The organism is Klebsiella sp. BIGb0149 (assembly GCF_004362605.1).
GTDB lineage: Bacteria > Pseudomonadota > Gammaproteobacteria > Enterobacterales > Enterobacteriaceae > Klebsiella > Klebsiella terrigena.
The window spans coordinates 1,086,141-1,142,589 of sequence record NZ_SNYG01000001.1 but is presented as its reverse complement, the minus strand read 5'-3'; the positions used below and the strand labels follow the sequence as shown (position 1 = coordinate 1,142,589).

Genomic DNA, 56,449 nt, shown 5'->3' with positions numbered 1-56,449 from the left:
GCGCGGGCAAAGAATGGCCGAAAAAAAACCGCCTGCGGCGCAGGCGGCGTGAGCAAACGTCAGGATTCGCAGACCGCGACTTTAATCGCCAGCCCGCCACGGGCGGTTTCGCGATACTTGGCGTTCATGTCTTTCCCCGTCTCAAACATGGTATCGATGACCTTATCCAGCGACACTTTCGGATCGCTGGTGCGGTGCATCGCCATGCTGGCGGAGTTGATCGCCTTCACCGCCGCAATCGCGTTGCGCTCGATACACGGCACCTGGACCTGACCGGCAACCGGATCGCAGGTTAGCCCGAGGTTGTGCTCCATGCCAATTTCAGCGGCAATGCAAACCTTCTCCGGGCTGGCGCCCAGCAGCTCCGCCAGCCCGGCGGAAGCCATGGAACACGCCACGCCGACCTCCCCCTGGCAGCCAACTTCCGCGCCGGAAATGGAGGCGTTCATTTTGTACAATATGCCTACCGCGCCGGCGGTCAGGAAGTAGCGCATATAGATTTCCGGCGTCACCGTTTTGATAAAGCGGTCGTAATAGGCCAGCACCGCCGGCACGATGCCGCAGGCGCCGTTGGTGGGCGCAGTCACCACCCGGCCGCCGGAGGCGTTCTCTTCCCCGACCGCCATCGCAAACATATTGACCCAGTCCATCGCGCTGAGCGGCGTAATCGACTGGCTCTGGGGAGCCAGCACGCGGTGCAGCGCGGAGGCGCGACGCGGCACCTTTAACGGCCCCGGCAGCAGGCCTTCGGTGCTCATGCCGCGGTTAATGGCGTTTCTCATGGTCTCCCAGATTTTCGCCATAGTTTGCTCGACGCTTTCTCTGCCGTGGCGGGCAACCTCATTTTTCATCATCACCGCGGAAATCGACAGGCTGTTATCGTGGCAGTGCGCCAGCAGGTTGCGGGCGGAGTAGAAAGGGAACGGGATATCGACCTCCGCATCCTGGCTCTTGCCGAACGCCTCCTCGGTGACGATAAAGCCGCCGCCGATGGAGTAGTAGGTCTGGAAGTGGACGATTTTTCCGTCGCAGAGCGCGGTGATGCTCATACCGTTCTCATGCAGCGGCAAAAACTCATTATGAAAACGCATGCACTCCGCCACCGGGAACTCAATTTCCCGCTGGCCCTCTTCAATGCGCAGACGCTGCAGGGTATTAACGTCACGAATAATCGTGGGAATGGCGTCGATATCGACGGTATCCGGTAAATAGCCCGAGAGTCCAAGAATAATCGCAATATCGGTATGGTGGCCCTTACCGGTTAACGAAAGGGAGCCGTAGACGTCCACTACCAGGCGAGTCACTTTATGCAGCAGGCCCTTTTCCTGCAGGGTATCAACAAACTGTTTTCCCGCTTTCATCGGCCCGACGGTGTGTGAGCTGGAGGGCCCGATACTGATTTTAAAAATATCGAAAACGCTAATCATGTGGCACCCATTGGGTTACAAAGCAAAACGAATGCGCCTCCCGTGACGGGAGGCGCCGGGAGCTTAGCTGAACAGAGAGTAGAAGATGGCTGAGATGGCAATCAGCCCAATCACCACCACAAACGCGTTGCTGATGTGGCCGCTGTATTTACGCATGGCCGGTACCTTATTGATGGCGTACATCGGCATCAGGAACAGGATCATAGCGATAACCGGGCCGCCGAGGGTTTCGATCATCCCCAGAATGCTCGGATTCAGGGTCGCCACCAGCCAGGTGGTCACCAGCATGAACAGCGCGGTGATTTTATTCAGTTTGGTAATTTCAATGGTTTTACCTTTACCGCGCAGGGACTTGATAACCATACCGTTAAAGCCTTCACGCGCGCCGAGGTAGTGGCCGAGGAAGGATTTGGTAATCGCGATCATAGCGATAATCGGCGCCATCCAGGCAATCAGCGGCGCGTTAAAGTGGTTTGCCAGGTAGGAGAGGATGGAGATGTTCTGCGCCTTCGCTTCCGCAAGGTTTGCCGGAGAGAGGCTCAGGACGCAGCTGAACACGAAGAACATCACCGTCAGCACCATCATGATGTGCGCATAGCTGAGGATGCGGGCGCATTTACGCTCGGCGTCCTGACCATACTCTTCCCGTTTCGCCACCGCAAAGGAGGAGATAATCGGCGAGTGGTTGAAGGAAAACACCATCACCGGAATAGCCAGCCACAGCGTCATCCACAGGCCGTTGCCGGTGGCGGCAGCGCTGCTGAACGACAGGGTATCCAGTACCGCACCGTTCCACTGAGGAATCAAATAGAGCGCCAGGATCATCAGCGCCGCGACAAACGGGAACACCAGCACGCTCATGGCCTTAACAATCATTTTTTCGCCAAAACGTACAATACCCATCATGCCCACAATTAAAATCAGCGATAAAATTGCGCGCGGCGGAGAAACCAGGCCGAGCTGGTGGGTAATAAAGCTGTCGACGGTATTGGTGATCGCGACGCTATAAACCAGCAGGATCGGGTAAATCGCAAAGAAGTACAGCAGGGTAATCAGCTTGCCGGCACCGACGCCAAAATGCTCCTCCACCACTTCGGTAATATCTTCGCCAGGATTTTTACCTGAGAGCACGAAACGGGTTAAACCGCGGTGGGCGAAAAAGGTCATCGGAAAGGCGAGAATGGCCATGATGATCAGCGGGATCAGGCCGCCACCCCCGGCGTTAATCGGCAGAAAAAGCACCCCGGCACCAATCGCCGTCCCGTACAGCCCCAGCATCCAGACGGTGTCACTTTTTCTCCAGCCGCTGCTTTCGCGAGCAACAAGGGTATTTTGAACGCTTTCCATAATATGGCCTCAATAATATAGAGTGGAGTCAGATCTAACTGACTCTGTTTCAGGTAATAAATTTCCGTGTTTATTTTGCTATTTTATTAAATTAAGCCAAACTGATGTATATACGGCGATCACATAACCTGATTTATCGCGGGGACTTTTAAAGTATCAAAAATAGCACCTGAGATTTAATATATTTTTAAGGTATCATTTTTAATACGTTATTATAAACAAGAGAATTCCTGAAGGCGTAAAATAATATATTACAAGAGCGCTATAGCGGAGAAAAGTCCCGTTTTTAAAATAAAAAAAACCCGCAGAGATACGGGCTGATTCAAAGCGCAAAATCCATTTGTAGCAATAACAACTCAATGTGTCCTGAGCTATTCTATGCGTCGCGCAAAAAAATAACACTCCTGATTCCAGGGGGATTCCCCCGCGTTGACAGCAGACCGGCCGGCGGCGACGCCCTGACGACGCTTTGGCAGTCGGTGATGGCAGATGATAATATCGGTATCGCCACGCGCTGCCGTCAGCCTTCCGCACCTGCTGCGGGATCCCTGAGGCATTACGGTGAATTTTTTATACCGGAGAGACCGATGCAAAAACCACTTCCCATTACGGCCGATGACGGGACGACCCGTTTGCTTTCGCCCCGCCCCGGCGGCGGTAAGCTGCTGGTGAGCGCCTGCCTGATGGGGTTCCAGGTACGCTATAACGGCAGCGACAAAGCGCAGCTGGCCGAGACTCTGGCGCGCTGGCAGCGCGAAAACCGGCTGGTTATCCACTGCCCCGAGCTGGCCGCCGGGCTACCGGTGCCGAGACTGCCGGCAGAAATTGTCGACTCTCAGGGTGCGGAGGTGATGCAAAATCGCGGGCGCATCGTTGAAAGCGACGGCCACGACGTCACCGCGCACTATCAGCTGGCCGCCTGGCTGGCGCTGAAGGCCGCCCGGGAGGAGGGCTGCCAGGCGGCGCTGCTCACCGACGGCAGCCCGACCTGCGGCAGCCAGTTTATCTACGACGGCTCCTTTAGCGGACAGCGCAAGCCCGGCTCCGGCGTGGCGGCAGCGCTGCTGCGCGAACAGGGTATTACGGTTTTTTCCGACGGGCAGATCCCGCAGCTGCTTGCCTGGATGCAACGGATGGAGAATAGCGATGATTCAATGTAAACGCGTCTACGATCCGGCCGACGCCGGCGACGGCTATCGCGTGCTGGTCGACAGGCTTTGGCCTCGGGGGATTAAAAAAGAGGCGCTGCGCTACGATGAGTGGTGCAAAACCCTGACCCCGTCCGCGGAGCTGCGCAAGGCCCTGCACGGCGAAGCTATCGACTTCGCCAGCTTCCGCGAGCAGTATTGCCGGGAGCTGGAGAGCCATCGTGACGAGGGGCTACGCCTGGCCACGCTGGCTCACCGGCAGCCGCTAACGCTGATCTACGCCGCAAAGGATACCCGGCAAAACCACGCGCTGGTGCTGGCCGAGTGGCTGGAGAATCTGCCGGTTGGCGAGATTACGCCTTAGCAGGATGATCCCGGCGCCACAGCTCCCATTCATCGAGGGTTTCACCGCCGGGCAGCCTGCAGTCGCTACGCACGCCCTGCGGCGTCTGTATCGGTATCAGCTTACCGCCCTTCTCGCCGCAGTAGACCGAGGCCGGGTTCGCCATGCCGATTGACTTCGGCGGCGGCGGTGCATCCGGGGACGTTGTCGGCTTCGCGCACCCGGCCAGCGCCAGCGGCAGTAGTATTGTCATCCACTTCATTTTGACTCCTTCAATTGACCAGCGCCGCGATGAGGGCCCTGATTCTTCACGATTTCTCCATTTTAACTACACTTTTGCGCCGTAGAGTAGCCCTTGTTCTCGAATTGACCAGAGAACAGATCATTCCATAATCAATGAGTTTTTCCCCGTCGCCCCCGACGGGGCTTTTTTTCCCGCTGCGACCGCAGGTATTCCCGCCGCTAATGTGTTAAATTTGTTGTATCTATGTTTACTTTTCGCTGTTAGCCGTTTCAGCCTTTTACCGGCGATAGCGCTCGGCGATCGGGAGCCGTACATTCATGTCAGATTTTATTCTTGCTCGCGTCTCGCAAACGCTCGCCAACGAACATTCGCTGGAGCTGTTGGTGCGACAACTGCTTGAGATGCTGGAACTTGTGACCCGAATGGAGTCGACCTATCTGACCCGAATTGATCTTAGCGCCCAGCGCCAGCTGGTTATGTATGCGCATAACAGTAGCGAAATGACGATCCCGGAGGGCTTTTCCGTCCCGTGGAACGAGTCGCTGTGCAAGCGCGCTATCGATGATAACTGCCTGTTCAGCAACGACGTCGCCAGCCGCTGGCGCTCGTGCATTGCCGCCCAGGAGCTCGGTATCGCCACCTTTTTCAGCATTCCCGTTCGCCTGACCGACGGCTCGCTGTACGGCACGCTCTGCGCCACCAGCCGCCAGAAACAGCCCTACAACCTGGAAGGCGAGCAGGTGATGGGCCTGTTCGCCAACCTCATCTCGCACTACGTTGAGAAAGAGACGCTGGTCGAGCAGCTGCGCGCCGCCAACTCGGCGCTGGAGATGCACTCCTACACCGACGAATTAACCGGCTTACCCAACCGTCGCGCGCTGTTCAAGCACCTCTCGACGATATTCCCGCGCGCGCGCGAACTGCAGCGCAATATTTTGCTGATCTTCATCGATCTCGACGACTTTAAGGCGATCAACGATCGGTTCGGCCACCCATGCGGCGATAGCTTCCTTGTCCAGGTTGGCGAGCGTTTAAACGCCCGCGTGCGCCAGGGGGATCTGGTGGGTCGCCTCGGCGGCGACGAGTTCTTGATTATCGGTGCGGGTCTCGAAGCCGAAGAGCAGCAGGCGTTTATTGCCGCTCTGCGCAAGGAGCTCGGCGGAATTTACTTCCTGGCCGAGCACCGGATTAGCTACCCTGGCGCCAGCTTTGGGGTGATCGACGTGGATCCGCAAACGATGGATATGGAGAGCGCGCTGCGGGCCGCTGACGATGCGATGTATCAGGATAAAAAGTCGCGCCGCAAAGAGACCTTCCTGAATATTGACTAACCCGGCGGGATTTCCAGTATGATAGCGGACATCACTTGCAGGCTCAGGGACAACACAATGAAATTGGGTATTCTTTTCCCGGTAGTAATTTTTATTATCGCCGTCATTTTTCTTGGCTGGTTTTTTGTTGGCGGATACGCGGCGCCGGGCGGCGCTTCGTGAAAAAAAGCACCATTTTGATGATTATTATCGCCGTTATTGCGCTGGCTGGCGTGCAGTTTGGCTGGTGGTAACCGCCCTTTTCCGTGGTGCTTAAATTGCAGAGTTGTCTTATCCACTCAATAACTTAACGCGATACACTCACTTCACCAGCCGAACCCGTCGCCAGTTGCGGGCGGACGGCGGACTAACGGAGAAGTGAGAAATGAAAAAACCGATCGTGTTGTCGTTGATGCTCGCGCTATGCACGCTGTTATCGGGATGCATTGTTGATGATGGCTATCATCACAGACACCACCACCATCATTACGACGGCAGAGGCTGGTGAAAAAAGGCGGATCAAGGCGAACCTGGGTTCGCCTTGTTTCATTTAGTCCTGGCGGTCAGAACCTAAGAAGACGAAGCCCAGCGGAATGGAAAAAAGCAGCGTAAATACGATGCTGTAGACCGTCACCATCGCCCCTTGCAGGAAGAACATCGAGGTTGTCCATTCGGAGTACGGCATATTGTACTCGCTCACCACGCCGCCAAACGTCGCGCGTCCAACCACGGCAAGCGCGATGGCAAACACCACCGCTATCGACAAGAAAAATTTCTTACTGTTTTTATTGCTGATGAGTTTATGCAGAATCATCCGGGTTCCCTTTTATCTGACCGACAATCGGCTGTATATGTAACACCAATGCAATTAAAATTGAAGGGCTTTTGTTACAATCCAGAGATTATCGCTGCGGGCCGGCGCAACGCCACCGGCCGGACGGCTACGACTGCAGCGTCGCCAGGCGCGCGGCAAATCCGACAAAGACCAGACCTATCAGGCTGTTGCCAATTTTGGCGAGCTTCTTCTTCGTTTTAACGTAGCGCGTCACGAAAGATCCGGAGACAATTAAGAAGCTCATGTACATAAAGCTAATCACTTCCAGGGTCAGCGCCAGAATAAAGAAGGCCAGGCCCGGCGTCTTCGCGCTGACGTCGATAAACTGGACGAAGAAGGAGACGTAAAACAGGATAGCCTTAGGATTGGTGAGGCTGAGGGTCAGCGAACGCTTGAGGATCGCACTCACCGGCTCGGCGTCGGCATCGCTCTGCCCTTCCCGCTGCGTCAGCACCGCGTAGAGCATTTTGCCACCCAGCCACAGCAGATAGATGGCCCCGAGATAGCGCACGATATTGAACAGTACCGGCGTCGTCTTGATCAGCGTCGCAACGCCGGCAAAAGCCAGCAGCATCAGCACCGCGTCGCCGATAAACACGCCAGCCGCCGCCAGATAGCCCTTCCTGATGCCGTGCGCGATGCCGGTTTTGAGGACAAAAAAGGTATTGGGGCCGGGCACCAGGATGATAAAAATAGCCCCGACCAGGTAGGTCAAATAGTTCAAAACACCAAACTCAGCGAACACACTGCACTCCTTCGCGTTCAACAAGAAATATGATCGCGCTCACGTTAACGCAACTAACGTGATTTTGAAAGAGCTTACTCTGCCTGGTGGCTTAGTACAGAGAGGCTTCACCCAGCGGACGCGTTTTGAAGCGTCGGTGAACCCACAGATATTGTTCAGGCGCGCGCAGGATCTCTCTTTCGATAACCCTGTTGATGTAGGTGGCCGCTTCCTGCTTATCTTCAACAGGATAATCGTCCAGCGTGTCGCCAATGTATAAGGTGTAGCCTTTGCCGTTCGCTTTACGCACCATGCTGATGGTCAGCATTTTGGCACCCGAGAGGCGCGACAGAACGTAGGTGCCGTTGGTCGTTGCGGCCTGGGGCACGGAGAAGAACGGAGCAAAGACGCTGCCCTTGGGGCCGTAATCCTGATCGGGAGCAAACCACACCGCCTCACCGGCTTTCAGAGCGTGCACCAGGCCGGATAAATTGCGGCGATCGATCATCGCTTTGTTCGAACGCAGGCGTCCGCGAGTCTGCACCCACTCCATCAGCGGGCTGTTGTGCGGACGGTAGGTTGCCATCATCGGCCGGCAGAGGCCCATCGTACGGCCGCCGAGCTCAAGAGAAATAAAGTGCACGCCGACCGCCATGACGCCTTTACGCGCGCTCATCGCCTTTTCGAGATTGTCGAGACCTTCGACATCAAACCATTTCCTGACGCGCTCGTCGCTCCAGAACCACGCCATGCCGGTTTCAATTAACCCCATTCCCAACGACATAAAGTTCTGCTCGATCAGCTTTTCTCTCGCTTCAGCAGGCATGTCGGGGAAACAGAGCTCAAGGTTTCTTCTGGCAATCTGCTCCCGGCGCTTAAGGAAGCGTCGCGACAGCTTACCGGCGCGGGTGCCGATGCGGTGAAGGAGCGGATAGGGTAATTGCACGAGCGACCAAAGAATGGCCAGGCCTAGCCAGGTTCCCCAATTGCGGGGATGCAAAAGACTCTTATCAAAAGCGGAAGGCATCATTTTTCCTGTAAACATCCTAAATGAGGTAACGCTTAAGGAAAAAACGATTCCCTTCATCAGTCGTTAGGCGGTACATATAGCAAGTACGACAATAGTAATCTGCCTAAATTCACTCGGGCAAGTAAAAACGAACGCTGAGGGTAAAAAAACATAATGCCAGCACACTTGTTACAAAATGTAAATTAAAAATCAATAATTAATTAAGAATATTCATCTGTAAAATCATTTTCATGCTATTCATTTATACAAGCGCCAAACTCGCGCCTGCTGAAACACCCTTTTCCACCGCCGTTCCCGGCATCGCCGTCGATCGGCAAAAGCCCGGCAATTCGGCGCTGCCCGCGCCTTCAGCCTCCCCCAGGCGCTGCTTAATAATGATGCGCAACGAGGCGGCGAGGAATCAACCGTGGTATCGCCGGCGGCAGCGGAAAGAATAATTTACCTCGCTCATATTCGGTCAAAAATTTACCGCCGGCGGTGACGCAAAAAATAAGACTCAGCTTATTTTATCTTCCTGACAAATAATGACAGATATATAGGGTTGCTTTTATTTCGAACGTTTATTACACATTATTTTTGTACCGTACGGCTTTTAGCCGAACAGCAGGCAATAAAATTAAGCTGCCGCCGCTGACGCCGGAAAAAGCGCATCATCGCCAGAAAACGCGGACGATTCTCCCGCTTAAGCAGGCCATTACAGATGATCCTCAGGGCCTGGCGGAAACCTTCGTCTTTTATCAACCCCCGCGCCGACATCAGCGACATCGGGCCCGCGTGGCAGCGCACGGAGTCAAAGCCCGCCTCTTCGAAGAGAGACTGCCAGCGCGCCTGGCTCATCGGGCTGACGTGAGATCTGACGACTCCCTGCAGTGCCATGCGATCGCCCTCCCCCAGCGCCTGTCGGGTGTACATAATATCGTGGGTCAGCAGGCGGCCGCCGGGCTTGAGCACGCGATAATATTCCGCCACCAGCTTTGCTTTAGCTTTATCGGCATACATGGTCAGCATCGCCTCATTAATCACCGCGTCAAAGGTGGCGTCGGGAAACGGCAGGCTGGTAGCGTTAGCCTCCATCACCAGAACCTTATTATCCACGCCTTCAAGAACGGTATTTTGCCGGGCCTTCGCCAGCGCGTCTTTATCCATATCGATGGCGTATACCCGACAGCCAAATCGTTTCGCCAGCTCTATTGAGGTGGTCCCCATATTACAGGCCACCTCCAGCACCGTACTGTCCGAGGACAAATCGGCCTGGCGGAACAGCCACTCCGTCGCCTCTACGCCACCGGGCCGCAGCCGGGTTTTCCCCAGGCTGGCTAAAAATGTGTGTCCGGCCTTTTCACTCGCATTCATCTGCAGCACCTCACGACTTATAAGATGCATTATAAATACATCATTATCTTTGATGAGGGAATATTGATAATGACTTTTATTTGCATTTGACCGTTGAGAAGCCGCCGCCGCGCGCCAGGCCAGGCGGAGATAAAATCAATTGTAATGGGTAACAATTACTTAAGGTGATAACCCGGCCTGGAGGCGCACTTAGCGCTGCGTTTTAATTGTAATGAGAAACATTCTCATATTAACATATGCGCCATCGTTCCATTTTTCCTGAATCCGGCCATGTCCTCACTCTCCGCCACCGCCGCACCGCTGACGCTTGCTTCGCTGTATCACGCCCATCACGGCTGGCTGAAAAACTGGCTGACCGGCAGGCTGCAATCCTCTTTCGACGCCGATGACGTCGCCCAGGACACCTTTATACGGGTGATGGGCGGCGAACCCTTAACGACCATCCGCGATCCGAAATCCTTTCTGTGCACCATCGCGAAGCGGGTAATGATCGATCTGTTTCGCCGCAATGCGCTGGAGCGCGCCTGGCTGGAGATGATTGCCCAGCTCCCGGAAGCGCTGGCGCCCTCCGCCGAGCTGCAGCAAATTCAGCTGGAGACGCTGCAGCAGGTGGACGCGATGCTGGATGGCCTGAGCCAGAAGGCGCGGGAGGCGTTTTTGCTCTCGCAGCTGGAAGGCCTGACCTACGCCGAAATCGCCGTACGCCTGACGGTCTCCGTCAGCTCGGTGAAAAAATATGTTGCCAAAGCGACCGAGCACTGCCTGATTTTTCGCCTGGAGAACGATCTGTGACCCCGAAGCTTAGCGACTCCCGTCGCCAGGCCCTGCGCTCGGCCTCCCACTGGTATGCCCTGCTCAGCGACGGCCGCCCCAGTCCGCAGCAGGAAGCCCGCTGGCAGCAGTGGTACGAGCAGGACCACGATCACCGGTGGGCCTGGCAGCAGGTCGAAAACCTGCGTCAGCAGATGGGCCATCTTCCGGGCGCGCTCGCCAGTCGGGCTCTCAACGACGGTCGGGCCGCCCGCCGTCAGGTGCTGAAAGGATTGATGCTGCTGGCCATCGCCGGCGGAAGCTGGCGGCTGTGGGACAGCGAGCTGGCGGAGGGACTTCGCGCCGACTACCGCACCGCCAGGGGGATGACGCGACGCCAGCCGCTGGCGGACGGCTCAATTCTGACCCTCAACACCGACAGCGCCGCCGACGTCTATTTCGACGCGCGCCAGCGCCTGGTGCGCCTGCGCTACGGCGAAATTGCCATCCGCACCGCCCGCGACGAGAGCCAGCGGCCGTTTCGCGTGCAGACCCGCGACGGGAACCTTACCGCGCTGGGCACCGAGTTTACCGTGCGCCAGTTTGCCGATGAAACCCGCCTGGCGGTGCAGCAGCACGCCGTTGAGGTGCGCTTAGCGCACGGCCAGATTCAGCGGGTCGAGGCCGGAGAAAGCCTGCGCTTCAGCGCCGGGGCCTTCTCGCCAATACGGACGCTGAGCGCCGGAGAAGATAGCTGGACCCAGGGCGTGCTCAGCTTTCGCGACCGTCCGCTGGGCGAGGTTATCGCCACGCTCTCCCGCTATCGTCCCGGCATTCTGCGCTGCGACCCTCGCGTTGCCGATTTACGCCTCAGCGGCGCCTTTCCGCTGAGCGATACCGGGCAGATTTTGCAGATTATTACGCAGACGCTGCCGGTAAAACTACAGTTTGCCACCCGCTACTGGGTCACCGTCGTGCCCGCCTGAGAAAAAAAACACAAAAAATTCTCATTCTCCATTGTCCCTTTTCCCCTGCTCGTTCGACTTAACAGGTGAAAACAACCAAAACAATCGTGGAGAACAGATGACGCCTTTACGCGTTCTACGCAAACCAATGCCTCTGGTGATGGCAATCCGCTTAAGCCTGCTGCCGCTGATAGCGCTGGCCGCCGCGCCGGCCTTTGCCGCCGCGCAGTTTGATATTGCCGCCGGAGATTTAGATACCGCGCTCAATCAGTACGCCGCCCGCAGCGGCATCACCCTCGCAGCCGATGCCAGCCTGACCCGGGGCAAGCACAGCGACGGCCTGCACGGCAGCTACGACGTTGAGGATGGCCTGCAGACGCTGCTCAACGGCAGCGGCCTGCGGCTCAAAGCGCTGGGCAATAACGCCTGGACGCTGGAGCCCGCCCCCGTTGACAGCGAGGCAACGCTGACGGTAGTCGGCGACTGGCTCGGCGACGCCCGGGAAAACGACGTGTTTGAACACGCCGGCGCCCGCGACGTTATTCGCCGCGCGGAGTTTGCCAAAACCGGCGCCACCACCATGCGCGAGGTGCTGAACCGCATTCCGGGAGTCAACGCCCCGGAGAATACCGGGACCGGTAGTCACGACCTGGCGATGAACTTTGGCATCCGCGGCCTCAACCCTCGCCTGGCCAGCCGCTCGACGGTGCTGATGGACGGTATCCCGGTGCCCTTCGCCCCCTACGGCCAGCCCCAGCTGTCGCTGGCGCCGGTATCGCTGGGCAATATGGATGCCGTGGACGTGGTTCGCGGCGCGGGCGCCGTGCGCTACGGACCGCAGAACGTGGGCGGCGTCGTTAACTTCGTCACCCGCGCCATTCCGCAGGATTTTGGCATTGAGGGCGGCGTTGAGGGTCAGCTGAGCCCAACCTCCTCGCAGAACAATCCCAAAGAGACGCACAACCTGATGATTGGCGGCACGGCGGATAACGGCTTTGGCTCCGCGCTGCTCTATTCCGGCACCCGCGGCAGCGACTGGCGCGAGCATAGCGCTACCCGCATTGACGACGTGATGCTGAAAAGTAAATATGCGCCCAACGAGGTCCATACCTTTAACAGCCTGCTGCAATATTATGACGGCGAGGCCGACATGCCCGGCGGGCTCTCCCGCGCCGATTATGATGCCGACCGCTGGCAGTCTACCCGCCCGTACGACCGCTTCTGGGGTCGCCGCCAGCTCGCCAGCCTCGGCTATCAGTTTCAGCCGGACGCCATGCACAAGTTCAATATTCAGGGCTTCTACACCCACACGCTGCGCAGCGGCTACCTTGAGCAGGGCAAGCGCATTACGCTCTCGCCGCGCGAATACTGGGTGCGCGGAATTGAGCCGCGCTACAGCCAGAGCTTTACGCTCGGCGCTACCGCGCACGAAGTGGGCGTCGGCTATCGCTACGTGAACGAATCCACCCATGAGATGCGCTACTACACCACCACCGCCAGCGGCGAGCTGCCGAGCACCGCCAGCCCTTACGATCGCGATACCCGTTCCGGTACCGAGGCGCACGCCTGGTATATCGACGACCGGGTTGATATCGGCAGCTGGACGATCACCCCGGGCATGCGCTTCGAACATATTGAGTCTTATCAGGACAATAACCTGAAGGGTAGCCGCGAGCAGGTCAGCTACAACGCCCCGCTGCCGGCGCTTAACGTGCTTTATCATCTCACCGACAGCTGGAATCTTTATGCTAACACCGAAGGATCGTTCGGTACCGTACAGTACAGCCAAATTGGCAAGGCTGTGGAGAGCGGCAGCGTGGAGCCGGAAAAGGCCCGCACCTGGGAAATCGGCAGCCGCTACGACAACGGCGCCCTGAGCGCGGAAATGGGCCTGTTCCTGATTAACTTCAATAATCAGTATGACTCCAACCAGACCAACGATACCGTCACCGCCCGCGGCAAAACCCGCCACAGCGGGCTGGAGACCCAGGCACGCTACGATCTCGGCGATCTCTCGCCGCGCTTCGACAACCTGTCGGTCTACGCCAGCTACGCGTACGTTAACGCTGAAATCCGCGAAAAAGGCGACACCTACGGCAATCAGGTCCCCTTCTCGCCGAAGCATAAAGGCACCCTCGGCGTTGACTATAAGCCGGGCAGCTGGACCTTCAACCTCAATAGCGATTTCCAGTCCAGCCAGTTTGCCGACAATGCCAACACCGTCGAGGAGAGCGCCGACGGCAGCACCGGCCGCATCCCGGGCTTTATGCTGTGGGGGGCGCGCGTCGCCTACGACTTTGGTCCACAGATGGCCGACCTCAACCTCGCGGTCGGGGTGAAGAATATCTTCGACCACGAGTACTACACCCGCTCGTACGACGACAACAACAAAGGCATTTACGCCGGTCAGCCGCGCACCCTGTACCTGCAGGGATCGCTGAAATTCTGACACTGCCCGTTCGCCGCCTCGACCTGAGGCGGCGCTGTTGCTGGTTGATATCGGCGGGGCGGTTGAAGCGTCCCGCCATTGTGGAGTGAGTATGTTGGCTATTTTACGTCTTGTCTTTGCCGCGCTGCTGGCGTTCGGCGGCCCGGCTTGTGCCGTGACGGTCGAGGATCTGCAGGGGCAGTTTACCCTCGATAAAGCCCCGCAGCGGATCGTCGTGCTGGAGCTCTCTTTCGCCGATGCGCTGGCGGCGGTTGACCTCAGCCCCGTCGGCATCGCCGACGATAACGACCCCGCGCGCATTCTGCCCGAGGTCCGCGCGCGCCTGAAGCCGTGGCGGTCGGTCGGCACCCGCGCCCAGCCCTCACTGGAGGCGATTAGCGCCCTGCGCCCGGACCTGATCGTGGCCGATAGCAGCCGCCATCGCGGCATTTATGCCGCCCTGCGGCAAATCGCTCCGGTGCTGCTGCTAAAGTCGCGCAATGAAACCTATGCCGAAAACCTGCAGTCGGCGGCCATTATCGGCAAAGTCGTCGGCCAGGATCCGCTTATGCAGCAGCGCCTGGCGCAGCACCGCCGGCGGATGGCCGATTTCGCCGCTCAGCTGCCGGCAGGCGCCAGCGTGGTCTTCGGCACCTCCCGCGAACAGCAGTTCAACCTCCATTCGCGCGATACCTATACCGGCAGCGTGCTGAGCGCGCTTGGGCTGTCGGTTCCGGCAGCTATCGGCGGCGCGCCGATGGCGACGATCGGCCTCGAGCAGCTGCTGGCCATCAACCCGCAGTGGCTGTTTGTGGCTCACTATCGGACGGAAAGCATCGTGCGCAAATGGCAGCAGGACCCGCTATGGCCGATGCTGCAGGCGCAGCAGAAGCAGCAGGTGGCCGCCGTGGACAGCAACAGCTGGGCGCGGATGCGCGGCATGTTTGCCGCCGAACGCATCGCCGCTGATGCGGTTAAAATTATTCACCACCGGGCGGTCGACGTGCAGCAATGAAATCATCCCGTTCCGCTCTGCCGATCTGGGGGCTGCCGCTGGTCGGGCTGGCGGGCCTGCTGTGGCTGAGCCTGTTTGGCTTTTCGCCGATCCCCATTGCGCCACTGGAGGCCCTGCAGGCGCTGCTGGCCCCCAAAAACCCCTCTCTGGCCCAGGCGCTGGTGCTTAATCTGCGCCTGCCGCGTAGCCTGGTGGCGATCGCGCTCGGCGCCAGCCTGGCGCTTTCGGGCACGCTGCTGCAAATTCTGACCCACAATCCGCTGGCCTCGCCGTCCCTGCTCGGTATCAACAGCGGCGCGGCGCTGGCGATGTCGCTGACCAGCGCCTTCAGCCCGGCGCCGCTGGCGGGCTATTCTCTGGCATTTATTGCCGCCTGCGGCGGCGGCGTCAGCTGGCTGCTGGTGATGGCGGCCGGCGGCGGCTGGCGTCAGGAGCTCGATCGCAGCCGGCTGATCCTCGCCGGGATCGCCCTGTCGGCGCTGTGTATGGCGCTAACCCGCGTCACGCTGCTCCTCGCCGAAGATCGCGCCTACGGAATTTTATACTGGCTGGCCGGGGGCGTTTCGCACGTTCGCTGGCCGGAGTTCTGGCAGCTGTTCCCCTTTGCGGCGCTGATTATTCCCGGCGTGTTTCTGCTGGCAAACTCCCTGAACCTGCTACACGTCGGCGATAGCACCGCCCACTCGCTGGGGGTGAATCTCTCCCGGCTGCGGCTGCTAATCAACGCGGCGGTGCTGCTGCTGACCGGCGCCTGCGTCAGCGTAGCGGGGCCGGTGGCGTTTATCGGCCTGCTGATACCGCACCTCGCGCGGCTGTGGGTGGGCCAGGACTGCCGCGTCCTGCTGCCGATGGCGGCGCTGCTGGGCGGCATATTTATGCTGCTGGCGGATATTCTCGCCCGCGCGCTGGCCTGGCCCGCGGAGCTTCCGGCGGGCGCGGTGCTGGCGCTGGTTGGGGCGCCGTGCTTTGTCTGGCTGGTCAGGAGGCGCGGATGAAAATGCGCATCGCCTGCCTGCTGCTGGCGCTGCTGGCGTTAAACGTTATCTCCCTGCTTATGGGGGCCGTTCCGCTGCCCTGGCGGGCGCTGTTCGACGGCTGGCACAAAACCAGCGAGTACCACTACGTCCTGATGCAGTATCGCCTGCCGCGGGTGGTGCTGGCACAGATCGTCGGCGCCGCGCTGGCGGTCGCCGGGGTGCTGATTCAGGGCCTGGTGCGCAACCCGCTGGCGTCGCCGGATATTCTCGGCATCAACCATGCCGCCAGCCTGGCGTCGGTCGCCGCACTCTATTTTATCCCTTCGCTGTCCGTGCTGTGGCTGCCGCTGGTGGCGTTTAGCGGCGGCATAGCGGCGATGCTGGCGCTGGTTGCGCTGGCCGGCTTTGGCCGCCCGATGCGCCTGGCGCTCACCGGCGTGGCGCTGTCGGCCTGCTGGGCCAGCCTTACCGACTACCTGCTGCTCTCCCGGCCCCAGGAGATCAACAACGCGCTGCTGTGGCTGACGGGGAGCCTGTGGGCGCGGGACGGTTCATTCGTCGCTATCGCCCTACCCGTTCTGGCGCTCCTGCTGCCGTTAAGCCTGCTGCTCAGCCGCGGCCTGGACTTGCTGGCGCTCGGTCATGAGCGGGCCGGGACCCTCGGCGTCAATCTCCGCCAGCTTCAGCGCGGCGGCCTGCTGCTGGCGGTCGCTCTCGCTTCGGTGAGCGTCGCCGTCTGCGGCCCAATCGCGTTTATTAGCCTGGTGGTGCCGCATCTCGTGCGCCGCTTAACGGGCGGCAGCCACCGCTACCTGCTGCCCGTTTCGGCGCTGACCGGCGGGCTGTTGCTGCTGTTGGCCGACCTGCTGGCCCGTACGATTCATCCCCCAATGGAGCTGCCGGCGGGCGTATTAACCGCCGTTATCGGCGCGCCATGGTTCATCTGGCTGCTGGTAAGGATACGTTGAATGGAACTGAGAACCGAAAACCTGAGCGCCGGCTATGGCGCAAAGCGCATTATCGACCGGCTGGATCTGACCCTGCCCGGCGGGCAGATCAGCGCCCTGCTCGGGCCAAACGGCTGCGGTAAATCAACCCTGCTGAAGTGCTTCTCGCGGCTGCTGGCGCCGACGGCGGGTAAAATATGGCTCGGCGAGCGGCCCCTGCCGGGCTTTAGCCCGCGCCAGCTGGCACGGCATCTGGCGCTGCTGCCGCAGCAGCACCACGTTCCGGAGGGGATTAGCGTACGCGAGCTGGTGAGCTACGGCCGCAGCCCGTGGTTGCCGCTGTGGGGACGCCTCAACGCCGAGGATCGGCGGATCGTTGACGACGCGCTCGAGCGTACCGGCATGACGCCGCTCGCCGGGCAGCCGCTGAGCGAACTGTCCGGCGGGCAGAGACAGCGGGCGTTTGTGGCGCTGATCCTTGCCCAGCAGACGCCGCTGGTGCTGCTTGATGAGCCGACAACCTGGCTGGATATCAATCATCAGGTGGAGCTGATGAAGCTGATGCGCGAGCTGCAGATGTGCGGAAAGACGGTGGTGACCGTCCTTCACGATCTTAACCAGGCCAGCCGCTACTGCGACCACCTGGTGGTGCTGGAAAGCGGGAAAGTGCGGGCCCAGGGCCTTCCGGAGGAGGTGCTGACGCCCGCGCTGCTGCGCAGCGTTTTCCAGCTGGAGGCGGAAATTCACCCCGACCCTATCTCACGACGCCCGATGTGCGTGATGAAATAGCCCGGCCCATCGGCTAACAGGACGATCAGTACGTATGGAAGTAGTTCTGAATCACTTCCGGGTTACGCGTTTGCGTCAGGGCGGTCATCAGCAGAATGCGCGCTTTTGCCGGATTCAGCGAGTCGGCCACCAGCCCAGGCTGGCTATCGTCGGCCGGGACCACGCCGCTGCCGGTGCGGGAGGCGCGTACCACCACGATGCCGGCTTTTTGCGCTTTTTCGATCCCAGCGGCGCTGCGCACGGATACCGAACCGGCGCCGGTTCCGGCGTAGACGATGCCGTCAACGTGATGGGCAATCGCCGCATCGTACATATACTCCGGGTCGTCCTGATAGCCGTAGATAATCACCACCTTCGGCAGCGTATTCAGCTGACGAACGTCAAAGACCGAGCGCAGGGTATGAATCTTATCGACGCGCGTTGCAAACTGCGGCTTGCCGCCGACGATAACGCCCAGGTAGCCCTCTTCCGGCGCTTTGAAGGTATCGAGGCTGTTAGCGTTGGTTTTGGTCACAAAGCGCGCGGCGCCGATGCGGTCGTTCAGCACCACCATCACGCCCCGCCCCTTCGCCTCGGGATCGGCGGCAACGGTCACCGCCTCCAGCAGGTTCATCGGGCCATCGGCGCTTATCGCCGTTGCCGGCCGCATCGCCGCCGTCAGCACCACCGGCTTATTGCTTTTCACCGTCAGGTTGAGGAAGTAAGGCGTCTCATCGAGCGTATCGGTACCGTGGGTGATCACCACCCCGTCAACGTCATCCCTGGCCAGCAGCTCATTCACCCGCTTAGAGAGTTTGAGGATAATATCGCTGGTCATATTTTCACTGCCGATATTCGCCACCTGCTCGCCGTCCACCCGCGCCACCTTGCTCATTTCAGGCACCGCGTTAATCAGGGTCTGGACGCCAATCGCGCCGGCCTTATAGCCGGTGGTTTGGGTATTACTGGCCGCCGACCCGGCAATGGTTCCGCCGGTGGCGAGGATCACGATATGCGGCAGGCGCGTTTCGCTGGCTGCCAGGGAACTCATCGTCAGTAACGCAATCGCAAGTAATGCTCTAAAATTCATATTCACTCTTCCCCAAAATAGATATTAATCAAACTGGCGGAGAGTTAATGCAAACGGCTTGCCACTATTTATTTTCTTTTTACAGGCAAAATGGTTAACTATCGGGCAGTAAAGGCTTTTTCATTCATTTCTCGCGCAGATTTGGTGCAGCGATGCTCCAGGATGGGCATGTTTTGACAATGAAATCGCCGCCGGACTAAGCGTTTATTATTTTCGTCGTCCCGCTTCAGACGCGTTGCCATTAAATTATCACGACAGTAACGGCCATGATCGACCTATTTTATGTGGATATCGCGAAGAGGGAAAAACGATGCGTCTCGCCTTAAAATCAGCATTGATGCTTACCACTCGTGTCATACAGATAATCAATCCCGAACTCCATCTGCATATGCAGCGAACGGCCCTCATCGCCCTTGAGCTTTCGCTGGCGTTACGGCTGCCGCGTCAGCAGCAGCAGACCATCTTTTGCGCCGCGCTGCTGCACGATATCGGAGTACTGGGCGACAAGCGGATGATTACCTCGCTCAATGCGATAGATAATCTGAACGATCCTCACCAGCACCGGGGAGCGGAGATGCTCAGCGGCCTCGCCACCTTCGCGCCGATCCTGCCCATTATTCGTCACCACCACTTCAGCGTGGACTATAAAGGTAGCCTCGACGAGCATATCGTCTGTTTTGCCGACTCCTTCGAACGTCTGCTCTCCGCAGACGAGACGGCGACCGCGTATCAGACTGATATTATTATTGATAAATTCCGCACCCTGCATCAGGAGCTGGACCCGCAGCTGTGCCGTACCCTGTGTCAGCTGGCGAAAAAGGAGCACTTCTGGCTGCATCTTAATCCCGGCCATATCCAGCGGATGCTGGAAATTATCGGCCCGATTAACGATCTGTATATCGATATCGACGGCCTGAAGGATATTTGCTTATTGATTGCCAAAATCGTTGATACCTACAGCAGCTTCACCGCCAGCCACAGTATTATGGTCGGCGAAATCTCCTGGCAGCTGGCGCGCTACATGGATCTGCCGGTAGAAGAGTGTAAGAAAATCGAGGCCGCCGGCTACCTGCACGATATTGGCAAGATCTTTATCCCGCTGGATATTCTGGAAAAACAGGGAGAGCTGGCCCCGGAGGAGCGGCTGCAGGTGCGCGAACACAGCTATATGACCGGCGAGCTTCTCAGCGCCTTTAGCGAACTTGGCGAGATTATTAACTGGGCCGCCAACCATCATGAAAAGCTCGACGGCAGCGGGTATCCGCTGCATCTGAGCGCGGATTATCTGCATCTGCCGGACAGAATCATCGCCGTCGCCGACATTTTTACCGCGCTGACCGAAAATCGCCCCTATCGCCAGGCGATGAGCTATCAGCAGGCATTACGGCTGATTGAAAACGATGTTATAAATGGCGCGCTGGATGCGAATGTTTTTGCCGTTTTACGCCAGCATGCCGACACGCTTCATCGCGAAATCATCGGTAAAAAACGCGATCGGTCACCGCCGTAACCTGCCGGCAGCCTGCGGACAGGACGGGGTTCTATAATAAAAAATAACGTTATAAATTCATCTGCACGCAAGGAAATTACCGGTGAGAATCGCCACCATGACCAACTGGGCCTACGGTATAACCGTCGCCCTGACCCTCGCCTCAGGCATTGCGATGCTGATGGCCTCAAACGCGGATACTGCCGAACGCCAGGCGGTGCAGCAGCGCCAGATTTTCGACCAGCTCACCGAAGAAGTTGAAACCGACGCCTGGGCGCTTTCGGACCTCGCGCGGGCCTATGTTATCAATAAAAACCCTGACGTTTTAGAGGAGTATCGCCAGAATGCTCAGACGACGGTCGCCATCGAGCACCGGCTAGCAAAGCTTAGGGATAGCGGCGCAACGCCCCAGGAGCTGGCGCTGCTGCGCGAGGGTTTACGCATCGCCGACGAGCTGCAGGATGAGCAGCAGGCGGCGCTGGCTAATATCGCCCGCGGCGAAGATAAAGAGGCTATCGGCCTGCTCTACGGCAAGGTCTATGAGCGCGAGCTCGAGCGGGTTCAGACGCAGATCGACCACTTCCGCCTGCTGCTGGAAGGCCGGGCCAACGGCGCTATTGCGCAAGCCACCGAGAAGTCCCACACCTGGCGCAGCCTCTCCGAGCTGATGGTCGGACTGACGGCGCTGATGTTCCTGTTTGTGCTGGGTTTTATTCTGCAGCGCCGTGTGCTGTACCCGGTTGTGCGCCTGAGCGATGTCGTGCAAAGGCTCGCCTCGCAGGATTACGCCGTCGAAGCGCCTAACTTCACCCAGATTGATGAAATTGGCGATATGGCGCAGGCGATCCGCATTTTCCGCGAGAACGGCCTGGCGCGCCAGCGTCTGGAGCAGGAGCGGGACGCCGACTGGGCGATCCGCGAGCTGCTGGCGCGGATGACCCAGCGCCTGCAGGGGTGCGAATCTTTCGAGGATGTGATTAAAGTGGCCGAGCTTTTCGCGCCCAACATCGCGCCGGAGATCCCCGGGCGGCTCTATATTCTCGACCTCGACCCCTGGCAGATGCGCTGCGTCGCCCGCTGGCTCTCGCCGCCGGATGAACCGGAGATCTTTCATCCCGAGAACTGCTGGGCCGTGCGGCGCGGGCTAAGCCACCCTCCGGTCAACGGCGAGCCGGATATCGCCTGCTACCATCTGCCGGAGTCGAGCGCGGAGTGCTCGCTTTGCGTTCCGCTGATTGCCCAGGGGGAAGCCATCGGCCTGCTCTCCTTCAGGAACGTCACTCCTGCCACCGCCCCTTCACGCGCCTACCTTGAGCTGATGGCTGAAGCGCTGGGCCTGGCGCTGGCTAACCAGCGCCTGCGCAACGCCCTGCTGGAAAAGGCGCTTTTCGACTCGCTAACCGGGCTGCGCAACCGCCACCACCTTGAAGACGCCCTGCATACCCAGATGAACCTGGCGGTGCGCAACGGCACGCCGCTGAGCTGCCTGATGATCGATATCGATCACTTCAAGGTAATCAACGACAGGTACGGTCACGAGGCGGGCGATCTGGTGATTAAAAACGTGGCGACCATCGTGCAGCGCGCGGTGCGTGATATCGGCATGGCTTTCCGCTACGGCGGGGAAGAGTTTTTAGTCCTGCTCGCCGGGACCAACGAAGAGTCCGCCCTGGCGTGCGCCGAGGATATCTACAACAACGTTCGCAATATGACGCTGCGCTACGGCCTGAGCGAAATGGGTCAGATAGATGTCTCTATCGGGATTGCCAGCTTCCCGCAGCATACGCAAAGCGACAGCCTGCTGCGCGCCGCCGATGCCGCGCTGTACCGGGCAAAAGAGCTCGGCCGCTCGCGGATCGTCAGCTTCGGAATGCTAAAAACCGACTGACGGCGGGTCGCCTAAACCCGCCCGGCAACGCTTTCATTCATCGCCGGCTGAGCGGGAATACGCGCGCTCTTGCGCACGATAAGCCGGCCGGTCAGCACCTGCTGCACCGCCGGCGATGCGGCATCGGCAAACTGCTGCGTAATGGTGCGTACCGCGCAAGCCACCATTTCATCGACGGGCTGAACCCAGGTGGTGAGGTTAAATAACGGCCAGTCGGCCATCGCGATATTATCAAAACCGATGATCGAAATATCGCGCCCGGCAACCAGCCCAAACTCGCCCACCGCCACGTTGAGCGCGCCGATGGCCATAATATCGTTGGCGCAAAAGATGCCGTCCGGGCGCTGCTTCCCGTTCAGCAGGGCGCGCGTCGCCGCCATTGCCGTTTCCACGCAGTAGAGTCCCTGAGCCCGCAGCGGCGCGGGAAAACCATGCCGACGCAGGCGCTCGGTGAAGCCCTGCTCACGGTCTCTGCTGGTTGAGGAGGAGTCAAAGCCGGCAATAAAAGCGAGCTGGCGATGCCCTCCCGCCACCAGAAAATCAGCAATCTGCTCCCCGCCGCGCAGGTTATCGCTGGTGACGCTGGAGACGTTTTTACTGGCATTCTTACGGTTGAGCAGCAGCACGGGTAGGCCGTTATGCTGACACTCTTCGGCAAAATGTGAGGAGAGCATGGTGGAAACTAAGATCAGCGCCTCAACCCGGTGACGCAGGATATCTTCGAGAATAGGATCGGTATCCCCGTCGCTGTTCATCGAAAAGAGCAGTACGCTGTAGCCCATCTCCTTGAAGGCCTGCGCCAGCTCATCCACCAGGCCGGCGTAAAAGGGATTCATCAGGCCAGGTACGACGACGCCAATAAGGTTTGAGCGGCGGGTAATCAGCGAGCGGGCAACAAAGCTCGGCCGGTAGCCAAGCTGGGCGGCCGCATCCTTGATTTTTTCGCGCGTTGTCGCCGAGACCTTCCCGCCCTCAGTAAACGCACGCGATACCGCAGATTGTGACACTCCGGCCAGTTTCGCCACATCGTAACTGGTCACGGGGCGACGTATACGCTCAACCATTGAGACATCCCTCCTGACAGAAAAACCGTAGGCCCATTATGGGCGATTGACGCGCCGATGCATAATTTTTGCGATCTGCGTTGCATTCGAATGCATTAATGATTTCCTTCCTGATTCATTCGCGATAAATATGTTTGCATTCGAATTCACCTGCACACAATACATCATCGGGAGTTAACAATCATGGCTAAATGGCTGAAACAGGGCGCAGAGGCGGAAGCCGTCAAAATCGCCGACCGTCAGGTCCGGGAAACGGTAGAAGGTATCCTGGCCGATATCGCTGAACGAGGAGATGCCGCGGTGCGCGAGCTTTCCATCCGCTTTGATAACCTCGATCGCGCCAGCTATCGTCTGAGCGTAGAGGAGATAGCCACCTGCTATGAGCAGCTCTCAGAGCGCGACATCGCCGATATCGCCTTCGCCCAGGAGCAGGTGCGCAATTTTGCCCGCCATCAGCGCGATAGCATGCGGGACATCGAGGTGGAGACCCTGCCCGGCGTCATCCTTGGCCACAAAAACATCCCGGTCAACGCCGCCGGCTGCTACGTACCCGGCGGCAAGTACCCTCTTTTAGCCTCCGCGCATATGTCGGTGATCACGGCCAAAGTCGCCGGCGTGCCGCGCATTATCACCTGCGCGCCGCCCTTCAACGGCAAGCCGGCTCCGGCCATCGTGGTGGCGCAGCATATGGCGGGCGCCGACGAAATCTACTGCCTCGGCGGCATTCAGGCGGTCGCGGCGATGGCTATCGGCACGGAGTCCATCGCGCCGGTTGATATGCTGGTTGGCCCGGGCAACGCCTTTGTCGCCGAAGCCAAGCGCCAGCTCTTCGGACGCGTTGGCATCGACCTGTTTGCCGGTCCTACCGAAACGTTGGTGATTGCCGATGACAGCGTCGACGGCGAGCTTTGCGCCACCGACCTGCTCGGCCAGGCCGAACACGGACCTGACTCGCCGGCCATCCTGCTGACCACTTCGGAAGCGCTGGCGAAAGAGACCCTTGCCGAAATCGAGCGTCTGCTGACCGTCCTGCCCACCGCGCACATCGCCCGCCAGGCGTGGGACAAGTTTGGCGAAGTGATCGTCGCCGAAAGCGACGAGGAGATGCGGGATATTGCCGATGGCCTGGCCTTCGAGCACGTCCAGGTCATGACCCGCAATCCTGACTGGTTCCTGCAGAATCTGCGTAACTTCGGCGCGCTGTTCCTGGGGCCCCGCACCAACGTCGCCTACGGCGATAAGGTCATCGGCACCAACCATACGCTGCCCACCCGCCAGGCAGCACGCTATACCGGCGGCCTGTGGGTCGGCAAATTCCTGAAGACCTGCTCCTATCAAAAGGTCCTGACCGATGAAGCGTCGGCCCACGTCGGCGAATACTGCTCTCGCCTCTGCGCGCTCGAAGGATTCGCCGGCCACGGCGAGCAGGCCAATATTCGCGTCCGTCGCTACGGCCACAGAGACGTCCCTTACGCCGGAATTGTTGAATAAGGACCTGCATATGACCTTGCCAAAAACGCCCAGCTTTCGCCTGGACGGCAAGCGCGCCCTGGTCACCGGAGGCTCGCGCGGCATCGGCTTTGCCGCCGGGCTGGCGCTGGCCGAGGCCGGCGCCGAAGTATGGATTGCCGCGCGCGACCGCGCGCAGCTTGAGGCGGCCGTGGACGCCGCCGGCGAGGCCGGGCTAACGCTCAGCCCGCTGGTGGTTGATATCACCCAATCCGCAGAGGTAGAGCGGGCCATCGAGCGCCTCCCGGCGCTCGATATCCTGATCAACAGCGCGGGCCTGGCCAGGCATCAGCCGTTTACCGACGTCAGTCGGGAGAATTATGACGCCGTCATGGATATCAACGTTCGCGCCACCTTCTTCGTGTCGCAGCAGGTGGTGCGGCGGATGATCGATGCCGGTATTCAGGGCTCGATCGTGCATATTTCATCCCAGATGGGCCACGTCGGCGGGCCGATGCGCAGCGTCTACTGCGCGTCAAAGTTTGCCCTCGAGGGCATGACGCGGGCGATGGCCATTGAGCTTGGGCCCAGCGGGATCCGCGTCAACACCCTCTGCCCGACGTTTATTGCCACCGAACTCTCGCAAACCTCGCTTGCCGACCCGGCATTCCATAAGCAGGTGCTGAGCAATATCAAACTCGGGCGTTTAGGGCAGCTGGAAGATGTGATGGGGCCGGTGGTGTTTCTCGCATCACAGGCGGCAGCGCTGATCACCGGCACCGCGCTTTTAGTCGATGGCGGCTGGACCGCATCCTGAATCTGGAGGTTATTATGTCCCTGCAATTACTGCGTCGTGATGTCCTGCTGTTCTTTATTATCAGCCTGCTCTTTTTTGTCAGCATTCACGCCTTCGACCCGTTCCTGGCACCCTACATCACCTCGCTCAACGTCGAGGCCAGAACCATGGGTATTATCATCGGCGCCACCGGACTCGCCTCCATGCTGCTCCGTTTCCCCACCGGCATCCTTTCTGACCGCTTCCATAACCGCAAGCGCATTATTCAGATTGGCCTCCTCTTCACCATTCTCTCCTGGCCGGTGGTCTTCCTGCACCCCACCCCGGAGACCCTCTTCATCGCCAAGCTCGCCGACGGCGTGACCAGCGCCACCTGGGTGATTTACAACGTCATGTTCGTCGCCTTCTTCCCCCCGCTTGAGGCCGCCGCCGCCGTCGCACTCCTCAGCGTGACCTCTCCCGTCGGCACCTTTATCGGCATCTCCCTCGCCGGCTTTATGGCCCGCCATTTTGGCCCCGAGTCGAGCTTCCTCGTCGCCTCCGCCGCCGCCACCCTCGCGCTGGTGCTGACCTTCTTTATTCGGGAACGTCGCCCGCTGCAGGCCCGCGAGGACGCGGCTCAATCCGCCGTGCGCAGCCAGCTCACCGATAAATCCGTCTGGTATCTCGGCGCACTCTGCGCCGCGGTAATGATGGTCCCCTTCGCCACCCGCGATACCCTCACGCCCCTGCTGGCCGAAGGCTTCGGCATGGCCGCCGGCTCGCTCGCCACCCTGAGCAGCATTCACCTCTTCTTCTATGCCCTCTCCACCGCCCTCTGCGCCCCGCTGTTCTATCGTCGCCTCGGCCTCGCCAGAACCGCGGTTATCGGCGGCATCCTGCAGGGCGTGGTGGCCATCGCCATGCCCTACGCCCCCAATATCATGGTGCTCTTCGCCCTGCAGGCCCTCGCCGGCACCGCATTCGGCATGATCTTTACCGTGCTTAACTCCCTGATTGTCACCCATACCCCGGTGTGGCAGCAGTCCACCCGCGTGGGTCTCTACCAGAGCATCTACTCCGCCGGCATCTTCTTTGGCCCGGTGCTGGTGGGCTACATTAAATACTACTTTGCCATGAAGCAGGGGTTCCTCGTGGTTGGCATTATCTCCATTGTCTCCATCGTCCTGATCCGCCACGTTATCCGCATGGTTGAAGCCCGTCGCGAGCCCCAGCCTGCAGGCGTGCCGGCGGTATGATGCGGCCAATTAACAACGCCAGCGTACCGCTCATCCTGCTCGGCGGTACGCTTTGCGATGAGCGGCTGTGGCAGCCGGTGCTGGAACAGCTCGACGTTAGCGACGCGCGGCGTTTTACCCTGCAGGCGGATGATTCGTCCACGGCCGCGGCCGAGCGCCTGCTGGCGCAATTACCGCCGCGCTTCTGCCTGGCCGGATTCTCGCTGGGGGCGATCGTCGCGCTGGAGATGCAGGCCATCGCGCCGGAGAGGATTGCCGGGCTGGCGCTGATTTCGGTTAACCCGCTGGCCGACAAAGCGGAAAACGCGGCGGGCCGGCGGCAGGCCGTCGAGCACGCCAGGGCCGTCGGCTTCGCGGCGTTTATTACCCAGCAGCTGTGGCCGCGCTACGTCGCACGCCGGCGGCAGAATGAGACGCCGCTGCGCCAGCAGATTATCGCCATGGCCGACGCCTGCGGCCATGACGTCTTTTGCCGACAAACGGAAATCGCCATCGGCCGCCGCGATCGCCGCGCTGACCTGAGCCGGCTCAGGGTACCGATCCTGCTCCTCAGCGGCGAGGAGGATCCTATTTGTACGGCGCAACATCACCGGGCGGCGCTGCTGGCGGCGCCTTCTGCCCGCTGGCAGGAATTGCCCTGCGTAGGCCACTTTGTGCCGCTTGAGGCGGCGCAGGAGACGGCAACTGCGCTTCATTCATGGATAAACGAGGTTCTTGTATGCGATTCAATCCGCTAAAACAGCGCCAGCAGCCGATCGTTAACGGCTGGCTGGCCCTCCCCTGTAGCTACAGCGCCGAGATTGTCGGCCATCAAGGCTATGACTGCGTCACCGTAGATATGCAGCACGGCATGATTGACTTCGCTTCGGCGCTGAGCATGCTGCAGGCGCTCTCCTCCACTCCCGCCACGCCTATCGCACGGGTGTCGCATAACGACGGCGCGCTGATCATGCAGCTGCTTGACGCCGGCGCTTACGGCATCATTTGCCCGATGGTATCCAGCGCTGAAGAAGCGCGCCGCTTCGTGGCCGCCTGCCGCTATCCGCCGCTGGGCAACCGCTCGTTTGGCCCCGCGCGTGCGCTGCTCTACGGCGGCAAGGATTATCCCCAGCACGCCAATGAGCAGATCCTGACGCTGGCCATGATTGAAACCCGCGACGGCTTAAAAAACCTCGAGGCCATTCTCGACGTCGAGGGCCTCGACGGCATCTTCATCGGCCCTAACGACCTCTCCCTGACTCTGACCGGCACCGCCAGCGCGGAGTCTCAGCACCCGGAGATGCTGGCGGCGATCGATCGCGTGCTGGCCCATACCAAAGCGGCCAATAAAATCGCCGGAATATTCTGCACCTCGGGCCCGGCGGCGGCGGCGCGCATCGCCCAGGGCTTTACGATGGTGACCCCCGCCAACGACGTTATGCAGCTCTCTCAGGCCGGACGTGATGCGGTTGCGCAATCCCGCGGCGAAGTTCCCCCCGCCCGTTCGGGTTCAGGTTATTAATGGAGACCTTATGAAAAATACCGTGTTAACACATGAAGAAGCGCGTCAGCGCCTGGTCACCCCGGCGGATATGGTGTCGTGCAGCGTGGCCTTTATCGACTGTAAGCTGCCCGGTTCCCACCTCAAGCAGAACTACTCGTTTATCGGCCCCGGCGTGACCCAGTCGAGCGAGCAGGTAATCAATATTCCGCTGCCGCACGGATTTAACATCGGCGCCGCCGCCATGCCGAAGGGGGTCACCAATAACCTGCACCTTCACTTCACCGCCGAGGTATTCCTTATCCATGAAGGAAGCTGGCGTTTTCGCTGGGGGGCAAACGGTGAAAATGAAGCGACCTTCAGCGCCCCGGCGATTTTGTCGATCCCGACGTGGATCTTCCGTGGCTTTACCAACGCCTCTCCTACGGACACCAGCGGCTGGGTATTCACCGTTCTCGGCGGGGACAACACCGGCGGCATTATCTGGCACCCTTCGGTGATGCAGGCGGCGAAGGAGTACGGCCTGTACCTCAGCCGTGACAATATGCTGATTGATACCGAAAAGGGAGACGCCGTTCCCGATGAGTCGGCGCTGATGCCCGAGATTTCCCAGGCCGACATCGATGCGTTGACGCACTACACCCCGCAGCAGATGGCCGAGTTTGCGGTGACGGGCGAGCAGCGCGAGTGGTCGACGCAGGGGTTACTCGACGCGGCCATCCCCGGCCACGGCGCCGAAATTGCCCCGGTGATTGGCTTTGGAATAAGCCAGGACCGCAGCAGCCGGGCGAAAATCATCCGCCCGCATGGTTTCTCCGTGGAGTGGCTGAAGCTGCCGGCGGGCGGCAAAATGGGCCGCCACCGCTGCGAGCAGGTGCAGGTCATTATGGTGTTTAAAGGCACCCTGGAGGTCACCTTTAACCAGCGGGGCGAAGAGGTGGTGATAACCGCGCCCGAGCGCTCGGTTATCTCTATCCCGGAAAACTGCTGGCGGCAGTACCGCGCGCTGGACGGCGTCTGCGAAGTGACCTTAACCACCCGCGGCGACGAGCGTAAAACCCTCTACTGGGACGAAGAGATCGTTGCCGCCGCCGAGCAGCAGGGCTGGGCTGTGGATCCCGACGGCTACCTCGCCGCCGCCGACCTCCTTCCGCTGACGGCGCGCAGGGTTTACCCCCGCGTGCAGCGCGCCTACCAGAATCGTCTCGGGGAGTAGCGCGCCCGCGATGCTTGCGCCGCTGGCCGCTAACCGCTAACCGCAGGCTGAAAACGGCGCCAAAATCCCACTTCCCGCAAAGCCATCTGAGCAATCAGATGGCTTTTTATTTGTCTGCTCATCTCATTATGTGGTTTTGGTGTTGTTTTTTCTTTTTATGTGTTGTTTTTGATGTTGCTTTATGGTGACATTAGGCATCATTCCAGCACAGGCAAAATTTCTATGGAGCAGAAGACTCACGATTTTGATGTCGTCATTATTGGCGGCGGCGTTATTGGCTGCGCGGTCTTTCGCCGCTTCACCCTGATGGGCGCGCGTACGCTACTACTCGAGAAAGGCGGCGATATTCTTTCGGGCGCCAGCAAGGCAAACAGCGCCATTCTGCATACCGGCTTTGACGCGCCTCCGGACAGCCTGGAGCTGGCCTGCATGCAGGCGGGATATAGCGAATACAAAGCCATTCACCAGAAAATGAATCTTCCGCTGCAGGAAACCGGGGCTATTGTCGTCGCCTGGAATCAGGAGCAGCTGGAGGCGCTACCGGGAATCGTCGCTCAGGCGCACCAGAACGGGGTGCAGGACGTCGTGCAAATTTCACCGGAAGAGATCTACCGGCGCGAGCCGCAGTTGGCCACCGGCGCGCTAGGCGGAGTTCTGGTTCCGGGCGAAGGTATTATTGACCCCTGGAGCAGCCCGCTGGCCTATCTGACGCAGGGGGTTAAACACGGCGGGCAGTACCGCTTTAACTGCGAAGTGACCGGTGCCGAATTTAATCACGGCCGCTGGTCAATCCAGACTTCCGCGGGAGTTTATCGGGCCGCACTGACGGTCAACTGTGCGGGAAACCATGGCGATCGTATCGATGCTTTATGGCGTACCCCGGAATTTGAGATCAGACCGCGTAAAGGCCAGTTCCTGGTATTTGATAAACCGGCCTCGGCGCAAATCAACGCGATTATTCTGCCGGTTCCCACCGCGCGCAGTAAAGGCGTGCTGCTGTCAAAAACCATTTTCGGCAATCTACTTTTAGGCCCGACGGCCGAAGAGCAGACCGATCGCGATTGCGCCGAAGTCAACGAGGCGGTATTGCAGTCTTTGATTGCTCAGGGTGAGCGCATTTTACCCTCCTTAGCCGACTACACGGTGACCGCCACCTACGCCGGTTTACGCCCTGCAACCGAGTCAAAAGAGTACCGAATTTACCCTTACCCTGAGAAACAGTGGATAACAGTCGGCGGTATTCGTTCTACCGGTCTTACCGCCGCGCTCGGTATCGCCGGTTACCTGGAAGCGCTCTATCTCCAGGACTTTGCGACCCTGTTCGAGCACGCGCCGCCCGAGCGCCTGGAGTGGCCGCAGATGCCGATGCTGTCGGACTATGAGCCGCGCGACTATACCTGCCCGGGTAACGGCGGCGTGGTATGCCATTGCGAATGGGTCACGCGGCGGGAGCTGGAGGCGGCGTTTGATTCCGCCGTTCCGCCGGGCTGCATCGGAGGGCTGCGGCGGCGGACCCGCGTCATGATGGGGCGCTGCAACGGATTTTTCTGTAGCAACCACGTTGCCGAAATTGTCGGCGATCGCTTTAGCAATACGTTGATCACGGGACAGATAAAATGAGCAAGCTGTACGATGTCATCATCATTGGCGCCGGACCGGCGGGACTGGGCGTTGCGCGCGCCCTGCAGGAAGCCGGCGTGAAGGACGTTCTGCTGATCGAACGTGAAAATCAGCCGGGGGGCGTTCCCAAACACTGCCGCCATCCCACCTTTGGCCTGCTGACCTTTTGGCGGCCGATGAAGGGGCACACCTGGGCGGAAAAGCTCCTGAGCTACGTCCACTACCCTATCCGCACGGCAACTACCGTCACCGCGCTGCTACCGAACGGGCAGATCGAAGTCTCGTCGGATAGCGGCATGGAAACGCTACGGGCGCGGAAAATCGTGCTGGCCACCGGCGTCAGGGAGACCCCTCGCCACCCGCGGCTGGTGAGCGGCGTCCGGCCGCAGGGCGTGCTGACCGCCGGGGCGCTACAGCAGTTTGTCTATCTGCGCGGGCTGAAGCCGGGAAACCGCTCGGTCATCGTCGGAACGGAGCTAGTCAGCTTTTCCGCCATCTGGACCCTCAGAAGCGCGGGCATTCGGGCGGTGGCGATGATTGAAGAGGGCCCGCGCCCTACGGCCTGGCGCTGCTGCCTGCTCTTTGCCAAACTCTTGCAGGTTCCGGTCTACTTCAACAGCCACGTATCCAGAATCACCGGCAGCGAACGCGTTGCGGCGGTCGAAACGATCGGCAACGGGGTAGAGAGAGTCATACCCTGCGATAGCGTGATTTTTACCGGCCGGTTCACCGGGGAATATACCCTGATACGTAAAAGCCATCTGGCTGCGGACTTTGGCACCGGGCGTCCGCTATTTGACCAACACGGCGCCTGCTCCGACCCACAATATTATGCCGTGGGTAACATGACCCACCCGGCCGATATGGGCGACCAGTGCTATCAGGAAGGGCTGCGTATCGGTCAAACCCTGGCACGGGTGCTGCGGTCCGAGGTTGCCGACGTCGCCTTTATTTCTCTCCAGCATGACGACAGCATCCGCATCTCAGCGCCCAGCATCGTTCGTCTCGATGGGGCCGATGCCAGAACCACGGTGAATATCCGCGTACAGCGCCCTATCGTTGGCGATGTCGTGGTACGCGACGGCGATAAAGAGCTCTACCGCCGCCGCCGCCGCTGCATGCCAGAACGCCGGATCCTGCTCAAGGATATTGATATGAGCGGCGTCACGGCGCAAAGCGTCCTGCATATCGCTATCGAAACGCGCTAACGTCCTTAAGATCGACTCCGCTGCCTGCCGCCAATAGTGCCGGCAGGCATTCTCCCCTGTCGACACGCCCGGCCATCTTTTGCAACGACTCTGCCGCCCTCTTCTCCAGGGAAATTCCGCCTGCCGCCGAACGAGGGTTCAAAGGGAACAAACGCTCTAGCTTCGTCAACCGCAGAGATGACAAAGGGGAAGACGACGCTTCCCCTTTACCCGATTATCGGGCGCGATACTGACAATAAGCGCAGCGGGTGATAGCCGCCGCGCCGCAGGCTATTTTAGCTGGCGATAAACTCGTCCTCGACCTCTGACCATAGGCTTACCCTCTGCCCCCGCTGTTCAAAAAACTCGATTTCCCGCTGAATACCGATGCTTTTATCCCAGCCCGGCAGGTCAACAATAATCAGCTCATCCACGACGCCCATAAAAAATGCATCCACCGGCGCCCAGCGTTTACCAATATCCTGCTTCGCAGTGTGTCGCATGACCTGATTGATGGGGTGCGATAGCGTCACCTGACTAAAAACAAGATTGCCGGACTCAATAATCGCCGCCGCGACCTGATTACATGAATTAAAGCGCTGGTTGACGACCGCTTCGTCGACGTGGCTATAGGGACAGGCCAGAAAAATCTTTCTCATTACGGGTACTCTCCATATTTACAGGGGGGAATATAGGATGGCATCAGGCGATTAATTTTTTACCTGCGGCGGTCGCCGGCGCTTGTGCCTCCAGCTTTTCTGCCGCGGGCACCGAAATAACCATCGCGATAGCAATGGCTAAGATTCCGGCAATAAACTTACCGGCCATAATTGGAATAACCAGCGAGGGCTGGAAGTTGGCGGTGAACGCCAGGTGGTCACCCAGGGTGGCCTGAGCGCAGATACCAAAGGCGATACACAGCACTTTGTCTCTGGCGCGCATATTACGAAATAAATGGTACACCGCGATGATATTAGCCAGCACCATCACCAGTCCCAGCGCGCCGGTCTCGGTCAGGGAAAGCTTTTTGCCGATATAGCGCATAAATCCCTGGCAATACTTTTGGAAAAGAAAGCAGATCGGGAAGGTCCCTGCCAGCATAATGCCAATATATCCCGCTATTTCGATAGCGCGGTACAGGCTTTTCTCATCGGCAAACAGCGGGTCGAAAATCCAGCCGCCAAAAAGTCGGGTAAATACGCCGGTAAAATGTTCAATAATGCTCAGCGCGAGGACAATTTTAATAAAAGCGTCCATGAGTTTCCCAAATATCAGAAAAGCGCTGACCATAATCAATGGCCGATACTTCAGGCCGATAGCAAGGATAAAACAAAAGGCGAACAGCGGCGCCAGGAGCTTTAGCGCGGAGAGCAGGTCGATGCTGAGCATGTAGTTGGCGGGAGAGGTTGTGGAAATCATTTCCCGGACCGGCACGTGATATAGCGTGATGGCCAGCAGCGAAACCAGCACGCCAAAAGGAATGCTGACAAGCCCGGCCATAGCCCCTAGCGCAAGGTATTTATGGTCAGCTTTGTTGAGCATGACCAGCCCCACGGGAATGAGATAAACGATGCTCGCGCCGGAGGTATAGCCGACGAGCATAGCGGTTATCCACATATCGCGGTTCGCGGATAGCGCGTCAGCCAGCTGATAGCCCCCCATATCGACCGCAATCACCGACAGCGCCGCCACGGCCGCGTTGGAGCCCATTGCCTGAAACAGCGGCCCGACGGTTTGCAAAATCGCATGGGTTAACAGAGGAAGCGCGGCCATAATACCCGCCTGCGCCAGAAAAACCGGGCCGATGGAGTGAATACCGTTTACAAATTCACGCCCGAGGCCGCTTTCAGGACGGATAATCGAGGCTAAAGCCCCTAACAGCGTACCCGCCATAATAATGTAAACGATCGCATTGCCAATTTCTGACATAAACAAATCTCTTATTCAGGGCGTAAATTGCGGGCGCGGGAGATAATGTCCTGATAGCGTAAGAACAGATCCGCGAGGTTATTTTCCGAGGGTGTAATCACTTCCCGTTGATGGTTAATCTTTAACTCGCGATCGACGCCTAAACCCTTACGAGCCAGCATTGCAATACCCTGGGCCGTCATCTCTTTATTGCTGGGGGTCACAATATTCTTTTGTAGCAGGTTAGCGAGGAACTGCTTGAAATAGTGATTGGCGGCCAGCCCGCCATCAACAGAAATGGATTCACCGACGGTCCCGACCTTTGCCATAGCGGCAATGACCTCGGCCGAACGTACCGCGATCCCTTCCAGAATAGATTGCAGCATATCCTTGCGCTCCGTTTCGAGCGACAGGCCGGCCCACAGCCCTGCGGCAGAGCGGTCCCAGTACGGGCAACCTAATCCGGACAGGGCGGGTACAAAGGCCAGACCCCGCGCAATCGCCGACTGGGTGGGGAAATCGCTGAACTCTTCGATATCGGTAAACAGGCCGATTTTGCGCGCCCAGTTAATCGCAGAGGCGGCATTGTACACGCCGCCGTCGAGCCCGTAGACCGGCGTCTCTCCAGGCATTTTCCAGCACAGGGTGGGCAAAAGGCCGGAGTCCAGTGGATCGGGTATCGTATGACCTGCGATAGACTGCAGGAAGGCTCCGGTGCCGAAGGTAATTTTCATCTGCCCTGCCGACAGGCAGCCGTGCCCGTAGGTCCCGGCAAACTGGTCTACGATACAGGCCGTAAGCGGCACCGCGTTGCCGTCCAGCATGACGTCGCCAAAATGACCGACGTTATCCTTAACCGCCGGTAGCGCATTGACCGGCACGCCAAACAGGCGGCACAGCTCTTCATCCCACTCCAGCGTGTGGATATTAAACAGCGAAGTGCGTGAGGCCGAGTTATAGTCCGTTGCGTGCACGCCGCAAAGGTGGAACAGGAAAAAGGAATCCATCGTGCCGAGACGCAGGCGCCCCTGCTTTGCCAGCGTATCTGCGCCCGGCACGTTGCGCATGATCCAGCCTAATTTCGTGGCCGAGAAATAGGTATCAAGAGGCAGGCCGGTTCGGGCCTTAACCATCTCTTCGACGCCATCCAGCTTCAGCGCGCGAACCACGTTTTCAGTCCGCTGATCCTGCCAGATAATGGCGTTATAGAGCGGCAGCCCGCTGCGTACATCCCAGGCAACGACGCTCTCCCCCTGATGAGCCAGGCCGATGGCGTCAACGGCATTACAGCTTCCCAGACAATTGCGGATATTGCGCAGGATCTCCAGCGGATCGTGCTCAACCCAACCCGGGTTAGGCGTAATCTGCTTGTGGGGAACGCTCGCTGGCGAGTGGTGCTTTCCATCTTCTGAAAAGACCACCACCCGTGTTCCCGTCGTTCCCTGATCGATAGCGGCATAGCGTTGGTTCAACATAATCGGCTCACTTGCAGGTGTGATTTAATTGTTGTTTACATGTGTATTTAGTGTGAGATTTACATAAAATCCACAAATACACAACACAAAAAGGCATCAATCGCCAGGGATTTGTGACTGAGATCTCGTTTTAATTTGCTCTCGGCCGGACGGGTGTTACATAAAATGATGTAGGCGTTTATGCTGGTAATGTATAATTGCGCGTCGGGAAAATATACAGGGCTTGTATGATGCCCTTTTGAATCAAAATAAAACGATCAGGGAAAATCAATGAATACTGAAATCGTCAGTTCGGCAGACAGAAGAACCATCATTCTGGAGAAACTTAAAAATAATGGTCAGGTTTCTGTGAATGAGCTTGCTGACATATTTCAGGTCTCTCAGGAAACCATTCGCCGCGATTTGAATAAGCTCGAAGAGCAGCGCCTGATTAAAAAAATCCACGGCGGAGCCGTCAGCAGCCAGTTTGGCTTCGAAATGGAGTTTAATGAGCGGGCGAAGATTGCGGCGAGTGAAAAAAAGGCCATTGCGCGCAGCGCGGTAAAACTGTTTAAGCCCGGAGATTCGCTGTTTATCGACTTTGGTACCACCACTCTGGAGTTTACCCGCCAGTTAGCTGAAATAAACGATCTAACCGTCATCACTAATTCACCGCTGATTGCTAACGTGCTGCATGAAAATGATTCGATAAAAACGATCCTGATTGGCGGCGAGTTTATCAGTTCAAAATTTGAGTGCGTCGGCGCCATTGCCCTCGATAATATTAAGCGCTTCTTTGTGGATTATGCGGTCATCGGCGCCGGCGCGGTGCATACCGCCGTCGGGGTGATGGACCAGGATATTAACGAAGCGACCATTGCCCGCCAGATGATTGAAAACAGCAGCCGTACGGTGGTTCTCGCCGATGGCCACAAGCTGCAAAATCACGCGACCACCCTCGTTTGCGAGTGGGACAAAATCCATTACCTCTTTACCACTAATGACGGCTCTCAGGCGAAAAAAAGCAAATTCCCGGACAATGTTCAGGTCACATTCGCCAAAGCTGAGCGGGAGTAATCCCGCTGTCACCGCGTTTGAGCACGCAGGCCGCGGTACTCCTTACCACGGCCGTTTACGTTAAGCGCGTTTTCCCACCGAGATTGGCAGGCTACAGCGCGGCGTTCGTTGCTGCACCAGCTTAGCCGCCAGCGCAATAAGCAGCGCGGCAGCGGACGACAGAGCGGCGATCAGCATATAGCCGGCCTGCATCGTGAAGTATTTCAACATAATCCCCATCAGCACCGGCCCCCAGAACATCCCGGTGGAATAGATAGTCTGGAACAGGCCCATCCGCGCGGTTTGTTCTTCAGGGGTGGTGTTTACCACGCTGAGCGACATCATGACGGCGAAGGCCATGCCGAACGAAAAGCCCGCCAGCGCCTGAAAGGCCGAAATCACCATGTAGTTTTGCGTCAACGGAATACCCAGGGCAGCAATCGCCTGGAGCAGCGATCCAATGACGGCGGTTTTCACCAGCCCCAGCCGCGGATAAAAGACGGCGCTGCACAGCGCAACGGCGAGCGCATAAAACAGCAGATGCAGGTTGCTTAGCACCGCGATCAGCATGCCCGTATTTCCCAGCCTCAGCATATAGATAGGCGTCAGGGTATCGCGGGTGGCAAAGGGCACGAGGAGGACGATGGCGCACAGGATCCCGACAAACCAGATAGTGCGGTCCGTCAGCTGCCCCCATGCGCTTTTAAAACAGTCGTTGAGCCGCGATTTTACCGGAGTTTCAACATGTTCCTGCAGGAATAAGGAGATAAATAACGCGGCTAACGCCGCCGCGCTGGGGATCAAGAAGCCCAGGTTCGGCGGGAAATTCTGCACAATAATGCCGCACAGCGTGTTACCCAGGAAGACGCCAACCGGACTTGCGAGGGCCAGTAACGCCACGGCGGCCGGCGCTTCGTTCTTACTGAAGTAGCGGATAAACATGATGTTGTAGAGTACCCACGTTGCCGACGCGATGCCTGAAGAGGTTTTGGCAATATACAGCGTGATATCGTTGGTATGAAAATAGGCCACAGGCCACATCACCATCGGTAACAGGAGGCTGATCTGGATAAATATTTTCCTGTTATGCAGCGTTCCGGATATAACGCTTAACGGAAAACGCAGTAATACCGTAGCCAGCCCCGTCGCGCCCATAATCAGCCCGACAATCTCAGGGGGAATATCGTGTTGCACCATATATGACGCGAGAAACGCGTCATAGCCATTAATACAAATAAAAAACAGCAGGCTCATAATAAAAAAGAGGAAAATTTCCCGCCGGGTGAATAATTGTTTAAACATATTCGCGTCCTGGTTTGTTATTACAGTCATAAGAACGAATTTATTACACGTCACGCTGCATTCGCGCCGCAGGTAGATGATAAATATTTAATTGATATTACTCATACCGCTCGCCTTCATTTTTTCTCGCTCATCCCTACCCGTTATTAGCCGCGCTCGACTCCGTGCGAGCAGGAGGTCCGTCACCGCTGCGGGCCGACCTTCTGCTTTCAGTGTACACATCAAAACAACACAATAACAACCAATATAAACGCACAAAACAACATAAAAACAACACACAAGTCACATCTCAGCGATAAAGTCAGCCTCTCACGCGCTTAGAGATTGCGGTTGGCGGAACGGATTTAGCCTTTTAGTGTGAGCACGATCACTAAAACAATCTAGCCTGTGACATTTATGTTGCTTTTAGTTGTTTTTAACGTAAAAGATTTTACATAAACAACACCAAGACAACAACAAGTCAGCGTGGAGTTATAGGCCAATCGGCCAGCGTGATTAATTAATTCATTGAAATAACACATTAAATAAAGCTAAACCGCATACAGAGGGCATGATGAACAAACCACAGATCGTCAATGATATTAGCGACAATAAAGCTGCGTCAGAAGTAAAGGCCGAGAATAGCAATGAAAATCAGAAAGATAAGAAGACGGTGCCGGTTTCATTAAACCGCCTGCCGCGTCAGCTCGACGAACAGCACATGCCGGCAGATTTCACTATCTCATGGGACAGCTATAAGCGAGGCGGGACGGACAAATTCCTCGCCCAGACCCCGTCTCACCTGCACCGCCATCCGATGCGCGGTTTTGACAAAGAGTACGTCAATATCATTGATTACATCATCCGCATCACCCACCGCATCTGGGAAGAGGGAGATATCGGCTATATCTACGATACCTACAGCCACGACTGTAACGTGTGGGATGATGTGGGACTGCACGTCGGTCGCGATCGCGTCGTGGCCGGCACGGCGCGCACGCTGAACGCTTATCCTGATATCCGCATTCTGGGGGATGAGGTGATTTGGGCCGGCGATGAGAACGTGGGATTCCACTCCTCCCACCGTAGCTACATCATGGGAACCAATACCGGCTTCAGCGAGTTCGGCGCACCGACGAACAGGCCCGTCCGCTTCATGTGTATTGCGAACTGCGTGATGTTGGAAAACGAGATATTCTATGAACACGTGCTGCATAACACGGCGAGCCTGATCCAGCAGCTCGGTCTTAACGTATTTGACGTTGCCCGCGACATGATGACCAGGCATGGCGAAAACCCGCTGGCGCGCGATTTCGTTTCAAGCGAGCCTTTCCGCGTGCCGGGCCAGGGCAAGCCGGCCCTGCTGCCTTTACCGCAGGGGAATAAGCTGGACGTCCGCGCCTTTATCAATGCGTTCTATCAGAACGTGTGGAATCGCAGAATGCTGCGCTCCCTGACGGATTTCTGTTCACCCAACATCGCCTATCAGGGACCGACGGAGCGCGTATATCAAGGCCTTGGTAACTACAAATCGTGGATCCTCTCTCTGCTCGCGATGTTCCCGGACCTGACGTTCTCCGTAGATGATGTTTACTGGATGGGTAACGATCAAAGCGGATATCTGGTTTCCGTTCGCTGGAGCGCGCAGGGTACCCACCTGGGTCACGGTATTTACGGTAAGCCAACCGGTAAAGAGGTCCATCTGGTCGGGATCAGCCAGTACCGCATTCAGGACAATATCATTCAGCAAGAGTGGTCAATCTTTAACGAGTTTGGCGTGATTACTCAGCTCGTTTCCTGATCTTTATCTTAAATAAGGGGCGGTCAGCCCCTTATTCATATCGACGCTAAGCCGTAGCGCTCTGTACCACCCGATCGTGAAGGTGTTTTTTTCAATGCTGCGCTATCGGGTTTCTACGATGTAACTCTTTCCCGCACTCTGAATCTGGAGGCTACTATGTCCTTGCCATTACTGCGTCGTGATGTCCTGCTGTTCTTTATTATCAGCCTGCTCTTTTTTGTCAGCATTCACGCCTTCGACCCGTTCCTGGCACCCTACATCACCTCGCTCAACGTCGAGGCCAGAACCATGGGTATCATCATCGGCGCCACCGGACTCGCCTCCATGCTGCTCCGTTTCCCCACCGGCATCCTTTCTGACCGCTTCCATAACCGCAAGCGCATTATTCAGATTGGCCTCCTCTTCACCATTCTCTCCTGGCCGGTGGTCTTCCTGCATCCCACTCCGGAAACCCTCTTCATCGCCAAGCTCGCCGACGGCGTGACCAGCGCCACCTGGGTGATTTACAACGTCATGTTCGTCGCCTTCTTCCCCCCGCTTGAGGCCGCGGCCGCCGTCGCACTCCTCAGCGTGACCTCCCCCGTCGGCACCTTTATCGGCATCTCCCTCGCCGGCTTTATGGCCCGCCATTTTGGACCCGAGTCGAGCTTCCTCGTCGCCTCCGCCGCCGCCACCCTCGCACTGGTGCTGACCTTCTTTATTCGGGAACGTCGCCCGCTGCAGGCCCGCGAGGACGCGGCGCAATCCGCCGTGCGCAGCCAGCTTACCGATAAATCCGTCTGGTATCTCGGCGCCCTCTGCGCCGCCGTAATGATGGTCCCCTTCGCCACCCGCGATACCCTCACGCCCCTGCTGGCCGAAGGCTTCGGCATGGCCGCCGGCTCGCTCGCCACCCTGAGCAGCATTCACCTCTTCTTCTATGCCCTCTCCACCGCCCTCTGCGCCCCGCTGTTCTATCGGCGCCTCGGCCTCGCCAGAACCGCGGTTATCGGCGGCGTCCTGCAGGGCGTGGTGGCCATCGCCATGCCCTACGCCCCCAATATCATGGTGCTCTTCGCCCTGCAGGCCCTCGCCGGCACCGCATTCGGCATGATCTTTACCGTGCTTAACTCCCTGATTGTCACCCATACCCCGGTGTGGCAGCAGTCCACCCGCGTGGGTCTCTACCAGAGCATCTACTCCGCCGGCATCTTCTTTGGCCCGGTGCTGGTGGGCTACATTAAATACTACTTTGCCATGAAGCAGGGGTTCCTCGTGGTCGGCATTATCTCCATTGTCTCCATCATCCTGATCCGCCACGTTATCCGCATGGTTGAAGCCCGTCGCGAACCGGTGCCGGCCGTCGGCTGAGGCCGACAAACTATATTCTGCGCGGGTCCAGGGACGGGTGCATGGCTATTCCGCTGACGTTGCTCATCCCGCTGATAATGGCCTCGGTGAGCATCCGCGCCTTCAGCGGGATAAAGCGTCGGGTAGGATAGAGCGCATACAGCGCGAGCGGCTGCCAGCGATACTCCGGCAGCACCTGGACCAGCGTTCCCTGCGCCAGCTGCCTGGCCACCAGCGGCTGCTGTATGCCGCCAATCCCGCCCCCCGCCTCCAGCGCGGCAATGAGCGAGAAGCTATTGTTGGCGCGGAAAACAGGGGTCAGGCGGACGCTCTCTTTACCGCCCGCGCCTTCCAGGGTTAGTTCGTCTCCGGCGGCCAGGCCGCTGTAGCGAAGCGTCCGGTGCTGTGCCAGCTCTGACAGCCGCGACGGCGTCCCCGCCTGCTGCAGATAGTGCGGCGCGGCGACCAGCACGCGCTGAACGTTAGCCAGCCGTCTGACGACCTGGCTAAGCCCAGCGGGTTCTCCCAGGCGGATGGCCAGATCGACGCCCTCGCTCACCACATCGGCAAGCCGGTCCTCCAGCGTCAGCTCGACGCTGAGCTGCGGATTCTGCTGCTGAAAGGCGACAACGATCGGCGTCAGAAGATGCTGGCCAATCCCCGTTGGCGCCTGCACGCGCAGCGTTCCGCTAAGTTTCTGCTGCTGCTCAAGCAACGTCTCTTCCGTTTCGCTCAGCGCATCGAGGATTGGGCGGATCTGCTGATAGTAGCGCTCGCCCGGCTCGGTCAGGGTCACCGAGCGGGTGGTGCGCAACAGTAACGCCACCCCGAGGCTCTGCTCGAGGGCCATCACCTGCTGGCTGACCGCCGGCTGGGTCAGCCCGAGGCTGCGGGCCGCGGCCGAGAGATTGCCGGTTTCAGCCACGCGGATAAAAACTTCCATCGCTTTGAGCTTGTTCATCGCCTTCACTTCAAAGATTTTGTTATTAATCTTATTACAAATGCCCCTCTTCTGCCTTCATCGCTAATGAATCATGCTCAGGTTTCACTTTCGACTCGCAAAGAGGTGCTTAGCATGAAGACTCAACAACATCAGCGTTTGGCCGCGGTTGCCGGCGCCAACGGCGTCGCCGGAAACAGGCTTATCGATGAGCTGGAGCGCTCCGGCTGGCAGGTCATCGGGCTGTCGCGGCGGGGAGGCGCCTCGCGTCCCGGCGTTCGCTACCTGGCGGTGGATCTGCACGATCGCAAGGCGACGATGGCGGCGCTGGCGGATCTGCCGGTCAGCCATCTGTTTTATGCCGCCTATCAGCATGCCGACAGCTGGGCCGGACTGGTGGAGCCGAACCTCAGGATGCTGGATAACGCGCTCAGCGCCGCCGAGCAGTCGCCCCGGCTTGCGCACGTCAGCCTGATGCAGGGCTATAAGGTCTATGGCGCGCATCTTGGCCCGTTTAAGACCCCGGCGCGCGAAAGCGATGCGGGGCATATGCCCCCGGAGTTCAACGTGGCGCAGCAGATGCTGTTGGAAGCGCGTCAGCCAGGAACAAACTGGCGCTGGACGGCGTTACGCCCGTCGGTCGTGGGCGGGCTATCCACCGGTAATCCGATGAACCTTGCCCTGTCGCTGGCGGTGTATGCGGCTATCTGCAAGGAGCTCAATATTCCGCTGCGCTTCCCCGGCCGGCCGGGCGCCTGGCACAGCCTGATTGAGATGACCGATTCCGGCCTGCTGGCCAGGGCGACGCTGTGGGCGGCCACCAGCGAGGCGGCTGAGAACCAGGCGTTCAACGTCAATAATGGCGATCTGTTCCGCTGGCAGGAGATGTGGCCGCGTATTGCGGCCTGGTTCGATCTGCCGGTCGCCCCGCCCCTGCTGATGTCGCTGCGTGAGGTGATGGCGGATAAAGCGGCCACCTGGCAAAAAATGGCGGCAAAATATCAGCTCAGGGAGAGCAATATCGGTGCCATTACGGGCTGGGAATTCGTCGATTTCGTTTTCAGCTGGGACTACGACATGTTCGCCGATGGCAGCAAAATACGCCGCGCCGGCTTCCATGACTACTGTGAAACCGAGCAGATGTTCTTTCAGCTGTTTACCCAGTTCCGCCAGATGAAGCTCATTCCCTGAGCGGGTTAACCCGAGCCGAATGAGCCCGGCCGCGGCTCATTCGCCGTTAGCCGGCCGCCGCCTGCTCGCATAGCTGAAATTTATCATCCAGACTTAAAGCAAAGGCGTAGTCTGCGCAGGGATTGTGTTTTACACTGCGCGCTGCAAAAACTCAGTAGATAAACGATTAAGTAGGCGGTAATGGCGATGAACGGAACAATCACAACCTGGTTTAAAGATAAAGGCTTTGGATTTATCAAAGATGAAAACGGCGATAACCGTTATTTTCATGTGATTAAGGTCGCCAATCCGGAGCTGATTAAGAAAGATGCGGCGGTGACTTTTGAGCCCACGACCAATAACAAGGGCCTGTCAGCCTATGCGGTGAAGGTGGTCCCGGAAAGCAAATATATCTATATCGCCGGCGAGCGCATTAAGCTCACGTCGATCAAGTCTTACCTGGTCTACAGCGAAGAAGTGCCTGCCGATATCCGCATTGATAAAGAAAATGCGGTGCTCTCGGTGGGGGCGCTGATGGGCAGCATTCGGCCGAAGGCAGCCGCCGAGCCGGGTGAAATGCGCGCGCTGAAAAAGCTGGCGATCACCACCTTCCAGGGAACAACGCTCATCTTCTCGGAAGATGAGATAGACGTTGATGCCACGGTGAAAATGCTCAAGGTCTGAGAACCTGCGAACGGCCCGCTGCCAAAGCCCCGCCTGCGCATGGCGCAGCGTCCGGGACCTGGGCCGCGTTTTGCAGAAGCTATCCGCACCGCAGAGTTAATGAAAAGTCCTTCAGGACTTTTCATCTGAAAGCGCTGACGCAGGCAGATTTACCACATCAAATCATCAGGCACTTTGAAGTCGGCGTACGGATCGTCTTCATCCTGCTCTTCCTGACTCAGCGCGCTGTTTAAGACAATGTAGCTGGCATCGCGCTGGGCAATTTTATCGGCGACGACGGCGGGGATAATCGCGTATTCGTTCTCGCCGCTGCCCTCAGCAACCAGGCGCGCGATGGCGAGGCGGCCGCTAATCAGCTGAGCGTGGGTTGGCTTATCGACCACGATTTTTTTAATTAAGTTGCTATCGGTGAAGTTAAAATCGATATTGCCTCTGGCGACGCTGATTCGGTTCATTTCAATCAGCTGCTTGACCTGCGCTTTATACTCTTTCGATAAGGTGGCCTGCTTTTGCTGTTCGCTCAGCTGCTTATCACGCTCAAGCTGGGTCTTTTTGTTTTCTTCCACCGCCTCTCTGGCCTCACGCGCCTGAACCCGTGATTTTTTAGCCGTTCTTTGGACTTTAGCTATTTTCTTGCTGGTCACCAGACCCGCTTTTAGCATCTGCTCTTGTAAGGTAAGTTTTGTCATTTCCGCTTCTGAACCCGTTGAATAATGCGTGGGATTATACCCGTAATTTTAGCCGATATACCAGGCCACCTGCCCCGTTTGCGAGGGGTTTCCCAAACGGCGCGCCCGAGCAAAAGCGCTCATCCGCGTTAAGCCGCTTAAGCGCCTACGGGCAGCGATAATCGGTACGCCAGCGAGGGGCGTCGGTCGGGCGAAGAAACCGACGCCCGCGGTTAGCGCTTTTTTCATTCAGGGACAGCGGTCTGGCGCAGGGCTTGCGTCATGGACTCTCATTATATATTTTAATCTCTGGCCCCGTGCTGCCCGCCGCTCGCTTCCGAAAGGAAAAGGTGAAAGCACGTCATTGACCCAGGTTGCTTAGCTCACATCTTGTGACGATCGGGGTTTGGTAATGCGAGCGCCAAAATGCCCTGACGACAGGAGAAATGATGTTTTCGATCGAGCAGGCAAAGCTTATGGCAACCAAACTGCGCAACTCGCTTGAGTCGCGCAACGTCACCCTCCCCCACTCTTCGGCGCTTGAAATCGTGGCGCAGCAGCTGGGCTATAAGGACTGGAATACGGCAGCGGCAAGATTAGATCCGCCGGCGGCTCCCGCTGCGGTCTCATTTGAAAAAAGCATCCCTATTTTACGCATGTTTGACGAGCGCAAAGCGCGCGAATTCTACGTCGATTTCCTCGCCTTCAGCGTTGAATTTGAGCATCGCTTCGCGCCAGACCTCCCCCTTTATCTCGGGATTGGCCGAAACGGCCTGCAGATTCACCTCTCTGAACATCACGGCGACGCCAGCCCGGGTGCGACAATTTTCATACCGATGCGCAACATTGAATTATTCAGGGATGAGTTAAGGCGCAAGAATTACGGCTACGGGCGGCCGGAAATCGTGCACCAGGCGTGGGGAAAAATCCTCGAGGTTCACGATCCCTTTGGCAACAGGCTGCGCTTCTGCGAAAGCTAATCCCCGCCAACGCCTCCGCGCAGCGCCCTTCCCCCGTCGGTTGACGGGGGAAATCCTCCACTCCAGGGTCGTGCGCGGCGCCGACGCATTCAGCCCGATCCCGGATCATGAAGATAGCTCATGTTGTAATGAAATTAACTCGCTTTCGCTCATCTGGCGCCTCTGGCATAAATACACAATATTAACTTATTGACAACATGAAGAGTGACGGACGAGAAAACCAGCCGCTGCTGGACAATCACCCCGCAAACTCAGTTTTCATGTCAGAGCCAGGATACAAGATCGCGATGAATAAAGACTTTACGTTTACGGTTAAGACCACTCTTTTCGATGAAAACTATAACCCTTCTGAAAATACGCGTGTTACTACCAACTTCGCGAATTTAGCCCGTGGCAAAGAGCGTCAGCAGAATTTGCGCAATACCCTGGTGATGATTGACAATCGTTTTAATACGCTGGCGCATTGGGATAACCCTAAAGGCGATCGCTATGCCGTCGAACTTGAAATTATTTCTGTTGAAATGAAGCTCGAAGCCAACGGCGAAACCTTCCCGGCGATCGAAATTTTAAAACCCTATATTATTGATAAAAAGACCCAGCAGCGCCTTGACGGTATTGCGGGGAATAATTTCTCGTCCTACGTGAGAGATTATGACTTTAGCGTCGTGCTGTTAGAGCACAATAAGAACCAGGCGCAGTTTAGCATCCCGGACAACTTTGGCGTCCTGCACGGCAATATATTTAAAAACTTTGTTAGCTCCAGCGAATATAAAGAGAACTTTAAAAAGCCGCCGGTCATCTGTTTAAGCATTTCAAGTAAGGATACCTATCAGCGGACCGGCAACCGGCATCCGGTATTAGGTATCGAATACCAGCAAAACGGATCGTCTTTGACCGAAGAGTATTTCGGCAAAATGGGCTTAACGGTTCGCTATTTCATGCCTAAAAATAGCGCGGCGCCTTTGGCCTTTTATTTCACCGGGGATCTGCTGAGCGATTACACCGACCTTGAGCTGATCGCCACCATCAGCACCATGGAGACATTCCAGAAAATTTACCGCCCGGAGATTTACAACGCCAACTCCGCGGCAGGGCAATACTATCAGCCCAACCTGAATCACCAGGATCATTCATTGACCAAAATCGTTTATGACCGGGAAGAGCGTAGCCGGCTGGCTATCGAGCAGGGAAAATTTACCGAAGAGCATTTCATCAAACCATACCAGAATATTCTTGCGCAATGGTCTGCTAGCTGCCCTCTTTGATTAATAGAAAATAAAGGTCATCCATTATGAAAACGTTATTACCGACTTCAACCGCCGGCAGCTTACCGAAACCTTCCTGGCTGGCGCAGCCTGAGACCCTGTGGTCGCCGTGGAAATTGCACAACGAAGAACTCGTCGAAGGGAAACAGGATGCGCTGCGCCTCTCCCTGGAAGACCAGCTTCGTGCGGGGATCGATATCGTCAGCGACGGCGAACAAACCCGTCAGCACTTTGTCACCACGTTTATTGAGCACCTCAGCGGCGTTGATTTTGAGAAACGCGAGGTGGTTAAAATACGTAACCGCTACGACGCCAGCGTTCCGACGGTCGTTGGAGCCGTGGCGCGTCAAAAGCCCGTTTTCGTCGAAGATGCGCGCTTTTTGCGCCAGCTCACCAGCCAGCCGATTAAATGGGCCCTGCCGGGGCCGATGACGATGATCGATACGCTTTACGATAACCACTATAAAAGCCGCGAAAAGCTCGCCTGGGAATTCGCAAAAATTCTCAATCAGGAAGCAAAAGAGCTGGAGGCGGCCGGCGTCGATATTATTCAGTTTGATGAGCCCGCCTTTAACGTCTTTTTTGACGAGGTGAATGACTGGGGGATCGCCGCTTTAGAGCGAGCCGTCGAAGGGCTTAAATGTGAAACTGCGGTACATATCTGCTATGGATACGGCATCAAGGCCAATACCGACTGGAAAAAGACCCTCGGCTCAGAGTGGCGGCAATACGAAGAAGCGTTCCCCAAACTGCAAACCTCTAATATTGATATCATCTCGCTGGAGTGCCACAACTCGCGCGTGCCGATGGATCTGCTCGAACTGATCCGCGGTAAAAAAGTGATGGTCGGGGCCATCGACGTGGCCACCAATACCATCGAGACGGCAGATGAAGTCGCCGCGACCCTGCGAAAAGCGCTGCAGTTTGTCGATGCCGACAAGCTCTACCCTTCGACCAACTGCGGCATGGCTCCCCTCTCTCGCCGGGTAGCTACGGGTAAACTCAACGCCCTAAGCGCGGGCGCGGAGATTATTCGCCGCGAGCTCGCCAACGGGTAGTCGCGTTACCGGGTAATGGCGATACTCGCCGACAGCCCGGCGACCAGCTCAACCCCTGCCGGTAGCGTATCTATATGGATACGTACCGGCACCCGCTGCGCAAGCCGCACCCAGCTGAAGGTCGGGTTTACCTCCGGTAGACCCAGCCCGCCGGTGTCGTCATTACTGTCGCCGATGCCGTGTCCGATACTCTCAACGTGGCCGGCGATGGTCGCTTCAAACCCCATCAGCGCGATCTGCGCGCTGTCGCCCACCCGAATATGGCGCAGCTTCGTCTCCTCAAAATAGCCCACCACCCAGAAACTCTGCGCATCGATAACGGCAACGGTGGTCACTCCGGCGGTGGCGTAATCGCCGGGACGCAGCCTGAGATGGGTGACGTAACCGGCGACCGGAGCCCGGACCGTGGCATGGGCCAGGTTGAGCTGCGCCAGCTCCAGCGCCGCCAGCGCCCCGTGATAGTTCGCCGCCGCAACGTTCGCCGCGCTGCCCGTTTGCTGTAAATCCTCCTTCGAAATCACGCTGCTGAGCTGCGCGCGCCTGCGGGCGGCGTCCTGGCGCATGGACATCTCATGGCGCCTCGCTTCGACTTCGGCCTCGGCGCTGGCTACCGCCAGCTTCAGCCAGTGCGGATCGATGGTATAGAGCACATCGCCCCGATTGACCCACTGATTATCCCTCACCGCCACGCCGTTCACCGGCCCGGAAACATCCGGCGCAATCCGCACCACATCCGCGCGAACCCGGCCATCCCGGGTCCAGGGTCTCTGGGCATAATGCTTCCACATCATGAAAGCCAGAATGGATGCCGCCGCGACCGCAATAAGCGTCAGCGCGTAGCGGCTCAGTAGAGACAGAAATGACTTCATGCTAATAACCCCAGCGCGTTCACTCCCTGCAGCAGCAGGAAAAAGGTGAAAATATAGGTCGAAAGCCCAATCAGCGGACGACAGGGCAAACTGCGGTATAGCCTGCTGAAAGCGAAAAGCGCCACCAGCAGCAGCGTGCACAGCAGGGCCACCAGCGCGACCGCCAGCAGCCCGGGGACGAAGACCCCGCCCAAATTAACGTCATTCATCATCGGATAGCTTCCTGTTTTGTTCGCTCAGGGCACAGTGCAGATCGACAAGCTCGTCCGTCAGCCGACGCGATAGGCCATCCGTCGCCGGCGCGTAGCGGTCCACGATGGCCAGGATCCGCGGGCGTAAGGCGGCGGCCTCTTCCCCACGGGCCAGCCGGGAAAATAGCGCATTAATTTCCTTCGCCGCCTCGCTCCCCATCTGAAGACGCAGGCGGCGTAACCGCATCACGCAGCGCCCCACGCGCAGATGGTGCAGCATGTGGTTGAGCGCCTGCCCCGACGATTGCCGGCTTCGCGGCAGGCGCGGCAGCAGGAGCGCCGTGCGGTCAATCATCAGATTCGTCCACTGCGCCTCATCCGGCGCAAAGGTCCCCTTTAGGCTGCGCCTGACGTCGCGGCGGCAAATGCGCAGCAGGCGATTGATGGCGGAGTCTGCCTGCACCGTTTGCAGCACGCGCATGCTCGCCACGGCAAAACCGGTGGCGGCAAACAGGGCGATGGCCGTGTTGATCGCCACCGCGAAGTCGCCGCTGTAGTGAGGGCCCAGCTCGCATAAAATGGGCAGCGTCAGCGTAATCCCCATGGCCATAAACGTGGTGGGCGGCCGCGCCTGCAGCGAGCCGGCCAGCAAATAAACCGGGGCCAGCGCCGCAGCCAGCACGCTGAAATCGGTAATCTGGGGGAGGAGCACGAAGCTGTAGATCAGGCTGGCCGCCACGCCATAGGCCGAGCCGACGATATACTTAACGATATGGGGCGCCGGCGTATCGAAACTGCCAAACAGCGTGCAGCAGACTCCGAGAATGGAAACCGCCGTGCCGCCATCGGGCCAGGCAGAGTAAATCCAGACCGCGCAGCCGCTCGCTATTATCGTGAAAGCGCCCAGCGCGGTACGCGCAGCCGACAGGCCGTCGCGATGGAAAACGTAGCCCGTTACCGCCCTGCTTTCGGCGGCTATTTGCGCGGGCTGCGCATGGCGGATGGCGTCAGCGAGCCGTTCGCACTGCTGCAGCAGGATGATTGCCTGCTGGAGATGACGGGCCAGGCTCACCTGCTGGTACCGGGCAAACGTCTGCGCATCGGCCGCGAGCCGCGCCGTTAGGCGCGCGCTGCGTTCTGCCAGCGCGTCTCCCGCTATTTTCCGCTGCCCCGCCTCCTCGCAGGCCAGCCATGTTTTGACATCCTCCAGCAGCTGCTGCAGATCGCCCGGGATGGCGCCGATCGGCTGCAGGCGATCGCGTAATTCGCAGCTGACCACCAGCAGCTGCGCCAGCCGGTCATGGATCGCTTTTCTGCCGTTGCGGGCAAATCCCAGGATCGCAAAGTCATAGGGGAGATGGTGATTGACGCCCTGCAGGAACTGCAGCGCCAGAGCCAGCTGCAGGCTCCCCGCGGCCTCATCGGGTTTACCCGTTAGCGCGTGGGCGAGAGTCTGGCGCACGGCGCGCAGCGTTTCTGCAACCTTGCTGTTAAACAGTCCGGATAGCCGCTTTGGCAAAACGTACCTGTGGACCAGGGCTGCACAGAAGATGCCGATGGCAATCTCCTGCACCCGGGTGATAGCGACATCAAAAATGGTGCCGGGATCGAGTACCGCGGGAAAGCCGATCAGGCTGGCGGTGTAGCCGGCTAACAGATAGGCATAGGCGCGGGGCGTGCGCTCAAGCAGCGACAGGTAAAGACAGAAGGTAATCCAGCCGGCGAGCACCGCGCTGCAGACCAGCGGCGTATTAACAAAGGCCGGCACGATCAGCACGGTCGCCCCGGCGCCGGCTATCGTGCCAATCAGGCGATAGACGCAGCGGCTCAGCGACGCACCAACCGACGTTTGCGACACAATGTAGACGGTAATAATGGCCCAGGAGGGTCTTTCCAGGCCGATGGATAAGGCGAGGTAATAGGCCAGCATCGCGGCCGCAAAACTTCTTGCGGAATAGAGCAGAGCATCGGCATCGCTCAGGAGGCCGGGCGAGGAGAGTAGCGCCCCCGCCCGACGGAAGACCACGCTTTTAGCCCGCAGCAGGCGGGAGGGACAATCGTTTATTTGGCTCATGCCGGCAATTATTACCGGGTTGCGCATCTCATTAAATACTATATTCTGTCAAAAAATCCCTAAATACTGCCAATACGATGCCGTCCCAATACGCCACCACATTCTTTGACCCGGACGCCGCAGGATCTCCGGCGGTCGCCCGGCAGCTTGATTTCGTTGATTACGCAGCGGAAGTGCCGGTCCACACCCACCGTAAAGGGCAGCTGATTATCGCGCTTTACGGCGCCGTTATCTGTCGCGCGGAGAACAACCTGTGGATCGTCCCCCCCGACTGTGCCGTGTGGATCCCCGGCGGCGTCCCCCACAGCGCTAAAGCCACCTGGAACGCGCACCTCAACTATTTATTCATTGAGCCCGGCGCCGCGGCGCTGCCGGAGCGCTGCTGTACCCTGGCGGTATCTGCGCTGATCAAAGAGCTGGTCGAGCGCTTAACCCGCGAGGAGGTCGGCTATTCGGCAGACAGCCACGCCGCCAGGCTGACTCGAGTCACGCTCGATGAGCTGGCCGCCATGCCGCAGCAGAACTTCAGCCTGCCGGTCTCGGCGAATGCCAAAATACGCGCTATGGCCGATGCGCTGGTGAGCCATCCGGAGGATCGCAGCACGCTGCAGGAGTGGGCGAAGCGGCTGGCGCTCAGCGAGCGCTCGCTGGCGCGGCTGATGCAGCGCGAGACGGGTCTGACCTTCGGGCGCTGGCGCCAGCAGCTGCACCTGATTATTGCGCTACGGGAGCTGGCCAGCGGCACCTCCGTGCAGAACGTCGCGGCTCAATTGGGCTATGAGTCCGTGAATGCCTTCATCACCATGTTCAGAAAAATGATGGGGAGCACCCCGGCGCACTATTTCGCCGAGCGTAAAACCGCGGCTTCCTGACCGCGCAGGCGAATGAACGTGCGCTCACGGCGATATTTTGCGTGGGGCGGGAGATTAGGATTGATAACGTTTATTTTTACACGTTAAAGCGGCGCTGAAGTTATTTAAAATTAAATAAAATCGTCCTTATTAAGGCATGCTGATAAATAGCCGAAACGCCACGTTAATATCAAAACGCCCTCCTCTGCTTGATTCTCTCTTTTTCAGACGACGTGCGCGCGTACCGACCCCGGTGAACGCTGGTTGAGGATATCCGCATCGGGAAAACGGCCGTGTTGTGACGACATGGCGACAAGATCGCAGCCCCGCTAACACTGAAGATATTTTTTCTGGCATATTTATGTGCTATGGGTATTTCGCCGCACCAACAACGAAGATAGCCATCGGCAACCCCGTTTATCTTATTGATTTGAGGAGTATCATGAACAATGTCATTCTCAGCATAATCGCGAAAATCTCTTCTATGGACGCGGAAAGCAAACAGCTTGCTGCTCAGGTTGAAGCTCAGTCATTACTTATCAGCGCCTTAATGCTGGCCATCGGCAAGGAAGGCGGCGTATCAGAACTGGTAGGCAGCGTTTCTAAGGCGATAAATTCCGTTCTCGAATCTTCCGAAGAGGTTCTAAAAACGGACGCTGAGCTTCTGTTGACAAAATTCCAGGAGCAAATCGCGCTGACGCAGCTGATCAGCACGCATGCCGATGAGATAAACCCGGAAGCGACGGACGGTTCTTCCCCCTCTTCCGATCCGCGCCCTGATTGAGCTGGCAAGCCAATAGCTGAGCGATAAAAACAATGAGGGCGGCCTGAAGACCGCCCCGTTGATTAAAACGACATGGTTACGCCGGCGTAATAAGCGCGACCCGGTTCGTTATAGGTTGAAGCCCCCGCGTTCTCACGGTAGATCTGCTTATCAAACAGGTTGTTGATACCCGCATTGGCGCGCAGATTTTTGGTGATATCGTAGTTAACGTTCAGGCCAACGATGGAATAAGGACTAATTTCACGTTGTGAAAGACCGTTATTGTTTTCAAGGGACGTTTCCGCATACTGGCGCGGTTTCTGGCGGCCATATTGCGTCCAGTTAACGTTCGCGCTCAGATCTTCAGTGGCCTGCCATTCCAGCTGGGAGTTAATGGTAAATTCCGGGATCACCGACAGCGGATTGCCGGTCTTCTTGCTTTCAGAACGGAACATGTAGGTGGCGTTAGAGCGCCACTCCAGCGTATCGGCAATCAGAGGAATGGTCAGGTTGCCTTCCAGCCCTTCAACGATGGCTTTACCGCCGTTCTCCCACTGCAGCACGTTATAGGTGCCGTTGGTGTAAATGGCCGAAGTGCCGGACACGATTTTATTTTTGTAGTCATTGCGGAAGTAGGTAATGCCAGCGGCGTAGCCGGCATGACTGAATTCAATCCCCACCTCTTTGTTCACGCTAATTTCAGGATCGAGATTATCGTTACCCAGTAAATAACATTGACTGAGGCCAATCGGGCAACCGTTGCCGCGCGTAGAAAGCAGGTAGCCCGGCGTTGACTGATAAAGATTAGGCGCTTTGAACGCGCGGGCAATACCGGCTTTCATGGTGAAATATTCCCCCAGCCCCTGCGAAATATTCAGGCTTGGGCTCCAGTTAGCGCCGAAATTATCGTGATAGTCAAAGCGCAGCCCCGGAATCACCTCGGTGCTGTCGGTCGCGGCAATATTATCCTCGAAATAGAGTGAGCTAATCGTGGCCGAGTTTTCACTGCTGCGCTGGGAAGGATCGCCTGAGCTACCCGGTAAATAGAGGTTAGTACTCGACGACTGCATGGAGGCGGGATCGTTGAGCTCATCGCGGTTCCACTCCGCGCCCAGGGTCACCGTTTGATCGACCAGCAGCTGCAGCGGGAAACTGACCTCCCCGCCCGCCCGATAGCTTTCCAGCCGGCTGGTCGAATAGACATCGCTGTTGATCATCCCTTCCGTACTGCCGCCGGTGCCCTCTTTTAAGCGGGTGTTATTGGTCTTTTCATAGTTAAAGTTAAGCCTGGACGTCCCCCAATCCCAAATACCGTTGTGAGTGATACCATAGTTTTGACGGTATAAGCGGTTGGTTTCATCGCCATAGAGCGACTCTACTAAGCCACCAGCGCTGCTATTACTGTTGCTGTTTTGCGTATCGCCCGCGTAGATATTGCCCTGACGGCTATAGCCATAGGAGAAATCAACGATCTGGGCCGGGGTGATTTTCCACGACAGCACGCCGCTGATATCTTTATTACGCACGCCTTCGCGACCCGCAGCATAGGAACCGTTTTGTGCGGTATTGATGTCATAGGCATCGGCATCGGTGCGGTTGATATTGCCATACAGACGCATCGTTAGCGCGTCGCCCGCCAGCGGGCCGCTGAGGTTGAAGTTAGCGCGTCGGGTGTCACCTTCTTTGCTGCTTTCCGGCTGATTGGTGAAGAGGGACAGCGAGCCATGCCAGTCATTGGTGGGGCGTTTAGTAATAATATTGACCACGCCGCCCGCAGCGCCAGAACCATAGCGGGCCGCCGCCGGGCCGCGAATCACCTCAATACGTTCCACCATTTCCGCCGGCACCCAGTTGGTATCGCCGCGAGAGTCGCGTTCGCCGCGCCAGCTGTAGCGCACGGAGTTACGAGAGCTCACCGGCACGCCGTCAATCAGCACCAGGGTGTTTTCCGGGCCCATGCCGCGGATGTCGATTTGCCGATTGTTACCGCGGCTGCCGCTGGCGCCATTGCCGGTCAGGTTCACGCCCGGCATTTTGCGGATGATATCGGCAAGATCGTTAACAGGAGGGCTTTTTTGAATATCTTCTTCGGTGATGATCGACACGCCGGGCTGCTGTTTCAGCCCCTGCTCGGCGGTGACGAGCATCGTTTCATCGTCAGCCAATTTCTCCGTGGCTTCTTGCGCAAAAACGGGTGAGCTGAGTAAACCGGCCAAAAACAGCGCAATTGGGCGCTTTTTATCTAAAGTTACATTCACTTAAATAATCCCCAGAAGAGTTAATATTTGTAAGCAAATGCTTATGATAATGAGAGTGATTCTCATTGTACACACGCCGAAATAGCTCCTCCTTTTTTTCTACATTATTTGATGGCTTCGCGGTTTATATGTAAATAAACGTAAGTCCATCGATAAACCGAAAAAAGAAATAGATATTGGAAAATACTCAACCACGAAACATTCATTAATATTCTTATAAATCATAGTAATGAAAAAATTAGTAACATACTGCAATTATATGGCTTTTGGTTGCTCCCCACCGTTATGCCAAAAGGAGCTGCGGTGAATGAGCGAAAATTGAGGAGAAAGCGTGCAGAAGGTCATACAAAGCTTTACATTGAGCACCATTATTTCGCCAATACTTGCCCCTCATCAACGCCCGACGCTGGCCGCCCGATCGCGCCGTAATACCCAGCAGATGAATGAGTTAAATCTAATGCTGTGACCCTGCCCTGACCAATGTGCTCCAGTCACAATCAGACGCTGGCGCCGAGGGCCGCCCGCCCGAATAACCGTTCACGATTCTGGATATAACGATAGATATTAATTTTGAATTCAGTACAAACTGAAGGGAAATTCCTGGCCGGGTTACAGAGAGGATCGTGCGAAATTATCAGTGCCTGGTTTCGAGCGCCAAAATTACCCCCCGATTGCTGATTTCAACATATTGCACGTAGTGGCTTCGATGGTACCGGAGGGTGATTTGAGGTTTAAAAATCCCCCATCCGCTGACCGCTTCAGTTTATCACCCAGGCTGCCTGGTTAAACCACAATGCAGGTCAGCGCCAGGTAACTGATTTATTTAATATAAGAGTCTAAAACTTTCAGCACTACGTCTAAATCACCCTCACGTTTTGCTTCACTATCTTCATGAACAATATGTTCGCTCAGATGACCTTTAATAACCTCACGCATCAAGCCGTTGACCGCTCCACGAATGGCGGCAATTTGCTGCAGTACGGCAGCGCATTCATGAGGCTCATCGAGCATTTTTTTCAGCGCAACGACCTGTCCCTGGATTTTACTGGCCCGGGCCTTAAGTTTCTGTTTATCACGAATAGTGTGGGACATGTTGCCCTCTTAAAAGCTGTAAATTATTAGAGATTATATCATTGCCGTTCTACTGGGGGGTAGTATTTGGTACTGGGGGGAGTAGAATTCCTGTCACGTATTCTACGATGTCGATCATCCTCATGTTTGAATTCACAACGCTTTTGCAGCAGGGCAATGCCTGGATCTTCATCCCCAGCGCGATCCTTCTCGGTGCCATGCACGGACTGGAGCCCGGTCACTCAAAAACGATGATGGCGGCTTTTATCATCGCTATCCGCGGAACGGTGAAGCAGGCCGTTATGCTGGGTCTTGCCGCCACGCTTTCGCATACGGTAATAGTCTGGATGATTGCGGCAGGCGGCATGTATATAAGCCGCAAATTTACCGCTGAATCGGCCGAACCCTGGTTTCAGCTAATTTCTGCCGTCATCATTCTGGGCACTGCGGCCTGGATGTTCTGGCGTACCTGGCGCGGTGAGCGCCTGTGGCAACGGGAGCAGGAAGAAGAGCATGCGCACGGCCATCATCATGCCGAAACGCGGATTATTGATACCGGCCACGGTAGAGTTGAACTCTCTATTTTTGCAGAAAGACGCCTAGCACACTGGCGTTTTCGTACCCTGAGCGGGCGCAGCTGGCAGGCACGG

Annotated in this window: 53 protein-coding genes (1 of these 53 running past the window's edge); 33 read left to right on the top strand and 20 right to left on the bottom strand. The window is 57.8% G+C overall.

The window, feature by feature from the left end; translation table 11 throughout:
* Positions 1-59: 59 nt before the first annotated feature.
* Together EDF75_RS05475 and EDF75_RS05470 are read right to left on the bottom strand one after the other, a co-directional pair.
* Positions 60-1,427, bottom strand: coding sequence for an L-serine ammonia-lyase (locus EDF75_RS05475; protein WP_045854941.1), 1,368 nt, complete (start codon positions 1,425-1,427; stop codon positions 60-62).
* 63 nt (positions 1,428-1,490) lie between these two features.
* A complete protein-coding gene (locus EDF75_RS05470; protein ID WP_045854940.1) occupies positions 1,491-2,774 on the bottom strand; it encodes an HAAAP family serine/threonine permease in 1,284 nt (427 codons plus the stop codon).
* Between the two features lie 683 nt (positions 2,775-3,457).
* Here EDF75_RS05470 and EDF75_RS05465 point away from each other — a divergent pair.
* Positions 3,458-3,934 carry a 2-thiouracil desulfurase family protein gene (locus tag EDF75_RS05465; RefSeq protein ID WP_045855457.1) on the top strand — a complete coding sequence of 159 codons (477 nt, stop codon included), beginning with the start codon at positions 3,458-3,460 and terminating at the stop codon, positions 3,932-3,934.
* Positions 3,921-4,286, top strand: coding sequence for a DUF488 domain-containing protein (locus tag EDF75_RS05460; RefSeq protein ID WP_045854939.1), 366 nt, complete (start codon positions 3,921-3,923; stop codon positions 4,284-4,286). The genes EDF75_RS05465 and EDF75_RS05460 overlap by 14 nt, the downstream gene beginning before the upstream one ends.
* Here EDF75_RS05460 and EDF75_RS05455 read toward each other — a convergent pair.
* Positions 4,276-4,527 (bottom strand): putative hemolysin, encoded by a 252-nt coding sequence (locus EDF75_RS05455; protein ID WP_133597616.1) that lies wholly within the window; start codon positions 4,525-4,527, stop codon positions 4,276-4,278. The two genes, EDF75_RS05460 and EDF75_RS05455, sit on opposite strands and share 11 nt — an antisense overlap.
* Positions 4,528-4,826: 299 nt before the next feature.
* Here EDF75_RS05455 and EDF75_RS05450 point away from each other — a divergent pair, with 299 nt between their 5' ends.
* The 3 genes from EDF75_RS05450 (at position 4,827) to EDF75_RS05440 (ending at position 6,327) form a co-directional block, all read left to right on the top strand.
* Complete coding sequence (locus tag EDF75_RS05450) at positions 4,827-5,840, top strand: sensor domain-containing diguanylate cyclase (protein WP_133597614.1); 1,014 nt, start codon at positions 4,827-4,829, stop codon at positions 5,838-5,840.
* A 57-nt stretch (positions 5,841-5,897) separates the two neighbouring features.
* Positions 5,898-6,002 carry a YoaK family small membrane protein gene (locus tag EDF75_RS05445; RefSeq protein ID WP_041145046.1) on the top strand — a complete coding sequence of 35 codons (105 nt, stop codon included), beginning with the start codon at positions 5,898-5,900 and terminating at the stop codon, positions 6,000-6,002.
* A gap of 202 nt (positions 6,003-6,204) precedes the next feature.
* On the top strand, positions 6,205-6,327 hold the full coding sequence (locus tag EDF75_RS05440; RefSeq protein ID WP_115193110.1) for a hypothetical protein: 123 nt from the start codon (positions 6,205-6,207) through the stop codon (positions 6,325-6,327).
* Positions 6,328-6,369: 42 nt separating this feature from the next.
* On the opposite strand, the gene EDF75_RS05435 is transcribed toward EDF75_RS05440, so the two are convergent.
* The 4 genes from EDF75_RS05435 to EDF75_RS05420 all read right to left on the bottom strand — a co-directional run bounded on the left by EDF75_RS05435 (position 6,370) and on the right by EDF75_RS05420 (position 9,761).
* Positions 6,370-6,633, bottom strand: a complete 264-nt coding sequence (locus tag EDF75_RS05435; RefSeq protein ID WP_041145045.1) for a DUF2534 family protein — start codon at positions 6,631-6,633, stop codon at positions 6,370-6,372.
* Positions 6,634-6,760: 127 nt separating this feature from the next.
* Positions 6,761-7,399 carry a leucine efflux protein LeuE gene (gene leuE / locus EDF75_RS05430; protein WP_133597612.1) on the bottom strand — a complete coding sequence of 213 codons (639 nt, stop codon included), beginning with the start codon at positions 7,397-7,399 and terminating at the stop codon, positions 6,761-6,763.
* A gap of 91 nt (positions 7,400-7,490) precedes the next feature.
* Positions 7,491-8,405, bottom strand: a complete 915-nt coding sequence (gene lpxP / locus EDF75_RS05425; protein WP_133597611.1) for a kdo(2)-lipid IV(A) palmitoleoyltransferase — start codon at positions 8,403-8,405, stop codon at positions 7,491-7,493.
* A 573-nt stretch (positions 8,406-8,978) separates the two neighbouring features.
* Positions 8,979-9,761, bottom strand: coding sequence for a class I SAM-dependent methyltransferase (locus tag EDF75_RS05420; RefSeq protein WP_133597609.1), 783 nt, complete (start codon positions 9,759-9,761; stop codon positions 8,979-8,981).
* A gap of 270 nt (positions 9,762-10,031) precedes the next feature.
* Here EDF75_RS05420 and fecI point away from each other — a divergent pair, with 270 nt between their 5' ends.
* The 7 genes from fecI to fecE all read left to right on the top strand — a co-directional run bounded on the left by fecI (position 10,032) and on the right by fecE (position 17,632).
* On the top strand, positions 10,032-10,553 hold the full coding sequence (fecI, locus tag EDF75_RS05415) for a ferric citrate uptake sigma factor FecI (RefSeq protein ID WP_133597607.1): 522 nt from the start codon (positions 10,032-10,034) through the stop codon (positions 10,551-10,553).
* Positions 10,550-11,497 carry a ferric citrate uptake sigma factor regulator FecR gene (fecR, locus tag EDF75_RS05410; protein WP_133597605.1) on the top strand — a complete coding sequence of 316 codons (948 nt, stop codon included), beginning with the start codon at positions 10,550-10,552 and terminating at the stop codon, positions 11,495-11,497. Before fecI ends, fecR begins: the two co-directional genes overlap by 4 nt.
* Before the next feature lie 97 nt (positions 11,498-11,594).
* A complete protein-coding gene (gene fecA, locus EDF75_RS05405) occupies positions 11,595-13,925 on the top strand; it encodes a TonB-dependent Fe(3+) dicitrate receptor FecA (protein ID WP_133597603.1) in 2,331 nt (776 codons plus the stop codon).
* A gap of 91 nt (positions 13,926-14,016) precedes the next feature.
* The gene (locus tag EDF75_RS05400) at positions 14,017-14,919 is read left to right on the top strand and encodes a Fe(3+) dicitrate ABC transporter substrate-binding protein (protein ID WP_133597601.1); all 903 of its coding nucleotides are present in this window, start codon (positions 14,017-14,019) and stop codon (positions 14,917-14,919) included.
* Entirely contained in the window at positions 14,916-15,914 is a 999-nt protein-coding gene (gene fecC / locus EDF75_RS05395) for an iron-dicitrate ABC transporter permease FecC (protein ID WP_133597599.1), read from the top strand. Before EDF75_RS05400 ends, fecC begins: the two co-directional genes overlap by 4 nt.
* 2 nt (positions 15,915-15,916) lie before the next feature.
* A complete protein-coding gene (fecD, locus tag EDF75_RS05390) occupies positions 15,917-16,864 on the top strand; it encodes a Fe(3+) dicitrate ABC transporter permease subunit FecD (protein WP_243733511.1) in 948 nt (315 codons plus the stop codon).
* The gene (gene fecE / locus EDF75_RS05385) at positions 16,865-17,632 is read left to right on the top strand and encodes a Fe(3+) dicitrate ABC transporter ATP-binding protein FecE (RefSeq protein WP_133597595.1); all 768 of its coding nucleotides are present in this window, start codon (positions 16,865-16,867) and stop codon (positions 17,630-17,632) included. It begins immediately after the preceding gene.
* A gap of 25 nt (positions 17,633-17,657) precedes the next feature.
* Here the strand turns inward: fecE and fraE are convergent, their stop codons facing one another.
* Entirely contained in the window at positions 17,658-18,701 is a 1,044-nt protein-coding gene (gene fraE / locus EDF75_RS05380) for a fructose-asparagine asparaginase (RefSeq protein ID WP_133597594.1), read from the bottom strand.
* A 310-nt stretch (positions 18,702-19,011) separates the two neighbouring features.
* On the opposite strand from fraE, the gene EDF75_RS05375 reads away from it, so the two are divergent.
* The gene (locus EDF75_RS05375; RefSeq protein WP_133597592.1) at positions 19,012-20,211 is read left to right on the top strand and encodes an HD-GYP domain-containing protein; all 1,200 of its coding nucleotides are present in this window, start codon (positions 19,012-19,014) and stop codon (positions 20,209-20,211) included.
* A gap of 82 nt (positions 20,212-20,293) precedes the next feature.
* A complete protein-coding gene (locus EDF75_RS05370) occupies positions 20,294-22,078 on the top strand; it encodes a diguanylate cyclase (RefSeq protein ID WP_133597590.1) in 1,785 nt (594 codons plus the stop codon).
* Positions 22,079-22,089: 11 nt separating this feature from the next.
* Here EDF75_RS05370 and EDF75_RS05365 read toward each other — a convergent pair whose 3' ends face one another.
* The gene (locus EDF75_RS05365) at positions 22,090-23,142 is read right to left on the bottom strand and encodes a LacI family DNA-binding transcriptional regulator (RefSeq protein ID WP_133597588.1); all 1,053 of its coding nucleotides are present in this window, start codon (positions 23,140-23,142) and stop codon (positions 22,090-22,092) included.
* 183 nt (positions 23,143-23,325) lie between these two features.
* Between EDF75_RS05365 and hisD the strand changes: the two genes are divergently transcribed.
* The 8 genes from hisD (at position 23,326) to EDF75_RS05325 (ending at position 32,149) form a co-directional block, all read left to right on the top strand.
* Positions 23,326-24,633, top strand: coding sequence for a histidinol dehydrogenase (hisD, locus tag EDF75_RS05360; RefSeq protein ID WP_133597586.1), 1,308 nt, complete (start codon positions 23,326-23,328; stop codon positions 24,631-24,633).
* 10 nt (positions 24,634-24,643) lie between these two features.
* Entirely contained in the window at positions 24,644-25,408 is a 765-nt protein-coding gene (locus EDF75_RS05355) for an SDR family NAD(P)-dependent oxidoreductase (RefSeq protein ID WP_133597584.1), read from the top strand.
* 14 nt (positions 25,409-25,422) lie between these two features.
* Positions 25,423-26,625 carry an MFS transporter gene (locus tag EDF75_RS05350; protein WP_133597582.1) on the top strand — a complete coding sequence of 401 codons (1,203 nt, stop codon included), beginning with the start codon at positions 25,423-25,425 and terminating at the stop codon, positions 26,623-26,625.
* Positions 26,622-27,362, top strand: coding sequence for an alpha/beta fold hydrolase (locus EDF75_RS05345; protein ID WP_133597580.1), 741 nt, complete (start codon positions 26,622-26,624; stop codon positions 27,360-27,362). The genes EDF75_RS05350 and EDF75_RS05345 overlap by 4 nt, the downstream gene beginning before the upstream one ends.
* Positions 27,344-28,126 carry an HpcH/HpaI aldolase family protein gene (locus tag EDF75_RS05340; RefSeq protein WP_133597578.1) on the top strand — a complete coding sequence of 261 codons (783 nt, stop codon included), beginning with the start codon at positions 27,344-27,346 and terminating at the stop codon, positions 28,124-28,126. Before EDF75_RS05345 ends, EDF75_RS05340 begins: the two co-directional genes overlap by 19 nt.
* 10 nt (positions 28,127-28,136) lie before the next feature.
* Positions 28,137-29,321 carry a cupin domain-containing protein gene (locus EDF75_RS05335; RefSeq protein WP_133597576.1) on the top strand — a complete coding sequence of 395 codons (1,185 nt, stop codon included), beginning with the start codon at positions 28,137-28,139 and terminating at the stop codon, positions 29,319-29,321.
* Positions 29,322-29,543: 222 nt separating this feature from the next.
* Positions 29,544-30,941, top strand: coding sequence for an NAD(P)/FAD-dependent oxidoreductase (locus EDF75_RS05330; RefSeq protein WP_241721733.1), 1,398 nt, complete (start codon positions 29,544-29,546; stop codon positions 30,939-30,941).
* Positions 30,938-32,149, top strand: coding sequence for an FAD-dependent oxidoreductase (locus tag EDF75_RS05325; protein WP_133597572.1), 1,212 nt, complete (start codon positions 30,938-30,940; stop codon positions 32,147-32,149). Before EDF75_RS05330 ends, EDF75_RS05325 begins: the two co-directional genes overlap by 4 nt.
* A 275-nt stretch (positions 32,150-32,424) precedes the next feature.
* Here EDF75_RS05325 and EDF75_RS05320 read toward each other — a convergent pair whose 3' ends face one another.
* From EDF75_RS05320 to EDF75_RS05310, 3 genes are read right to left on the bottom strand one after another with little or no spacing between them, the layout of a single operon-like run.
* Positions 32,425-32,787, bottom strand: a complete 363-nt coding sequence (locus EDF75_RS05320; protein WP_133597570.1) for a DUF1937 family protein — start codon at positions 32,785-32,787, stop codon at positions 32,425-32,427.
* Positions 32,788-32,830: 43 nt separating this feature from the next.
* A complete protein-coding gene (gene eutH, locus EDF75_RS05315; protein WP_133597568.1) occupies positions 32,831-34,057 on the bottom strand; it encodes an ethanolamine utilization protein EutH in 1,227 nt (408 codons plus the stop codon).
* Positions 34,058-34,068: 11 nt separating this feature from the next.
* On the bottom strand, positions 34,069-35,511 hold the full coding sequence (locus tag EDF75_RS05310) for an FGGY-family carbohydrate kinase (protein WP_133597567.1): 1,443 nt from the start codon (positions 35,509-35,511) through the stop codon (positions 34,069-34,071).
* A 270-nt stretch (positions 35,512-35,781) separates the two neighbouring features.
* Between EDF75_RS05310 and EDF75_RS05305 the strand changes: the two genes are divergently transcribed.
* Positions 35,782-36,567 (top strand): DeoR/GlpR family DNA-binding transcription regulator, encoded by a 786-nt coding sequence (locus EDF75_RS05305; protein WP_076945252.1) that lies wholly within the window; start codon positions 35,782-35,784, stop codon positions 36,565-36,567.
* A 60-nt stretch (positions 36,568-36,627) separates the two neighbouring features.
* On the opposite strand, the gene EDF75_RS05300 is transcribed toward EDF75_RS05305, so the two are convergent.
* Positions 36,628-37,878: an MFS transporter gene (locus EDF75_RS05300; protein WP_347876907.1), complete on the bottom strand. Its 1,251-nt coding sequence runs from the start codon at positions 37,876-37,878 to the stop codon at positions 36,628-36,630.
* Between the two features lie 523 nt (positions 37,879-38,401).
* Here EDF75_RS05300 and EDF75_RS05295 point away from each other — a divergent pair.
* Both EDF75_RS05295 and EDF75_RS05290 read left to right on the top strand, forming a co-directional pair.
* Positions 38,402-39,628, top strand: a complete 1,227-nt coding sequence (locus tag EDF75_RS05295) for an ester cyclase (protein ID WP_166646123.1) — start codon at positions 38,402-38,404, stop codon at positions 39,626-39,628.
* Between the two features lie 156 nt (positions 39,629-39,784).
* Positions 39,785-40,978 carry an MFS transporter gene (locus EDF75_RS05290; RefSeq protein WP_133597561.1) on the top strand — a complete coding sequence of 398 codons (1,194 nt, stop codon included), beginning with the start codon at positions 39,785-39,787 and terminating at the stop codon, positions 40,976-40,978.
* 10 nt (positions 40,979-40,988) lie between these two features.
* Here EDF75_RS05290 and EDF75_RS05285 read toward each other — a convergent pair whose 3' ends face one another.
* Entirely contained in the window at positions 40,989-41,918 is a 930-nt protein-coding gene (locus EDF75_RS05285; protein ID WP_133597559.1) for a LysR family transcriptional regulator, read from the bottom strand.
* 114 nt (positions 41,919-42,032) lie between these two features.
* Between EDF75_RS05285 and EDF75_RS05280 the strand changes: the two genes are divergently transcribed.
* Together EDF75_RS05280 and EDF75_RS05275 are read left to right on the top strand one after the other, a co-directional pair.
* On the top strand, positions 42,033-43,088 hold the full coding sequence (locus EDF75_RS05280; RefSeq protein WP_133597557.1) for an SDR family oxidoreductase: 1,056 nt from the start codon (positions 42,033-42,035) through the stop codon (positions 43,086-43,088).
* A gap of 180 nt (positions 43,089-43,268) precedes the next feature.
* Positions 43,269-43,751: a cold-shock protein gene (locus EDF75_RS05275; RefSeq protein ID WP_132510936.1), complete on the top strand. Its 483-nt coding sequence runs from the start codon at positions 43,269-43,271 to the stop codon at positions 43,749-43,751.
* A gap of 149 nt (positions 43,752-43,900) precedes the next feature.
* On the opposite strand, the gene EDF75_RS05270 is transcribed toward EDF75_RS05275, so the two are convergent.
* A complete protein-coding gene (locus tag EDF75_RS05270) occupies positions 43,901-44,440 on the bottom strand; it encodes a DUF2058 domain-containing protein (protein ID WP_133597555.1) in 540 nt (179 codons plus the stop codon).
* A gap of 425 nt (positions 44,441-44,865) precedes the next feature.
* Between EDF75_RS05270 and EDF75_RS05265 the strand changes: the two genes are divergently transcribed.
* The 3 genes from EDF75_RS05265 to EDF75_RS05255 all read left to right on the top strand — a co-directional run bounded on the left by EDF75_RS05265 (position 44,866) and on the right by EDF75_RS05255 (position 47,722).
* Positions 44,866-45,399 carry a VOC family protein gene (locus EDF75_RS05265; RefSeq protein WP_259276303.1) on the top strand — a complete coding sequence of 178 codons (534 nt, stop codon included), beginning with the start codon at positions 44,866-44,868 and terminating at the stop codon, positions 45,397-45,399.
* A 287-nt stretch (positions 45,400-45,686) separates the two neighbouring features.
* A complete protein-coding gene (locus EDF75_RS05260; RefSeq protein ID WP_133597553.1) occupies positions 45,687-46,664 on the top strand; it encodes a DUF1852 domain-containing protein in 978 nt (325 codons plus the stop codon).
* Positions 46,665-46,690: 26 nt separating this feature from the next.
* Entirely contained in the window at positions 46,691-47,722 is a 1,032-nt protein-coding gene (locus EDF75_RS05255; RefSeq protein WP_076945245.1) for a methionine synthase, read from the top strand.
* Between the two features lie 5 nt (positions 47,723-47,727).
* Here EDF75_RS05255 and EDF75_RS05250 read toward each other — a convergent pair whose 3' ends face one another.
* The 3 genes from EDF75_RS05250 to EDF75_RS05240 are packed head-to-tail and all read right to left on the bottom strand — an operon-like array spanning position 47,728 to position 50,856.
* Positions 47,728-48,591: an efflux RND transporter periplasmic adaptor subunit gene (locus EDF75_RS05250; RefSeq protein WP_133597551.1), complete on the bottom strand. Its 864-nt coding sequence runs from the start codon at positions 48,589-48,591 to the stop codon at positions 47,728-47,730.
* Positions 48,588-48,803 carry a DUF1656 domain-containing protein gene (locus EDF75_RS05245; protein ID WP_133597549.1) on the bottom strand — a complete coding sequence of 72 codons (216 nt, stop codon included), beginning with the start codon at positions 48,801-48,803 and terminating at the stop codon, positions 48,588-48,590. Before EDF75_RS05245 ends, EDF75_RS05250 begins: the two co-directional genes overlap by 4 nt.
* Entirely contained in the window at positions 48,793-50,856 is a 2,064-nt protein-coding gene (locus tag EDF75_RS05240; protein ID WP_133597548.1) for an FUSC family protein, read from the bottom strand. Before EDF75_RS05240 ends, EDF75_RS05245 begins: the two co-directional genes overlap by 11 nt.
* A 77-nt stretch (positions 50,857-50,933) precedes the next feature.
* Between EDF75_RS05240 and EDF75_RS05235 the strand changes: the two genes are divergently transcribed.
* Both EDF75_RS05235 and iraP read left to right on the top strand, forming a co-directional pair.
* The gene (locus tag EDF75_RS05235; protein WP_133597546.1) at positions 50,934-51,728 is read left to right on the top strand and encodes an AraC family transcriptional regulator; all 795 of its coding nucleotides are present in this window, start codon (positions 50,934-50,936) and stop codon (positions 51,726-51,728) included.
* Positions 51,729-52,149: 421 nt separating this feature from the next.
* Positions 52,150-52,491, top strand: a complete 342-nt coding sequence (iraP, locus tag EDF75_RS05230; RefSeq protein ID WP_133597544.1) for an anti-adapter protein IraP — start codon at positions 52,150-52,152, stop codon at positions 52,489-52,491.
* A 62-nt stretch (positions 52,492-52,553) separates the two neighbouring features.
* On the opposite strand, the gene EDF75_RS05225 is transcribed toward iraP, so the two are convergent.
* Together EDF75_RS05225 and rcnR are read right to left on the bottom strand one after the other, a co-directional pair.
* On the bottom strand, positions 52,554-54,728 hold the full coding sequence (locus EDF75_RS05225; protein ID WP_133597542.1) for a TonB-dependent siderophore receptor: 2,175 nt from the start codon (positions 54,726-54,728) through the stop codon (positions 52,554-52,556).
* Positions 54,729-55,547: 819 nt separating this feature from the next.
* Positions 55,548-55,820 carry a Ni(II)/Co(II)-binding transcriptional repressor RcnR gene (gene rcnR, locus EDF75_RS05220; RefSeq protein WP_045854885.1) on the bottom strand — a complete coding sequence of 91 codons (273 nt, stop codon included), beginning with the start codon at positions 55,818-55,820 and terminating at the stop codon, positions 55,548-55,550.
* 122 nt (positions 55,821-55,942) lie between these two features.
* On the opposite strand from rcnR, the gene EDF75_RS05215 reads away from it, so the two are divergent.
* Positions 55,943-56,449 carry the 5' end (the start) of a nickel/cobalt efflux protein RcnA gene (locus EDF75_RS05215; RefSeq protein ID WP_133598005.1) on the top strand. The gene runs 609 nt beyond the window's last position, so 507 of the gene's 1,116 nt are visible here — the first part of the coding sequence; its start codon is at positions 55,943-55,945; the stop codon falls past the right edge of the window.

Excerpts from the sequence above, each read along its gene's own strand:
- EDF75_RS05475 (WP_045854941.1), bottom strand. The coding sequence starts at position 1,427 with ATGATTAGCGTTTTCGATATTTTTAAAATCAGTATCGGGCCCTCCAGC.
- EDF75_RS05470 (WP_045854940.1), bottom strand. The coding sequence starts at position 2,774 with ATGGAAAGCGTTCAAAATACCCTTGTTGCTCGCGAAAGCAGCGGCTGG.
- EDF75_RS05465 (WP_045855457.1), top strand. The coding sequence starts at position 3,458 with ATGGGGTTCCAGGTACGCTATAACGGCAGCGACAAAGCGCAGCTGGCC.
- EDF75_RS05460 (WP_045854939.1), top strand. The coding sequence starts at position 3,921 with ATGATTCAATGTAAACGCGTCTACGATCCGGCCGACGCCGGCGACGGC.
- EDF75_RS05455 (WP_133597616.1), bottom strand. The coding sequence starts at position 4,527 with ATGAAGTGGATGACAATACTACTGCCGCTGGCGCTGGCCGGGTGCGCG.
- EDF75_RS05450 (WP_133597614.1), top strand. The coding sequence starts at position 4,827 with ATGTCAGATTTTATTCTTGCTCGCGTCTCGCAAACGCTCGCCAACGAA.
- EDF75_RS05445 (WP_041145046.1), top strand. The coding sequence starts at position 5,898 with ATGAAATTGGGTATTCTTTTCCCGGTAGTAATTTTTATTATCGCCGTC.
- EDF75_RS05440 (WP_115193110.1), top strand. The coding sequence starts at position 6,205 with ATGAAAAAACCGATCGTGTTGTCGTTGATGCTCGCGCTATGCACGCTG.
- EDF75_RS05435 (WP_041145045.1), bottom strand. The coding sequence starts at position 6,633 with ATGATTCTGCATAAACTCATCAGCAATAAAAACAGTAAGAAATTTTTC.
- lpxP (WP_133597611.1), bottom strand. The coding sequence starts at position 8,405 with ATGCCTTCCGCTTTTGATAAGAGTCTTTTGCATCCCCGCAATTGGGGA.
- EDF75_RS05420 (WP_133597609.1), bottom strand. The coding sequence starts at position 9,761 with ATGAATGCGAGTGAAAAGGCCGGACACACATTTTTAGCCAGCCTGGGG.
- fecI (WP_133597607.1), top strand. The coding sequence starts at position 10,032 with ATGTCCTCACTCTCCGCCACCGCCGCACCGCTGACGCTTGCTTCGCTG.
- fecA (WP_133597603.1), top strand. The coding sequence starts at position 11,595 with ATGACGCCTTTACGCGTTCTACGCAAACCAATGCCTCTGGTGATGGCA.
- EDF75_RS05400 (WP_133597601.1), top strand. The coding sequence starts at position 14,017 with ATGTTGGCTATTTTACGTCTTGTCTTTGCCGCGCTGCTGGCGTTCGGC.
- fecC (WP_133597599.1), top strand. The coding sequence starts at position 14,916 with ATGAAATCATCCCGTTCCGCTCTGCCGATCTGGGGGCTGCCGCTGGTC.
- fecD (WP_243733511.1), top strand. The coding sequence starts at position 15,917 with ATGCGCATCGCCTGCCTGCTGCTGGCGCTGCTGGCGTTAAACGTTATC.
- fecE (WP_133597595.1), top strand. The coding sequence starts at position 16,865 with ATGGAACTGAGAACCGAAAACCTGAGCGCCGGCTATGGCGCAAAGCGC.
- fraE (WP_133597594.1), bottom strand. The coding sequence starts at position 18,701 with ATGAATTTTAGAGCATTACTTGCGATTGCGTTACTGACGATGAGTTCC.
- EDF75_RS05375 (WP_133597592.1), top strand. The coding sequence starts at position 19,012 with ATGCGTCTCGCCTTAAAATCAGCATTGATGCTTACCACTCGTGTCATA.
- EDF75_RS05365 (WP_133597588.1), bottom strand. The coding sequence starts at position 23,142 with ATGGTTGAGCGTATACGTCGCCCCGTGACCAGTTACGATGTGGCGAAA.
- hisD (WP_133597586.1), top strand. The coding sequence starts at position 23,326 with ATGGCTAAATGGCTGAAACAGGGCGCAGAGGCGGAAGCCGTCAAAATC.
- EDF75_RS05355 (WP_133597584.1), top strand. The coding sequence starts at position 24,644 with ATGACCTTGCCAAAAACGCCCAGCTTTCGCCTGGACGGCAAGCGCGCC.
- EDF75_RS05350 (WP_133597582.1), top strand. The coding sequence starts at position 25,423 with ATGTCCCTGCAATTACTGCGTCGTGATGTCCTGCTGTTCTTTATTATC.
- EDF75_RS05345 (WP_133597580.1), top strand. The coding sequence starts at position 26,622 with ATGATGCGGCCAATTAACAACGCCAGCGTACCGCTCATCCTGCTCGGC.
- EDF75_RS05340 (WP_133597578.1), top strand. The coding sequence starts at position 27,344 with ATGCGATTCAATCCGCTAAAACAGCGCCAGCAGCCGATCGTTAACGGC.
- EDF75_RS05335 (WP_133597576.1), top strand. The coding sequence starts at position 28,137 with ATGAAAAATACCGTGTTAACACATGAAGAAGCGCGTCAGCGCCTGGTC.
- EDF75_RS05330 (WP_241721733.1), top strand. The coding sequence starts at position 29,544 with ATGGAGCAGAAGACTCACGATTTTGATGTCGTCATTATTGGCGGCGGC.
- EDF75_RS05325 (WP_133597572.1), top strand. The coding sequence starts at position 30,938 with ATGAGCAAGCTGTACGATGTCATCATCATTGGCGCCGGACCGGCGGGA.
- EDF75_RS05320 (WP_133597570.1), bottom strand. The coding sequence starts at position 32,787 with ATGAGAAAGATTTTTCTGGCCTGTCCCTATAGCCACGTCGACGAAGCG.
- eutH (WP_133597568.1), bottom strand. The coding sequence starts at position 34,057 with ATGTCAGAAATTGGCAATGCGATCGTTTACATTATTATGGCGGGTACG.
- EDF75_RS05310 (WP_133597567.1), bottom strand. The coding sequence starts at position 35,511 with ATGTTGAACCAACGCTATGCCGCTATCGATCAGGGAACGACGGGAACA.
- EDF75_RS05305 (WP_076945252.1), top strand. The coding sequence starts at position 35,782 with ATGAATACTGAAATCGTCAGTTCGGCAGACAGAAGAACCATCATTCTG.
- EDF75_RS05300 (WP_347876907.1), bottom strand. The coding sequence starts at position 37,878 with ATGACTGTAATAACAAACCAGGACGCGAATATGTTTAAACAATTATTC.
- EDF75_RS05295 (WP_166646123.1), top strand. The coding sequence starts at position 38,402 with ATGAACAAACCACAGATCGTCAATGATATTAGCGACAATAAAGCTGCG.
- EDF75_RS05290 (WP_133597561.1), top strand. The coding sequence starts at position 39,785 with ATGTCCTTGCCATTACTGCGTCGTGATGTCCTGCTGTTCTTTATTATC.
- EDF75_RS05285 (WP_133597559.1), bottom strand. The coding sequence starts at position 41,918 with ATGAACAAGCTCAAAGCGATGGAAGTTTTTATCCGCGTGGCTGAAACC.
- EDF75_RS05280 (WP_133597557.1), top strand. The coding sequence starts at position 42,033 with ATGAAGACTCAACAACATCAGCGTTTGGCCGCGGTTGCCGGCGCCAAC.
- EDF75_RS05275 (WP_132510936.1), top strand. The coding sequence starts at position 43,269 with ATGGCGATGAACGGAACAATCACAACCTGGTTTAAAGATAAAGGCTTT.
- EDF75_RS05270 (WP_133597555.1), bottom strand. The coding sequence starts at position 44,440 with ATGACAAAACTTACCTTACAAGAGCAGATGCTAAAAGCGGGTCTGGTG.
- EDF75_RS05265 (WP_259276303.1), top strand. The coding sequence starts at position 44,866 with ATGATGTTTTCGATCGAGCAGGCAAAGCTTATGGCAACCAAACTGCGC.
- EDF75_RS05260 (WP_133597553.1), top strand. The coding sequence starts at position 45,687 with ATGAATAAAGACTTTACGTTTACGGTTAAGACCACTCTTTTCGATGAA.
- EDF75_RS05255 (WP_076945245.1), top strand. The coding sequence starts at position 46,691 with ATGAAAACGTTATTACCGACTTCAACCGCCGGCAGCTTACCGAAACCT.
- EDF75_RS05250 (WP_133597551.1), bottom strand. The coding sequence starts at position 48,591 with ATGAAGTCATTTCTGTCTCTACTGAGCCGCTACGCGCTGACGCTTATT.
- EDF75_RS05245 (WP_133597549.1), bottom strand. The coding sequence starts at position 48,803 with ATGATGAATGACGTTAATTTGGGCGGGGTCTTCGTCCCCGGGCTGCTG.
- EDF75_RS05240 (WP_133597548.1), bottom strand. The coding sequence starts at position 50,856 with ATGAGCCAAATAAACGATTGTCCCTCCCGCCTGCTGCGGGCTAAAAGC.
- EDF75_RS05235 (WP_133597546.1), top strand. The coding sequence starts at position 50,934 with ATGCCGTCCCAATACGCCACCACATTCTTTGACCCGGACGCCGCAGGA.
- iraP (WP_133597544.1), top strand. The coding sequence starts at position 52,150 with ATGAACAATGTCATTCTCAGCATAATCGCGAAAATCTCTTCTATGGAC.
- rcnR (WP_045854885.1), bottom strand. The coding sequence starts at position 55,820 with ATGTCCCACACTATTCGTGATAAACAGAAACTTAAGGCCCGGGCCAGT.